The organism is Bacillus sp. jun7 (genome assembly GCF_051034795.1).
GTDB lineage: Bacteria > Bacillota > Bacilli > Bacillales > Bacillaceae > Bacillus > Bacillus velezensis.
In genome coordinates this window covers 2,605,687-2,662,408 of the sequence record NZ_CP093219.1, presented here as the reverse complement: position 1 = coordinate 2,662,408, position 56,722 = coordinate 2,605,687, and the positions used below count along the sequence as shown (strand labels likewise).

At 47.4% G+C, this 56,722-nt stretch carries 59 protein-coding genes and 4 pseudogenes (2 of these 63 running past the window's edge); 31 read left to right on the top strand and 32 right to left on the bottom strand.

The genetic code is table 11. The features are described 5' to 3' along the window. Window positions 1-127, bottom strand: the 5' portion of a protein-coding gene (locus MJQ52_RS12950) for a hypothetical protein (protein ID WP_003150952.1). The gene continues 188 nt to the left of window position 1, outside the view; 127 of the gene's 315 nt are visible here — the first part of the coding sequence; its start codon is at window positions 125-127; its stop codon lies off the left edge, out of view. A gap of 493 nt (window positions 128-620) precedes the next feature. Here MJQ52_RS12950 and MJQ52_RS12945 point away from each other — a divergent pair, with 493 nt between their 5' ends. Further along, complete coding sequence (locus tag MJQ52_RS12945; RefSeq protein WP_434181825.1) at window positions 621-3,032, top strand: S8 family peptidase; 2,412 nt, start codon at window positions 621-623, stop codon at window positions 3,030-3,032. A gap of 41 nt (window positions 3,033-3,073) precedes the next feature. On the opposite strand, the gene MJQ52_RS12940 is transcribed toward MJQ52_RS12945, so the two are convergent. From MJQ52_RS12940 to MJQ52_RS12925, 4 genes are all read right to left on the bottom strand, one after another. Beyond that, entirely contained in the window at window positions 3,074-4,075 is a 1,002-nt protein-coding gene (locus tag MJQ52_RS12940) for an LLM class flavin-dependent oxidoreductase (RefSeq protein WP_017418656.1), read from the bottom strand. Between the two features lie 163 nt (window positions 4,076-4,238). After that, entirely contained in the window at window positions 4,239-4,988 is a 750-nt protein-coding gene (nfsA, locus tag MJQ52_RS12935; protein WP_065180317.1) for an oxygen-insensitive NADPH nitroreductase, read from the bottom strand. Window positions 4,989-5,090: 102 nt separating this feature from the next. Further along, window positions 5,091-6,278: an FtsW/RodA/SpoVE family cell cycle protein gene (locus tag MJQ52_RS12930; RefSeq protein ID WP_014419183.1), complete on the bottom strand. Its 1,188-nt coding sequence runs from the start codon at window positions 6,276-6,278 to the stop codon at window positions 5,091-5,093. 201 nt (window positions 6,279-6,479) lie between these two features. Beyond that, complete coding sequence (locus MJQ52_RS12925) at window positions 6,480-6,941, bottom strand: GNAT family N-acetyltransferase (RefSeq protein ID WP_128974140.1); 462 nt, start codon at window positions 6,939-6,941, stop codon at window positions 6,480-6,482. 291 nt (window positions 6,942-7,232) lie between these two features. Between MJQ52_RS12925 and ywcE the strand changes: the two genes are divergently transcribed. Continuing rightward, window positions 7,233-7,493 (top strand): spore morphogenesis/germination protein YwcE, encoded by a 261-nt coding sequence (gene ywcE, locus MJQ52_RS12920; protein ID WP_007614574.1) that lies wholly within the window; start codon window positions 7,233-7,235, stop codon window positions 7,491-7,493. A 43-nt stretch (window positions 7,494-7,536) separates the two neighbouring features. Here the strand turns inward: ywcE and qoxD are convergent, their stop codons facing one another. Genes qoxD through qoxA form a run of 4 tightly spaced genes read right to left on the bottom strand, consistent with a single transcriptional unit; the run spans window position 7,537 to window position 11,478 of the window. Then, on the bottom strand, window positions 7,537-7,905 hold the full coding sequence (qoxD, locus tag MJQ52_RS12915; RefSeq protein WP_014419185.1) for a cytochrome aa3 quinol oxidase subunit IV: 369 nt from the start codon (window positions 7,903-7,905) through the stop codon (window positions 7,537-7,539). Window position 7,906: 1 nt separating this feature from the next. Continuing rightward, on the bottom strand, window positions 7,907-8,521 hold the full coding sequence (gene qoxC / locus MJQ52_RS12910; protein ID WP_003150930.1) for a cytochrome aa3 quinol oxidase subunit III: 615 nt from the start codon (window positions 8,519-8,521) through the stop codon (window positions 7,907-7,909). Window positions 8,522-8,535: 14 nt separating this feature from the next. Continuing rightward, on the bottom strand, window positions 8,536-10,485 hold the full coding sequence (gene qoxB, locus MJQ52_RS12905; protein WP_007614578.1) for a cytochrome aa3 quinol oxidase subunit I: 1,950 nt from the start codon (window positions 10,483-10,485) through the stop codon (window positions 8,536-8,538). A 27-nt stretch (window positions 10,486-10,512) separates the two neighbouring features. Further along, window positions 10,513-11,478 (bottom strand): cytochrome aa3 quinol oxidase subunit II, encoded by a 966-nt coding sequence (qoxA, locus tag MJQ52_RS12900; protein ID WP_014306059.1) that lies wholly within the window; start codon window positions 11,476-11,478, stop codon window positions 10,513-10,515. Between the two features lie 502 nt (window positions 11,479-11,980). On the opposite strand from qoxA, the gene MJQ52_RS12895 reads away from it, so the two are divergent. Further along, window positions 11,981-12,226 carry a GlsB/YeaQ/YmgE family stress response membrane protein gene (locus tag MJQ52_RS12895; RefSeq protein WP_003150926.1) on the top strand — a complete coding sequence of 82 codons (246 nt, stop codon included), beginning with the start codon at window positions 11,981-11,983 and terminating at the stop codon, window positions 12,224-12,226. Window positions 12,227-12,242: 16 nt separating this feature from the next. On the opposite strand, the gene galT is transcribed toward MJQ52_RS12895, so the two are convergent. From galT to MJQ52_RS12870, 5 genes and pseudogenes are all read right to left on the bottom strand, one after another. Further along, the gene (gene galT, locus MJQ52_RS12890; RefSeq protein ID WP_094247395.1) at window positions 12,243-13,784 is read right to left on the bottom strand and encodes a UDP-glucose--hexose-1-phosphate uridylyltransferase; all 1,542 of its coding nucleotides are present in this window, start codon (window positions 13,782-13,784) and stop codon (window positions 12,243-12,245) included. Beyond that, window positions 13,774-13,875, bottom strand: a pseudogene (locus tag MJQ52_RS12885) (galactokinase family protein); the annotation flags it as partial. The pseudogene MJQ52_RS12885 and the gene galT, both read right to left, overlap by 11 nt. 38 nt (window positions 13,876-13,913) lie before the next feature. After that, window positions 13,914-13,979 (bottom strand): annotated as a pseudogene (locus tag MJQ52_RS12880) (galactokinase family protein); the annotation flags it as partial. Between the two features lie 52 nt (window positions 13,980-14,031). Next, a complete protein-coding gene (locus tag MJQ52_RS12875; RefSeq protein WP_032857211.1) occupies window positions 14,032-14,418 on the bottom strand; it encodes a GtrA family protein in 387 nt (128 codons plus the stop codon). A gap of 79 nt (window positions 14,419-14,497) precedes the next feature. Further along, a complete protein-coding gene (locus MJQ52_RS12870; RefSeq protein WP_003150919.1) occupies window positions 14,498-15,121 on the bottom strand; it encodes a TetR/AcrR family transcriptional regulator in 624 nt (207 codons plus the stop codon). Between the two features lie 335 nt (window positions 15,122-15,456). On the opposite strand from MJQ52_RS12870, the gene MJQ52_RS12865 reads away from it, so the two are divergent. The 3 genes from MJQ52_RS12865 (at window position 15,457) to MJQ52_RS12855 (ending at window position 17,190) form a co-directional block, all read left to right on the top strand. Beyond that, window positions 15,457-15,618: an anti-repressor SinI family protein gene (locus MJQ52_RS12865; RefSeq protein ID WP_029972917.1), complete on the top strand. Its 162-nt coding sequence runs from the start codon at window positions 15,457-15,459 to the stop codon at window positions 15,616-15,618. Between the two features lie 217 nt (window positions 15,619-15,835). Further along, window positions 15,836-16,516 (top strand): class I SAM-dependent methyltransferase, encoded by a 681-nt coding sequence (locus MJQ52_RS12860; protein ID WP_044052801.1) that lies wholly within the window; start codon window positions 15,836-15,838, stop codon window positions 16,514-16,516. After that, window positions 16,516-17,190 carry a glycosyltransferase family protein gene (locus MJQ52_RS12855; RefSeq protein WP_024085947.1) on the top strand — a complete coding sequence of 225 codons (675 nt, stop codon included), beginning with the start codon at window positions 16,516-16,518 and terminating at the stop codon, window positions 17,188-17,190. The genes MJQ52_RS12860 and MJQ52_RS12855 overlap by 1 nt, the downstream gene beginning before the upstream one ends. Before the next feature lie 18 nt (window positions 17,191-17,208). Here the strand turns inward: MJQ52_RS12855 and MJQ52_RS12850 are convergent, their stop codons facing one another. From MJQ52_RS12850 to cidR, 6 genes and pseudogenes are all read right to left on the bottom strand, one after another. Then, a complete protein-coding gene (locus MJQ52_RS12850) occupies window positions 17,209-17,811 on the bottom strand; it encodes a DsbA family oxidoreductase (protein ID WP_094247393.1) in 603 nt (200 codons plus the stop codon). Window positions 17,812-17,896: 85 nt separating this feature from the next. Next, entirely contained in the window at window positions 17,897-19,153 is a 1,257-nt protein-coding gene (efeB, locus tag MJQ52_RS12845; protein ID WP_434181824.1) for an iron uptake transporter deferrochelatase/peroxidase subunit, read from the bottom strand. An 18-nt stretch (window positions 19,154-19,171) separates the two neighbouring features. After that, window positions 19,172-19,481, bottom strand: a pseudogene (locus tag MJQ52_RS12840) (Efem/EfeO family lipoprotein); the annotation flags it as partial. A 72-nt stretch (window positions 19,482-19,553) separates the two neighbouring features. After that, window positions 19,554-20,228, bottom strand: a complete 675-nt coding sequence (gene thiE, locus MJQ52_RS12835; protein ID WP_003150910.1) for a thiamine phosphate synthase — start codon at window positions 20,226-20,228, stop codon at window positions 19,554-19,556. Further along, a complete protein-coding gene (gene thiM / locus MJQ52_RS12830; RefSeq protein WP_077723023.1) occupies window positions 20,225-21,043 on the bottom strand; it encodes a hydroxyethylthiazole kinase in 819 nt (272 codons plus the stop codon). The genes thiE and thiM overlap by 4 nt, the downstream gene beginning before the upstream one ends. 2 nt (window positions 21,044-21,045) lie before the next feature. Next, window positions 21,046-21,954, bottom strand: coding sequence for a cidABC operon transcriptional activator CidR (gene cidR, locus MJQ52_RS12825; RefSeq protein ID WP_003150908.1), 909 nt, complete (start codon window positions 21,952-21,954; stop codon window positions 21,046-21,048). Between the two features lie 106 nt (window positions 21,955-22,060). On the opposite strand from cidR, the gene MJQ52_RS12820 reads away from it, so the two are divergent. The 6 genes from MJQ52_RS12820 (at window position 22,061) to MJQ52_RS12795 (ending at window position 26,530) form a co-directional block, all read left to right on the top strand. Beyond that, window positions 22,061-22,447 (top strand): CidA/LrgA family holin-like protein, encoded by a 387-nt coding sequence (locus tag MJQ52_RS12820; protein WP_094247391.1) that lies wholly within the window; start codon window positions 22,061-22,063, stop codon window positions 22,445-22,447. Beyond that, on the top strand, window positions 22,429-23,109 hold the full coding sequence (locus MJQ52_RS12815) for a CidB/LrgB family autolysis modulator (protein ID WP_012118753.1): 681 nt from the start codon (window positions 22,429-22,431) through the stop codon (window positions 23,107-23,109). Before MJQ52_RS12820 ends, MJQ52_RS12815 begins: the two co-directional genes overlap by 19 nt. A 129-nt stretch (window positions 23,110-23,238) precedes the next feature. Beyond that, entirely contained in the window at window positions 23,239-23,433 is a 195-nt protein-coding gene (locus MJQ52_RS12810) for a YwbE family protein (protein WP_003150901.1), read from the top strand. A 113-nt stretch (window positions 23,434-23,546) separates the two neighbouring features. Further along, a protein-coding gene (locus MJQ52_RS12805; RefSeq protein WP_099721935.1) for an IS3 family transposase occupies window positions 23,547-24,697 on the top strand; the annotation gives its coding sequence in 2 pieces (ribosomal slippage) (window positions 23,547-23,820 and window positions 23,820-24,697; 1,152 coding nt in all). 182 nt (window positions 24,698-24,879) lie between these two features. Beyond that, window positions 24,880-25,641 carry a MerR family transcriptional regulator gene (locus MJQ52_RS12800; RefSeq protein WP_094247917.1) on the top strand — a complete coding sequence of 254 codons (762 nt, stop codon included), beginning with the start codon at window positions 24,880-24,882 and terminating at the stop codon, window positions 25,639-25,641. After that, the gene (locus MJQ52_RS12795; RefSeq protein ID WP_039255011.1) at window positions 25,637-26,530 is read left to right on the top strand and encodes a DUF2268 domain-containing protein; all 894 of its coding nucleotides are present in this window, start codon (window positions 25,637-25,639) and stop codon (window positions 26,528-26,530) included. Before MJQ52_RS12800 ends, MJQ52_RS12795 begins: the two co-directional genes overlap by 5 nt. 88 nt (window positions 26,531-26,618) lie before the next feature. On the opposite strand, the gene MJQ52_RS12790 is transcribed toward MJQ52_RS12795, so the two are convergent. Then, window positions 26,619-27,806, bottom strand: a complete 1,188-nt coding sequence (locus MJQ52_RS12790) for a class I SAM-dependent rRNA methyltransferase (protein WP_070082561.1) — start codon at window positions 27,804-27,806, stop codon at window positions 26,619-26,621. Window positions 27,807-27,900: 94 nt separating this feature from the next. Between MJQ52_RS12790 and MJQ52_RS12785 the strand changes: the two genes are divergently transcribed. Continuing rightward, window positions 27,901-28,284: a VOC family protein gene (locus tag MJQ52_RS12785; RefSeq protein ID WP_003150894.1), complete on the top strand. Its 384-nt coding sequence runs from the start codon at window positions 27,901-27,903 to the stop codon at window positions 28,282-28,284. 26 nt (window positions 28,285-28,310) lie between these two features. On the opposite strand, the gene celB (MJQ52_RS12780) is transcribed toward MJQ52_RS12785, so the two are convergent. Then, window positions 28,311-29,645 carry a PTS cellobiose transporter subunit IIC gene (gene celB / locus MJQ52_RS12780; protein ID WP_094247389.1) on the bottom strand — a complete coding sequence of 445 codons (1,335 nt, stop codon included), beginning with the start codon at window positions 29,643-29,645 and terminating at the stop codon, window positions 28,311-28,313. Between the two features lie 161 nt (window positions 29,646-29,806). On the opposite strand from celB (MJQ52_RS12780), the gene MJQ52_RS12775 reads away from it, so the two are divergent. Then, window positions 29,807-31,552 (top strand): S8 family peptidase, encoded by a 1,746-nt coding sequence (locus MJQ52_RS12775; protein WP_094247916.1) that lies wholly within the window; start codon window positions 29,807-29,809, stop codon window positions 31,550-31,552. A 57-nt stretch (window positions 31,553-31,609) separates the two neighbouring features. On the opposite strand, the gene MJQ52_RS12770 is transcribed toward MJQ52_RS12775, so the two are convergent. The 3 genes from MJQ52_RS12770 to MJQ52_RS12760 form a co-directional block, all read right to left on the bottom strand. Further along, the gene (locus MJQ52_RS12770; RefSeq protein WP_003150888.1) at window positions 31,610-32,470 is read right to left on the bottom strand and encodes a glycosyltransferase family 8 protein; all 861 of its coding nucleotides are present in this window, start codon (window positions 32,468-32,470) and stop codon (window positions 31,610-31,612) included. Window positions 32,471-32,729: 259 nt separating this feature from the next. Then, window positions 32,730-33,362, bottom strand: a complete 633-nt coding sequence (locus MJQ52_RS12765) for a GTP pyrophosphokinase (protein ID WP_007407732.1) — start codon at window positions 33,360-33,362, stop codon at window positions 32,730-32,732. A gap of 130 nt (window positions 33,363-33,492) precedes the next feature. Then, a complete protein-coding gene (locus tag MJQ52_RS12760; RefSeq protein WP_003150884.1) occupies window positions 33,493-34,428 on the bottom strand; it encodes a 1,4-dihydroxy-2-naphthoate polyprenyltransferase in 936 nt (311 codons plus the stop codon). Between the two features lie 443 nt (window positions 34,429-34,871). On the opposite strand from MJQ52_RS12760, the gene MJQ52_RS12755 reads away from it, so the two are divergent. From MJQ52_RS12755 to MJQ52_RS12730, 6 genes are all read left to right on the top strand, one after another. Then, complete coding sequence (locus tag MJQ52_RS12755; protein ID WP_003150882.1) at window positions 34,872-35,021, top strand: teichoic acid D-Ala incorporation-associated protein DltX; 150 nt, start codon at window positions 34,872-34,874, stop codon at window positions 35,019-35,021. A 15-nt stretch (window positions 35,022-35,036) separates the two neighbouring features. Next, window positions 35,037-36,548, top strand: coding sequence for a D-alanine--poly(phosphoribitol) ligase subunit DltA (dltA, locus tag MJQ52_RS12750; protein ID WP_094247388.1), 1,512 nt, complete (start codon window positions 35,037-35,039; stop codon window positions 36,546-36,548). Next, window positions 36,545-37,726 carry a D-alanyl-lipoteichoic acid biosynthesis protein DltB gene (gene dltB, locus MJQ52_RS12745; protein ID WP_094247387.1) on the top strand — a complete coding sequence of 394 codons (1,182 nt, stop codon included), beginning with the start codon at window positions 36,545-36,547 and terminating at the stop codon, window positions 37,724-37,726. Before dltA ends, dltB begins: the two co-directional genes overlap by 4 nt. A gap of 16 nt (window positions 37,727-37,742) precedes the next feature. Further along, window positions 37,743-37,979, top strand: a complete 237-nt coding sequence (gene dltC, locus MJQ52_RS12740) for a D-alanine--poly(phosphoribitol) ligase subunit 2 (protein WP_003150875.1) — start codon at window positions 37,743-37,745, stop codon at window positions 37,977-37,979. Continuing rightward, window positions 37,980-39,158 (top strand): D-alanyl-lipoteichoic acid biosynthesis protein DltD, encoded by a 1,179-nt coding sequence (gene dltD / locus MJQ52_RS12735; protein ID WP_015387523.1) that lies wholly within the window; start codon window positions 37,980-37,982, stop codon window positions 39,156-39,158. It abuts the gene before it with no gap. A 183-nt stretch (window positions 39,159-39,341) separates the two neighbouring features. Continuing rightward, complete coding sequence (locus MJQ52_RS12730) at window positions 39,342-40,433, top strand: branched-chain amino acid aminotransferase (RefSeq protein ID WP_025853645.1); 1,092 nt, start codon at window positions 39,342-39,344, stop codon at window positions 40,431-40,433. Window positions 40,434-40,473: 40 nt separating this feature from the next. Here MJQ52_RS12730 and licH read toward each other — a convergent pair whose 3' ends face one another. From licH to MJQ52_RS12695, 7 genes are all read right to left on the bottom strand, one after another. Next, on the bottom strand, window positions 40,474-41,802 hold the full coding sequence (gene licH, locus MJQ52_RS12725; protein ID WP_003150870.1) for a 6-phospho-beta-glucosidase LicH: 1,329 nt from the start codon (window positions 41,800-41,802) through the stop codon (window positions 40,474-40,476). Next, a complete protein-coding gene (gene licA / locus MJQ52_RS12720) occupies window positions 41,799-42,131 on the bottom strand; it encodes a PTS lichenan transporter subunit IIA (protein ID WP_003150867.1) in 333 nt (110 codons plus the stop codon). Before licA ends, licH begins: the two co-directional genes overlap by 4 nt. Window positions 42,132-42,149: 18 nt before the next feature. Beyond that, the gene (celB, locus tag MJQ52_RS12715) at window positions 42,150-43,508 is read right to left on the bottom strand and encodes a PTS cellobiose transporter subunit IIC (RefSeq protein WP_094247386.1); all 1,359 of its coding nucleotides are present in this window, start codon (window positions 43,506-43,508) and stop codon (window positions 42,150-42,152) included. A 15-nt stretch (window positions 43,509-43,523) separates the two neighbouring features. Beyond that, the gene (gene licB / locus MJQ52_RS12710) at window positions 43,524-43,832 is read right to left on the bottom strand and encodes a PTS lichenan transporter subunit IIB (protein ID WP_003150863.1); all 309 of its coding nucleotides are present in this window, start codon (window positions 43,830-43,832) and stop codon (window positions 43,524-43,526) included. Between the two features lie 98 nt (window positions 43,833-43,930). Beyond that, window positions 43,931-45,871, bottom strand: coding sequence for a transcriptional regulator LicR (licR, locus tag MJQ52_RS12705; protein ID WP_094247385.1), 1,941 nt, complete (start codon window positions 45,869-45,871; stop codon window positions 43,931-43,933). A 146-nt stretch (window positions 45,872-46,017) separates the two neighbouring features. Beyond that, complete coding sequence (locus tag MJQ52_RS12700; RefSeq protein ID WP_369719122.1) at window positions 46,018-46,152, bottom strand: hypothetical protein; 135 nt, start codon at window positions 46,150-46,152, stop codon at window positions 46,018-46,020. A gap of 51 nt (window positions 46,153-46,203) precedes the next feature. After that, window positions 46,204-46,794 carry a DNA-3-methyladenine glycosylase gene (locus MJQ52_RS12695; protein WP_003150858.1) on the bottom strand — a complete coding sequence of 197 codons (591 nt, stop codon included), beginning with the start codon at window positions 46,792-46,794 and terminating at the stop codon, window positions 46,204-46,206. Between the two features lie 241 nt (window positions 46,795-47,035). On the opposite strand from MJQ52_RS12695, the gene MJQ52_RS12690 reads away from it, so the two are divergent. The 11 genes and pseudogenes from MJQ52_RS12690 to manA all read left to right on the top strand — a co-directional run. Next, window positions 47,036-48,034, top strand: a complete 999-nt coding sequence (locus MJQ52_RS12690; RefSeq protein WP_046341504.1) for a FecCD family ABC transporter permease — start codon at window positions 47,036-47,038, stop codon at window positions 48,032-48,034. After that, window positions 48,035-49,048 carry a FecCD family ABC transporter permease gene (locus tag MJQ52_RS12685; protein WP_094247383.1) on the top strand — a complete coding sequence of 338 codons (1,014 nt, stop codon included), beginning with the start codon at window positions 48,035-48,037 and terminating at the stop codon, window positions 49,046-49,048. A gap of 16 nt (window positions 49,049-49,064) precedes the next feature. Next, window positions 49,065-49,962 (top strand): annotated as a pseudogene (locus MJQ52_RS12680) (ABC transporter substrate-binding protein). A 104-nt stretch (window positions 49,963-50,066) separates the two neighbouring features. Continuing rightward, a complete protein-coding gene (locus tag MJQ52_RS12675; RefSeq protein ID WP_014306081.1) occupies window positions 50,067-50,417 on the top strand; it encodes an ArsR/SmtB family transcription factor in 351 nt (116 codons plus the stop codon). Window positions 50,418-50,430: 13 nt separating this feature from the next. Then, on the top strand, window positions 50,431-51,729 hold the full coding sequence (locus MJQ52_RS12670) for an arsenical efflux pump membrane protein ArsB (RefSeq protein ID WP_017418621.1): 1,299 nt from the start codon (window positions 50,431-50,433) through the stop codon (window positions 51,727-51,729). A 153-nt stretch (window positions 51,730-51,882) separates the two neighbouring features. After that, on the top strand, window positions 51,883-52,194 hold the full coding sequence (locus tag MJQ52_RS12665) for a PTS sugar transporter subunit IIB (protein ID WP_015387522.1): 312 nt from the start codon (window positions 51,883-51,885) through the stop codon (window positions 52,192-52,194). Window positions 52,195-52,208: 14 nt separating this feature from the next. Next, window positions 52,209-52,526 carry a PTS lactose/cellobiose transporter subunit IIA gene (locus MJQ52_RS12660; RefSeq protein WP_014306083.1) on the top strand — a complete coding sequence of 106 codons (318 nt, stop codon included), beginning with the start codon at window positions 52,209-52,211 and terminating at the stop codon, window positions 52,524-52,526. Window positions 52,527-52,544: 18 nt separating this feature from the next. Further along, window positions 52,545-53,864: a PTS cellobiose transporter subunit IIC gene (celB, locus tag MJQ52_RS12655; protein ID WP_369614490.1), complete on the top strand. Its 1,320-nt coding sequence runs from the start codon at window positions 52,545-52,547 to the stop codon at window positions 53,862-53,864. A gap of 29 nt (window positions 53,865-53,893) precedes the next feature. Further along, window positions 53,894-55,294, top strand: a complete 1,401-nt coding sequence (locus MJQ52_RS12650) for a glycoside hydrolase family 1 protein (protein WP_017418620.1) — start codon at window positions 53,894-53,896, stop codon at window positions 55,292-55,294. 19 nt (window positions 55,295-55,313) lie between these two features. Next, window positions 55,314-56,195: an ROK family protein gene (locus MJQ52_RS12645; RefSeq protein ID WP_017418619.1), complete on the top strand. Its 882-nt coding sequence runs from the start codon at window positions 55,314-55,316 to the stop codon at window positions 56,193-56,195. Further along, window positions 56,192-56,722: the 5' portion of a mannose-6-phosphate isomerase, class I gene (gene manA, locus MJQ52_RS12640; protein ID WP_017418618.1), read on the top strand. 414 nt of this gene lie beyond the right edge of the window; the window shows 531 of its 945 coding nt (coding positions 1-531); its start codon is at window positions 56,192-56,194; its stop codon lies off the right edge, out of view. Before MJQ52_RS12645 ends, manA begins: the two co-directional genes overlap by 4 nt.

The following is a 56,722-nucleotide window of genomic DNA, read 5'->3' as shown; positions in this document are numbered from 1 at the left end:
TCGCTTTCTTATGATAAGCCGCTTGGTTTCCGTACACGGCGGCTAATGGATATCTTCCGTTACCCGGCGCCATCCAGTTCATCAGAAAGACCATCCACACCCGTAAAGATACTAGCAAACGTTTCATTGCAAATCATCCCTCCGCTTCTTTTTGACAGACAGCTTGTTCGCAGGCCTGTTTTTCTCTCCGCTTTAACGGAAAAGGCGGCCGATCCTTCTCCGCTAAAAACTAGCGGGTCTAGCAACCCTATGACTCTATGATAGACGCGGCCGGGCGAATTGTTTGTCACAATATGAGTGAAAAAACAAACTAGTTTTCAGAAGTTTTGTTGAAAGCTGATGGAAATGACCTGAAAAATGGAAAAGCCGATAAAAAAAGTTATACACACCTTATCCCTTGGTTAAGCACAGCTTAAACACAGTGTATATCCACATATCCACAAACTCGATCTATATTTTGTATAGGAACATTCGTTCCCAACAATATATATACACAAATTTATTCAGTTATACACAGACCAATTTCCATAAATGAGTCATATGTCACAAGGATTATTTTGAATTTTCAAGAAATATATACTAGATTTCTAATTCAGATAAAGAAAAAGGGGGAAACACGATTGAAAAAAGGAATCATCCGTTATCTGCTTCCGGCTTTTGTCTTATCCTTTACCTTATCCACAAGTTCACAGGCTGCGCCGGCTTCAAAACCGCAAACTCCTGATCTTGAGAAGGCTGAGGTGTTCGGTGACATTGATATGACCACCGGCAAACAAACGACAGTCATCGTGGAGCTGAAGGAAAAGTCACTGGCGGAAGCAAAGGAACTCGGCAAAGCACAGACAAAAAGCAAGCTGAAAAGCGAACGCTCAAAAGTGAAAAAGAAAGCGCTCAAAACCATTAAACACGGAAAAATCAACAGGGAATATGAGCAAGTGTTTTCCGGCTTCTCCATGAAACTCCCGGCAAATGAAATCCCCAAACTGCTGAGTGATCAGGATGTCAAAGCGGTTTATCCGAATGTCACCTATCATACCGATCAGCTCAAAGATAAAGACATCACCCTATCTAAGGATGCCGTGTCTCCGCAGATGGATGACAGCGCGCCTTATATAGGGGCAAATGACGCGTGGAAGCTCGGCTATACGGGTAAAGGCGTCAAGGTTGCCATTATTGATACCGGTGTCGAATATAAACACCCTGACTTAAAGAAAAATTTCGGACAATATAAAGGATACGATTTTGTGGATAACGATTACGATCCTGAAGAAACGCCGTCCGGTGATCCGAGAGGCGCGTCGACTGACCACGGAACCCATGTCGCGGGCACGGTAGCGGCAAACGGAACGATTAAAGGCGTCGCGCCGGATGCTACACTCCTTGCCTACCGTGTGCTCGGTCCGGGCGGAAGCGGAACAACAGAGAACGTCATCGCCGGCATCGAACGCGCCGTACAGGACGGAGCGGATGTCATGAACCTTTCTCTCGGCAATTCTGTGAATAACCCAGACTGGGCGACAAGCACGGCGCTTGACTGGGCGATGTCAGAAGGCGTCACGGCCGTTACATCAAACGGAAACAGCGGGCCGAACAATTGGACCGTCGGCTCTCCGGGAACGTCCAGAGAAGCCATCTCCGTCGGAGCGACCCAGCTGCCGCTGAACGAGTACGCCGTCTCCTTCGGTTCCTATTCCTCAGCGAAAGTAATGGGCTACAACAAAGAAGATGACATAAAAGCACTGAATAAAAAAGAAACAGAGCTCATAGAGGCGGGTATCGGCGAGCAAAAGGATTTTGAAGGCAAAGATCTGAAAGGAAAAGTCGCTGTCGTCAAACGGGGCAGCATCGCCTTTGTCGATAAAGCCGACAACGCCAAAAAAGCGGGCGCGATCGGTATGGTTGTGTATAACAATGCCCCGGGAGAAATTGAAGCCAACGTACCGGGCATGTCAGTGCCGACGATTAAGCTTTCATCAGAAGACGGCGAAAAACTCGTCAGCCAATTAAAAGCGGGCGGCACAAAAGCGACATTCCATTTATCCGTGGCTAAATCGCTCACTGAACAAATGGCAGACTTTTCGTCACGCGGTCCGGTTATGGACACGTGGATGATTAAACCTGACGTCTCCGCTCCCGGCGTAAACATCGTCAGCACCATTCCGACCCATGATCCGGCCGACCCGTACGGCTACGGATCGAAGCAGGGAACGAGCATGGCTTCCCCGCATGTAGCCGGCGCAGCTGCCGTTATCAAGCAGGCCAAACCGAAATGGAGCCCGGAACAAATAAAAGCCGCTCTCATGAACACCGCGGAAACCTTAACGGACGCGGACGGTGACGTATACCCGCATAATGCGCAAGGCGCCGGAAGCATCAGAATCATGAAGGCGATCAAAGCAGACTCCCTTGTCGCCCCGGGAAGTTATTCTTACGGAACGTTTATGAAAGACAAAGGCAATGAAACGAAAAAAGAAACCTTTACGATTGAAAACCAATCGTCCATCAGAAAATCATATCAGCTCGAGTACTCTTTCAACGGCACGGGCATTACCGTTTCGGGCACAGACCGGGTCGTGATCCCCGCTCATCAAACCGGAAAGGTCAATGCGAAAGTAAAGGTCAATGCCAAAAAAGTAAAGGCAGGCACCTATGAGGGAACCGTCACAGTGCGTGAAGGCGGAAAAACAGTCGCAAAAGTGCCGACGCTGCTGATTGTAAAAGAGCCGGACTATCCGCGCGTGACGTCAATCGACGTGCACGACGGCACAACGCAGGGAACCTACCAAATTGAAACCTATCTTCCGGCGGGAGCTGAAGAGCTTGCCTTCCTTGTATATGACAGTAATCTTGACTTTGTCGGCCAAGCCGGCATCTACAAAAAGCAGGATAAAGGCTATCAATATTTCGACTGGAACGGCAAAGTCAATGGTGACACCGCACTGCCGGCAGGAGAATATTATATGCTGGCCTATGCCGCGAACAAAGGGAAATCAAGCCAGGTGCTGACTGAAAAACCTTTTATCATTGAATAACCGAACAACCCTGCTGGAGCATCAGCAGGGTTTCTTTCTGATCATTCGGCAAAAGCTTCTCGAAGCAGGCGGTATGACTGAAGTTTATCTTCAAAATGATGAGTAATGGTTACAGCCATCACTTCTTCTGTTCCGTATGCTTTACTGAGAGCCAGAATCTGTTCTTTCACTTGCAGCTTCGTTCCGATGATCATTCGATTCCGATTATCGGCAATTCGTCTTTGTTCATACGGTGTATACGTATTTCCGCGGACGGTTTCGTAAGACGGTACGCCGTGAAGCGGAATCCCCTGTTCACCCGCAAGCAGTGTATAATCCATGACAGCCGCGAGTTCCTCCGCTTTCTCCTCCGTATCCGCGCACAGCACAAACACCGCCACGGCCGTTTTTGGTTCTTTTCCTAATGCAGAAGGTTTAAATCTGCGCTTATATTGTGCCGTCGTGCTTTCTCCGCCTTCTCCATTAATAAAGTGGGCAAACATATAGCCTGCTCCCGTTTCTGCGCTCAGAAGCGCGCTTTCCCCCGATGAACCGAGAAGCCAGACTTCCGGCGCCGTCTTAATAAGGGGTGATGCGGTCAGATTCGGAAAACGGTGATTGTCATCGGCTGCATCATGCAAATACATCGCCAGCTCACGAATCTGCTGCGGATATTGATCAGCATTCCGCTTCCCGCCGTCATTCAGCGCCCATGATGCGATCGGCATTCCGCCCGGCGCCCGTCCCAATCCGAGATCGATTCTGCCCGGCGTCAAACCTTCAAGCACGCGGAAATTCTCCGCCACCTTATATGCGCTGTAATGCGGAAGCATGACACCGCCCGATCCTACACGAATCTCATTCGTTTTCGCCGCAATATGGCTGATCAGCACTTCAGGGCTTGAACCCGCCAACCGCTCTGAAAAATGATGCTCTGACACCCAAAACCTCTTATATCCGAGCTTTTCCGCCTCCTGCGCCAGTCTTACTGTATTCCGCAGCGCGCTTTCCGCGGAACTCCCTTCTGATACAGGAGATTGATCTAATATGCTTAATGAAATCATCACTGTCACCTCCTCAACATCGTACCACTGCTAAGCCGTTTTTTCTTTCTGTATGCTTATAAGCATCCCTGATGATAAACATTTATATACCTTGTTCCATTTTGTCGAAATATGTTACACGTGAAACATAAAAAAACCTCTCCCGGTCAGGAGAGGTTTTTTCTTAATTCTTTTGAAAACCTTTATCTTTTACATATTGATTTAAATAGGTTCTCGGTTTTTGTTTCATGAACTGCAGGATTTGATCAGACCACGTTTCAACCCGCTTGCCGTTTGTCCGTTTATCATAATAATCGGAAATGGTTTCATCATATTCCTTCATATAACTGCGGAAGTTTTCTTCATTCGTATCGTACGTGTTTTCATGATATAAGGCTTGTTTCGGCAGGCGCGGCTTTTGACCGGACGGATGAGCGGGATGACCGACTACCAAGCCGAACAGCGGCAGCACATGGTCAGGCGTTCCAAGCACTTCCGTCACCTGATCAAGTTCATTTCGAATGCCTCCGATATAACAAATGCCAAGTCCCATTGATTCCGCGGCAACACTTACGTTTTGTGCGGCAAGTGCGGCATCAATGACGCTGACCATAAACATTTCCGTATTCTCAAGAAGCTCGGTAATGTTTTCGCCTTTTTCCTCAGCAAGTTTTTTATGGCGGTACAAATCAGCGCAGAACACAAACAAGTGCCCGTTATTTTCGACGTAAGGCTGGTTTCCGGCCAGTGCCGCCAGCTTCCGCTTTTTCTCTTTATCGGTTACACCGATGATGGAGTAAGCCTGCACGTAACTGGACGTTGACGCCGCCTGGGCGCTTTTCACTAATGTATCTATCTCTTCTGCTGTCAGAAGCTCGTCAGTAAATGATCGGATCGACCGATGATTAAGTATAGTTTCGATGGTATTGTTCATATAAAAGCCTCCTTCTTTATATATCATATCCGAAAGGGAATCATGTCAAAAGCGAAATGCTCTAAACAAAAAAAGACAGCCCGAAAAACGAGCCGTCTCACATTAAGAATTGAACAAGTAGCTTTTATATTTCGTCAGCTGCACACTTGCGTTATATACGATCCCGAAGCTGATTAATGTAGAAAGCACCGAGCTCCCCCCATAACTGACAAACAGCAGCGGAATACCGGTAACCGGCATAATGCCGATATTCATCCCGATATTCTGGAAGGTGTGAATCACGATAAGTGCAGTAAATCCTACGCAAAAAAACGCGCCAAATCGGTTAAACGCATGCAAGCGGTCAATCAGCACCACAAGTCTGTAAATTAAAAAGAAAAACATGACAACCGCAATGGCGCAGCCTAAAAATCCAAAACTTTCACCCAAAATCGCAAAGATAAAGTCGGTCTGTCCCTCAGGTACGTACACCTTCAGATTATGAACGCCGTTTCCGGTAATGCCGCCCGATCCGATCGCCATAACGGCCTGATCCACCTGCCAGCTTTTATCGCTCTCTGCCTGAGTCGTTGCCGCACTGGAGTCAGACATCCACGATGTAATCCGGTTAATTTGATAATCCGCAATGCCGATTGAATTCGCCACATGGGGAAATTCAATCACGAGAACTAAGAAAAGGCCAAGCACAAGCGCGGCCGAACCGCCGATGATGGTGATCAGCTTCCAGTTTACACCCGACATAAACACCATCACCATAACGATAAACAGACAGATCGCACCCGTTCCGGCATCCTGCAAAACGATCAGCCCGAGCGGAATGACCGTCCATGCCGCAATTTTCAAGAGCAGATTCACATCTTCCCGAAGTGATCTTTGATCCTTCGGGCCCGCCTTCGATATAATGGACGCGACCATCATCATAATTCCTATTTTCGTAAACTCAGAGGGCTGGAGGGTAAAGTTTCCGATTTGAAACCAGCTCTTCGCTCCGTTTTTAATCGGCGCGATGGATTCCGGCGCCACACGCAAAAGGAGCAGCGACAGCACGCCGGCAATCAATACGTACAGACTCAGTTTTTCAAGCTGCTCTAAATCAAAGTACAGCAATAATCCGATGAATCCCGCACCTATAACATAGAAGACAATCTGTTTCATCCAGGCACTGCCTCCGTACTGCCCGAACTGTCCGGCCGCATAAATCGCCGCAACACTAATTATTAAAAACACACCAAATATAAAAATCAAATCCCCCTGATAATAGGGATTTTGCTGTTTCTTATATCGACTCATTCTATCCCGCCTTACATTTTCATCGGAAGTCACTATTGTTTATTATACATGAACACCGTTCAAGAAAACATGATGAGGTTGCTTCCTTTTTATTTTTTACGGTTTGGGGACTACACGACATATGACGTGTCAGAAAAGGAAATGTTTCGGTCATGATGAAACTTTTCCGATAAAAAACCCCTTCTCGTCAGAAAAGGGGTTTCAGCTTATGTTTAACGTCATAACCAAGCTGTTCGGGTTCTCTTTATAATGTGCAAACGGATCACAATATTGAAACAACCCGGCTTTTTCATACAGGCGTCTGGCGGGGAGAAAAGCCTCCATAGAACCGGTTTCCAAGCTGATCCGCTGATAGCCCCGCCGCCTTGCTTCTTCAAGCATATGGCGGAGGATCCGGTTGGCTGCGCCTTTTCTGACATGATGCGGAGAGGTTTTCATTGATTTGATCTCACCGTGCCGGCTGTTTAGCTTCTTTAAGGCACCGCAGCCGAGCAGAATGCCGTTTTCCCTCGCACTCCAAAACGTAACGTCAGGCTGACGCAGCCGGTCCGCATTGAGCGCATGTATACTTTCCGGAGAAGAATGCATGGTCATGCTCTTCAGATGATCCTGCAAAAGCGCAATGACATCCGGCGCTGTGACATCTTCTTTCCTTACGTCCACTTCAAACCACCCTTGCTGTGCATGTTTCTTTGACCATAGCAAAGGTTCACAGCCTGCGCCATTCCATTGTCCGGAAATGTGACAGGGTATTTGGCCTTTCCGGTTTCTTGTACCTATCCAAAAATGAGGCAATAGTTGCAATACATTTCTCGAAAAAGCGGTATCAAAAATTGGAAAACATGGTATAATAATTGTAACAAAATGTTCAAAAAACGACCACAAAACAGACACATTTTATTCTCTGTATTTCATTTTGGAAACGCTCCCATAAAATGAAAGGAGACACGTAAGATGGACATGTTTTTTGCTTATTTACTGGTCGCAAGCGCAACACCCCTCTTTATCTGGCTGGATAACAAAAAAGTCGCTCTTTCGGCCATACCGCCAATTATTCTCATGTGGGTTTTCTTCTACTTTTACGCAACCAGCAGCCTATCCCCTCTCGGCCATACACTCATGATCATCCTGTTTGCCGCCAACGTCATCGTTGCCCATATCGCCGCCTTTATCATTTACGGCCTTCCGCGCCTGCGCCGGAGAAGAAGCCAATAAAGGCACAAAAAACCCTCTTCGCATAAACGAAGAGGGTTTCTTTTTATTCCTGATGTTCGGAATGTTGCTTCGCACCGCCAGGAGGGTTTCCATCCATATGGTCACCGTGATGGTAGTGCGCCGCAAAGATCCAGATGGAACCAAGGATGATAACAATCGCTCCGAAAAATCCGAAGAGCGTGTTTCCGACTTGAATTCCGCCGTTTTCGCTTTCTGTCATGTGCATGAACATGAGAAGCTGAAGACCGGCTTGGATAAATGCGAATCCGAAAATGATCCAGAGTTTTGCTGATGGGCTTAATTCCGTATATACCGCAACCCAAAGGGCCAGCAGGGTCAGAATAATAGACAACGCAAAACCTACGATATGCTTCCACGGAAAGTGGCTGTGTTCAGCAGATTTGTTTGCCATATTATAGTCCCCCCAATCCGATGAGATAGACGCCTGTAAAGATGAAGATCCAAACAACGTCTAAGAAGTGCCAGTATAAACTTGAGATAAAGATTTTTGAAGACGTCTGCGGCGTTAATCCGCGTTTCTTCAATTGCAGTAAGATGCCGGCAATCCAGAAGATACCGATCGTTACGTGCGTTCCGTGCGTTCCCAGAAGGACGAAGAATCCAGACCAGAAAGCACTTGTACCGAGAGATGCTCCTTCATGTACATAGTGGATGAACTCGTTAAGCTCACATCCGACGAAGCCCGCGCCGAGAAGAAGCGTAATGATCGTCCAAATGACGACGCCTTTTAAACTTCCGCGACGCATTTCATGAACAGCGATCCCGCAGGTGAAACTGCTGATCAGAAGCAGGAATGTCATGATCATGACAAGCTTCACTTCAAATAATTCAGCCGGTAAGACTCCTCCTGCTGTTCTTCTTTGAAGAACGAAGAAGGTTGCAAATAGTGTTGAGAACAACACAATCTCTGCCCCTAAAAAGATCCAAAACCCGAGAATATTGAGTCTGCCGGTTTCAGATTGATATTCCATAGGCGCGTTAGAATTGCCGTGTTCTGCATGTTCCATAAATCACGCCTCCTTTATTCGGAAATCTTTCTTTCCGTCTCTTTTATTTCTTCAACAGGTATATAGTAGCCATTGTCATATTCAAATGAACGAAGCACCATGCAAAGCAGAATGCCGATCAAGCCGACAATGCCCATCCAGAACCATTCAAATACAAGTCCGAAGCCTGCAATACCGAACGCCACTGACATAATAAGCGGTCTTCCGGAGTTGTGCGGCATATGGATTTTCTTGAACTTGCTTTCCGGATGAATATCCGTTTTGTCTTCTTTCAATTGCAATAACGCATCTTGAGATTTCACTTCAGGAAGCACCGCAAAGTTGTAATGCGGCGGAATCGCAGATGAAGTCGCCCACTCAAGCGTACGTCCCACGCCCCATGAATCTCCGCTGATCTCGCGAGTAGAGTAGCGGAAGCTGTAGTAGATGTTGTAGCAAAGGATTAAGAATCCGACACCCATCATGAAGGCTCCGACAGTTGAAATAAAGTTCAATGCAGTCCATCCGTCATTCGGTCCGTAAGTGTAAATACGGCGAGGCATACCTTGCAGCCCCAAGAAGTATTGAGGGAAGAAACATACATTAAATCCGATCATAAAGATCCAGAAGAACCATTTTCCGATTCTTTCGTTCAGCTTGTGGCCGAACATTTTCGGATACCAGAAAATAAATCCTGCGAAACATGCAAATACCGTACCCGCGATCAGCACATAGTGGAAGTGAGATACGAGGAAGTACGTATTATGGTATTGATAATCCGCTGCAGCCATCGCAAGCATAACCCCTGTTACCCCGCCGACAACGAAGTTCGGGATGAACGCAAGCGCCCACAGCATCGGTGTTGTAAAACTGATTCGGCCTTTATACATCGTAAAGAGCCAGTTAAAGATTTTAACCCCGGTCGGAACCGAAATCGCCATCGTTGTAATCGAGAAGAAAGAGTTAACAGACGCACTGTTCCCCATTGTGAAGAAGTGGTGGGTCCATACTAGGAAACTCAGGACGGAAATGGCGATAATTGAGCCGACCATCGCTTTGTAACCGAATAACTGCTTTCTTGCAAACGCTGAAATAATTTCAGAGAAAATACCGAATGCCGGTAAGATAACGATATATACTTCAGGGTGTCCCCAAATCCAGAACAAGTTAGCCCAAAGCATCGGCATACCGCCGGCTTCCAGCGTGAAAAAGTGAGCGCCGAACAAACGGTCAAATGATAACAGCGCCAATGCCACTGTCAAAACAGGGAAGGCGAATACGATAATAACCATTGTAATCAGCGTCGTCCATGTGAACATCGGCATACGCATCAGCGTCATGCCTTTCGTACGCATTTTCAGGATCGTCACCATAAAGTTGATACCCGTCATCAGCGTACCGATACCGGCAATCTGAAGACCGAGCAGGTAGAAGTTCTCACCAGGCCCGGGACTCATGTCGTTGCTTGCCAGCGGCATGTAACTCGTCCAGCCTGCGTTCGGAGAACCTCCGATAACGAAAGAAATATTGAAAAGCATCGCACCTACAAAGAACGTCCAGAAACTCAGGTTGTTCAAGTAAGGGAATGCTACGTCGCGCGCACCTATCTGCAAAGGTACGACAACGTTGATCAGACCGATTAAAAACGGCATCGCCATGAAGATAATCATGATCGTACCGTGAGTCGTAAAGATCTCATTATAGTGGTTTGAGTCTAAAAAACTGTTATTAGGAAGCGCTAACTGGGCGCGCATCATCAAGCCGTCGACCCCGCCGCGGAACAGCATGATAACAGCAGAGATAATGTACATGATTCCAAGTTTCTTATGGTCTACAGACGTCAGCCATTCAGACCAGAGCCATTTCCACTTTTTGAAGTATGTGAGTACAACGATGATAGCGATAGTGGAAAGCGCAATGGAAACTTGTGCGCCCAGAATTAATGGGTCACCTGTTACAAAAAATTCATCCCATCTCAATTTCATTCGGGCTTCCTCCTTTCTTGTTCAATTTCAATCTTGTTTATCGTCGGATACTTTAAATTCGTTTTTCTTTACATCTTCCCACGGGTCTGTTTTAGAGTGCGGTGATACGGCTTTGTAGCCAAGGCGTTTGCGCGCCTCCATCGCATATTCGGCATCTTGGCCGTGGTCAACGTATTTTAAGTGTGTAGAAGAGAACGTTAATTTTCCGACATTCTCCGGAAGCATCAGTTCGTCATACTTCTCTTTCGTCAGCTTTGGAGAATCGCTTTGGGCTTTTTTCACCCAGCTGTTAAAGTCTTTTTGCGTAACAGCTTTTACGTTGAATTTCTGGTCGGCAAAGTGTTCGCCGGTGAAGTTCGCGTTGCGGCCTTCATATGTTCCCACTTTGTCAGCCTGTAAGTATTGATCCATCAGCATTCCCGCCATCGCGTATTTTTGTCCCCCAAGCTGAGGAATCCATAGCGATGCCATTGAATCTGCTGAAGAAATTTTAAATAAAACCGGACGGTCTACAGGAATGTTCAGGTAGTTAACCGTCTCAATATCCTGCTCAGGGTAGCTGAATACCCATTTCCAGTCTACCGAAGTAGCATAAACAACAAGAGGCTCTTTATCCTTTGTCGCTTCAGGCGCTTTTTCTAACGAATATATCGTCTGTACGGTAGGCACAGAAAGTGCAATAACAATTAAAATTGGGATCACTGTCCAGACTACTTCTAAGAACGTGTTGCCGTGCATCTCGGGCTTGTAATTTCCGCTGTCTTTGCCTTTGCGGTCGCGGTATTTCACTAAAATGATTGTAAATAGTACGAATACGACGCCGACAATGAACAGCATAAATCCGATTGACAAGAGAATCAGATCTTTCTGCTGGTCTGCTACAGGTCCTTTCGGATCTAAAACGGAAATGTCGCTGCATCCGCCCAGTACGAAAACAACAGCCAACATCGCTAATAAAAGTAACGGTTTAAATGCTCTGAACAAGAAGATCACCATCCTTCCTATTGATGTAGTGAATCTGAAATGTACTTTCTCAAAATCTTTTCTCTATCTACCTTGTTATGCTATCAAAATCTGCACTTATTAGCTTTATTTTTTTCTAAAGTTCATCTTTTTTTCGACCTAATGTCACAAAATCGTCAAAAAATGCATGAACTTTTTCCACTTGCGTAAATCAAACATAAAAAGTTTTAGATCATTTAGCATATATAGAGAAAAAAGATAGCGAGAACGAATAATACCAAATAAAGGTTTACCATAATAAAAATCGCTGGTCAACAAAAAGTTTCATTTTGTTAAACATTCTACAAAAGAAATATTTTTTCCTTTGCTCACACCTTTTCACACGGTTTCCATTTTAACGCAACGCATTGTGAAAAAAAAGACCGGAACGCGCCTTGATATGTTCATTATAAAAAACGCATTCATATGTTTAATATGGACAAAACGAAGGAAACATATAGGCATAAATAATAAAAAATAGGAAGTGATATTTATGGGTTTTATCGTATCTCTGATTGTCGCTATTATTATCGGCTGGATCGGAAGTTTATTTGTAAAAGGCAGTATGCCCGGGGGAATCATCGGGTCAATGATCGCCGGTCTGATCGGCGCATGGATCGGGCACGGACTGCTCGGCACATGGGGTCCTCACCTTGCCGGCTTTGCCATCATTCCGGCAATCATCGGAGCTGCGATCGTGGTATTCTTATTCAGCCTGATCGCCAGAAGCAGAGGATAAAAAAAAGCCTCGTCCCTTATGGGATGGGGCTTTTTTCCGGTAGAGCGCCCAAATGGCGGATAAACCGCCGGAAAGCCGCTCTGCCTTCTTCTGTCTGTTTAAAGACGCCGGCATGCTCCAGTATCCGCGCAAAGGCATGGCCGATTTCCTCTTTCAGAATCTGTTCCGCGTTTTCTTTCGTTACCTTCCGCTTATGCAGCACACTGAGCGCCCAATCTTTATGCTTTGCCGCAGAAGGGTCTGCCGTTAAGACCGCTTCCGGGTCCGGGGAGCACAGCGCTTCAGCCGTGTATTTCATTTCTTGTTCAAGGCGGCCCGGCAGAATCGCAAGCCCCATTACCTCAATCAGTCCGATATTTTCTTTTTTCAGGTGATGAACTTCCTGATGGGGATGAAAAATTCCCAGCGGATGCTCATCAGAGGTGCGGTTATTTCTGAGGACGAGATCTAATTCGAATAAACCGTTTCTCCGCCGGGCAATCGGCGTAATTGTATTGTGCGGTGTTTCTCCTGAACAGGCGAGGAGATCAGCCGCCTCATCGGAATAACCGCGCCATGCCCGCAGGATGGCATCTGCCGCGCCGGAAAGCTCAGACGCGCTCTCGCTTTGCAGGCGGATGACCGACATCGGCCACTTCACAATTCCCAGCACCGTTTTCGGATAGTCAGGCAGCCTGTACCGGCTTTCTGTCTCCGCCCGCGCCATCGGGAATTCATAATGGCCCCCCTGAAAATGGTCGTGGCTTAAAATACTGCCGCCGACAATCGGCAGATCAGCATTGGAACCGAGAAAATAATGAGGATACTGGCTGACAAACGACAGCAGCCGGTCAAACGTTTTTTTGCTGATCTTCATCGGTTCGTGCCGGTCTTTCAAAACGATGCAATGCTCCCGGTAATACACATACGGAGAAAATTGCAGAAACCACTGCTCATCGCCGAGAATGACCGGAATGACACGAAGGTTTTGACGCGCCGGGTGATCCGATCTCCCCTCGTACCCGACATTTTCTTTACAAAGAACACATCTCGGATAATCGGATTGAGGCTGCTCTTTGGCAGCGGCAATTGCTTTCGGATCTTTTTCCGGTTTTGAAAGATTGATCGTGATGTCCAGCTTTCCGTAAGCCGTCTCAGCCGTCCACCCGACATTCCGCTGTATTCTGTCCGAACGGATATAATACACATCCTCTGAAAATCGGTAAAACGCCTTTGTCGCCTGCTCCGGCCCGTGCACCGCCTTTGTTTCTTCAAAACGACGCACAATCTCGGACGGCTGCGGGGCAAAGCAGCCCATGATCTTCGCGCTCAGCAGGTCGCGATAGGTGTCTGTATCGGCTGCCATCCGGCCCGTTTCTGCCGCCCATTCATAAATCGGGGCCAATATGTCCGGCAATGATGCCGCCGATTCATTTTCTTTCTGTTCTGAAGCCTCCGGATGGGTAATATGCAAAGTTTCATATAAACGGTTTCTTGTATATTCAATATCAAGAAATGAAATCAGCTCTTTTTGCAATCCGTACCGGATTAAACGTTCCACGTGCCGCTCAATTGCCATCGTCATCCCCCTTTAGTTCTCTCGCTCCGGCTCCGATATCCGCCGTGTAAAAGTCAGCTTTTCTCCCTGTCTTCTCCTCATAGCGGGCCCCGTTAGCTCTCCGATGAGATTCACTCTGCCGGGCGCAAAGAAAACGCGCAGGTCCTCCGATTCCCCGAATACATCAGCAAACGCTTTCTTTATTTTGTGCTTCATACGCATCCTCTTCCACCATTACACTTTCCCCCCAGGGCGCAGAAAAAAACCGTTATGACACGCCCTCTTCTTTCGCTTTTCTGAAGACAATCCACTTGCTGGCCGCATAGTTGACGACTACGATAATGACGTTATCGGCGATTTTCGCCAATGTTTCGTTCATATGAAATTGACTGACCAGAAGAATCATCATGGCGAGATCGATGGCGAGAGACAGTACCCGCACGCTGAAAAAGGCCGTTAATTCTTTCATCAGACTCCGCATCCCCGCGGTCTTTTGCTGAAAGACATACCGTTTATTCGTAACATAAGCAAATAGAACGGACAGAATCCAAGCGGCGACAGTCGCCGCCTTGTAATCCATCTCAAATGCCGACGTCAGAATGTAAAAACTGACGATATTCACGATGGTCGTGAATATCCCCATAATGATATACATCATAATTTCTCTGTAGCGCATGGCAGTTCCTCGCTTTCTGAAAGACTTTTCTAAACCTTTTGTCAAATCAAGAAGAACGTTACCCTGATTTTCTGCCGCTGACAAAAACATAGAGCGCGTCAAACATGCTGCGGAAAGTAACCGGCCTTCCCAGCACATTGGATTGCTTAATCATCCCGTCGATGAGCGCGCACATCATATTAGCGGTATGCTCGGTATCTATATGGTCTTCTATTAAATTTCTCGATTTGAGCCAATTTATGTACATGGTGCTTTCTTCTATCCATAACTTATACAGACGGATATAAGCTTCATATTCACTGACGACTTTGTAAGTAGGCATATGAACGGCAAAAGACACAACATTCCAGGCAGGCTTGCTGTTTACAAACCGCATCAACAGGCTGGCCGCGCTGGCCGCGGCTTCACAAAGCGTCAACGGCCGCTCTGTTTGCTTTTCTAGTTCGTCGAGATAGCCAGTGATGATCCTTTTTTTAATCTGACGCCTCTCTAACAAATGCTTCAGAAAATCTTCCTTGCTTTCAAAATGAACGTAAAACGCCCCTTTGCTGAAACCCGCCGCTTTACTGATGTCATCGATTGAGACTGAATCGTAAGCTCTTTCAATCAGGAGATGCAGGCCTGCGTCAATAAAACTTTCAAATGTTTCTTCTCTCTTAATTTGAAATTTGTTTTTTTTCATTTTTTACCCCAGCTGTTTGATCATTCACTTTATCTTACACCGAATCATTCTTTTGCGGTATTTTTTATGCAAAAACAATATGCTATTCGACGTTTTGAGGGTAAATATTAATAGGTCATATGGTTTATTTTTATTTGCATACTATCCAGTCAGTATTTATTTGTTTATTATTATATGTAAGAATTCTTGAAGGATTTTGGTTATTTCAGTCATTTTCTTAGGGAATAGGTAGGTGAATTCATCTTCAATTTGGGATTACCGGCCAACTATGTGTGATATTTGTTATACATTGGCTGCTGTAGCTGGGCAAATCAATTTTTCAATTGGAGGTTCTTATGAAAACTCATGTAATGAAAGATATAGATCAAGATTGGCAATTGTTAATTCAAGAGGCTAGAATCATGGGTTTGAACATTGACGATGTGAGGCGCTTCTTAAATACTGAAAAAGCGGTGAAGAAAAAAACACCAATGAAAAACACCATCCGCCAGCGGTAAGATTACAGGCGGATCCTTTTACTATATGACCTGCCACAGTCCGCCCGCACCCGAGTTTTCAAAGGAACACCCGCAATAAGAGGGGAATCAGAGAACAAACCGTATACCGGACAACCATTCCCGTCCGTATTCCGCAATTGAACAGCCAAACATGGTGATATGAGATCCCCCCGCTGCATATCTTGTGTATTATGCCCATTTATGAGGTGATACACAGATGGATACGAATCCCTATTATGATGAAAAACAACAGAACTACTACGAAGGCCTGAATCCTTATTTATTGAACAAAATAGACGAAAACTGGCGGACAGTGCTTGATGTCGGCTGCGGAACGGGCAATTTAGGAGCGGCGATCGAAGACCGCGGAATAACGGTTTACGGCATTGAAGCATATCCCGAAGCCGCAAAAAAGGCGGAAAGCAAATTGAGCCACGTGCTTTGCGGCGACATTGAATCCGCCATTCTTCCGTACGAATCAGAGCAATTCGACTGCATGCTGTTCGGAGACGTTCTTGAGCATCTTGTCGACCCGTGGACAGTGCTGAAAAAGCTTCGTCCTTATGTAAAAAAAGACGGCACTGTGCTTGCATGCATACCGAATGTCGGCCACATCTCAGTCGTGCTGGAGCTTTTAGCCGGCAAATGGACTTACAGTGACGCCGGATTAATGGATCAGACCCACCTGCGTTTTTTTACCCGGGAAGAGACTCTTTCATTATTTAAAGCCGCCGGCTATGAGGTGAAACGCATTGAGGCGATCCGCGTTGATCACCCTTCTTACCACAAAGCCATCGCATCATTGCACGAAGTATGCGTACAGCTTGGCATAAGGCATGACTTTATGACAGAAGCATCGGCCTATCAATATGTGATTGAGGCCGAGAGGAGCATGTAATGGATTCACATTCATTTCTGTTTGTCGTCTGTGTGAATGATGAGTCGCTGTACTCCCGGTGCAAGAGCCATATCATGCAGCTTACCGTCCCCCCTTCATACTCCGTTGATATCATGCCGATATACGATTCAGCAAGCATGGCCTCGTCCTACAACAAAGCGCTGAAACACCCCTCCAAATATAAAATTTATCTGCATCAGGATACTTTTATCATTCATCAGCATTTCCTTCATGACATGCTTCATATCTTTCAATCTCATCAGGAGCTCGGCCTTCTTGGTGTCGCCGGCTGCAAAACCCTGCCGCCGAACGGCATTTGGTGGGAAAGCGGACAGCGGATGGGAAAAGTGATTGAATACCGGGGGAATGCTTATCACCCGCTGGATTTTGAGCACGGTGATGAAGACGGCCTGTTTACGCCCGCTGACGCCATTGACGGCTTGTTAATGGCGGCTCAATATGACGTGGAGTGGCGGGAGGATTTGTTTCGCGGCTTTCATTTTTACGACACATCACAGTCGCTCGAATTTCAAAAACACGGCTATCAAGTCGGCGTCGCCTGCCAGAAAGACCCTTGGTGCCTTCATTTTTGCGGCGACTCCTTTGACGCCGCGGCATATGAAGCGGACAGACAAACATTTGTCAAACACTATATGGCAAAGCCCTCTCGCTGATGCAAAGAGGGCTTTTTACTAACGTTTATTCAGTTCCCGCTCAATGATTTGTTCAAAGGTTTCCTTTCCCGCCGCGCCAGGGATTCTCTCATCGCCGATGATAAACGTCGGCACTGCCGTAATGCCGGCTTCCTCATAAGCATGGCGGAGCGCTTCCCGCTGTACGTCCTTGTACGCTCTTGTCTCAAGCGCCTCTTTGAAGGCAGCACCGTCAAGTCCGGCTTCTTCCGCAAGCTTTGTCAGCACGCCAACGTCACCGATATTTTGTTCTTCCTGAAAGAACGCCTGAAAAACGCGTGTATGGTATTCGCTTCCTTTCCCATGTTCCTTTGCGAAATGAAAGCCTTCAAATGCCAAATCCGTGTAAGGATGCGGTGACACGCGGGGGAACGTGATTTCAACGCCTAACGACTGCGCCATCGGCTCAATGGAGTTTTTCCACATCTGCCGCTTGGCGGGATCATTCACCGGATCAAGTTTCGGCGAGGGGCTCGGACGCAATTCAAACGGCATCCATTCCACCTGTACGTCCTTGTCTTTGATAGCTTCTTCAAACGCCGTTTTGCCGACATAGCAAAACGGACATACATAATCCGAATATACTTTAATCTGCAGTGTCATTGTAAGTCTCCTTTCCTTATCATTTTAAGTTGTAACTTTTATAGTTACAAGAGTTTTTTAAAAAACACCTTCCATATGGAAGGTGTCACGATTCCAGCAGCCTTTGGGCGATATATTCTCCTTTTTTACAGCCCCCGGGACAGGCGAATAAGGAAGAGCCGATCGTTTGTGTGTATTCATTCAGCGCATCCTTTGCCGCCAAAGCCTTCAGCATCGGGACAAATTGGCGGTCCGGGTCTTTTTGAAAGCAGATAAACAGCAGGCCTGCGTCAACATAGCCCGTCTTCGGATCAATTCCGTCCGTATAGGAAAATGCCCGGCGCAGGATCTGTCTGCCGGCTGATTTTGCCACGCTGACATGCGAGTCGGCGGGAATTTGATTCAGCTTCACGGGATCGGTTTCCTTTTTTTGTCCGAAAGGCGCGCCCGAGCTTTTCACCCGCCCGAACGTGTCCTCTTGTTCCTTCAAGGATGAACGGTCCCATATATCTAAAAACATCTTAATTTTCCTAAACGCCATGTACGTGCCGCCCGTCATCCAGTCCGGCTCTCCTGATTGAACCCAAACGATCGAATTCATCAGGTTTTCATCCTTCGTGCTTTGGTTGCCGGTGCCGTCTTTGAATCCGAAGAGGTTGCGCGGTGTTTCTCCGTTTTTCCCGCCGCTTAAGAAACCTTTATTGAGAAAGCGGACTTCACACACACCCGATGCCTGTTTCATCAGGTTGCGCACCGCGTGAAACGCCGTTTGTTCATTATCCGCGCAGACCTGTATGACGATATCACCGCCGCCTTGTTTCTTATCGAGCTTGTCGTTAGGCATCGGCGGAATATCGGCGAGGTGCTTCGGTTTTTTATCTTTCAGTCCGAAGCGGTCCTTCCCGTCTTTCTCGAAAAACCCGGGGCCGAAGCCGAAGGTAACGGTCAAATTCGCCGGTGCCAGATCCTGCGACTCCCCGGTATCCTGCGGAGGCATATCTTTATTTTTCTGTTCGCCTGACGGGACGGCGCCTGAAGTCAGCAGCTGCGTCAGGCTTGTCCATTGTTTGAAAAGGGAGATGACATCGGCTTTGTCGCTTGACATGACATCAAGCGCCGCAAAATACACATACGTCTGATGCGCCGTTGTGATTCCTGCTTGGTGCTTTCCGTAAAAAGGAACGATTTGATCACGATCATGTTTTTCATCATTCTTCTTTGAAGCGGTGGCCGCCGGTTTGAAGAGCGGCGCGAGTCCCCCGAGGCCGCTCGCTCCGACAGCGACGGCTGCGCCCGCGACGGCGCCCCACTTCAGGACATCCCGTCTGTGGATCTGTTTTTCCTTGTTATGTTCATCGCTCATGCTGTGTCTTAACTCCTTTTAAAGCACATCGGCAATCTTCGACATGGTTTCAGAAAGGGCCGTCAGCTTCGTGCTTATCTCTCTGATTTGATCTGTACTTAATGTATCACAAGACGTATACGATTGATCGCACGTTTTGTATTTCGACATCAAAACTTCAAATTCGCTGAATTCCGCATTAAGTTTTCCGTGACTCTCACTGCGCGCTATTCACTGTTTTATAGAGGGCTTTTGAGCCTTCGGCGCCGACGGTGATTGGTTCAGGCGTCACTTTGAGAGAAGCGATAGAGCCGTCAAACGCTTCGGTCGATATTGCAAGCTGATTGCTCTGTTCTTGACATACGGCTTATATTCTCCAAGTCCGTCACTGCCTTTTTGCACACACAGAAAAAGGGCCGCCCTATCGGGACAGCCCTGCTTTGGAGCGCCGAATTTCCTCTGAAAACTTCCGCGCCGCCGCTTTTGGATCTTCGGCTTGGCTGATGGCGCTGATCATGCTGACGCCGTCTGCACCCGCTTCAATGACGGGCGCCGCGTTGTCAGCCGTAATGCCGCCGATTCCTACAATCGGAATGGTGATGCCCTGACGCCGTACCTCTTCAATCAATGTAACGCCCTGCACGGCTTCAGCATCTTTTTTTGTTTCGGTCGGATAGACCGGGCCCATTCCGACGTAATCGGCTCCGGCTTCTTCCGCCCGCTTCACCTCGGAGACGTTATGTGCTGACACACCGAGAATCATATCGCCGATTGCCGCTCTCGTTTCTTCGGCGTCTGCGTCATCCTGTCCGATATGCACTCCGTCCGCCTCAAGGCGCAAGGCCAATTCGACATCATCATTAATGATGAAAGGAATCCCGGCCTGCCTGCAGACATCCTGCACCCGCTTCGCGAACAGGACACGTTCATCCCCTGTTAAAGAACCGCTCCCCTTTTCCCGAAATTGAAAAAGCGTAGCGCCGCCCTCAATTGCTTTTTTCACCACGGAAACCGGGTCTGCGCTTGTATTGTTTGATCCCATAATAAAATAAACCGATAACATATCCTTCATCATTTCCCGAGAAATACGCGTCATTTTTCTATCACCCTTTCAATTGCGGCAAGCTCGGCCGCTTCTTGTTCTGAGATGCTTGCCAGCTTGTTTAAAAGCTCAATCTGGAAGCTGCCCGGCCCCTTATGGGAGGTGTCCAAAGCGGCAAGCTGAGCGGCGCTTCCGTATACAGAAACGGCTGAAACGGCCGCTTGCAGAACGTCCTGCCCCGCTGCGCAGAAGGCTCCGATTACAGACGTCAGCAGGCATCCCGCCCCCGTCACCTTCGTCAGCAGTTTATCACCGTTATGTACGGCGTATGTATCGGTGCCGTCGGAGATGACGTCGGTTTTTCCGGTAATCGCAATGACCGTCTTCAGCCTGCTTGCAGCCGTCTTAGCGAGCTGAACCACATCTCCTCCGGCTTCCCCCGCATCCACGCCTTTTATCTTCCAATCAGGGGCGCCGGCAATATTGGCGATTTCCGCGGCATTTCCGCGAATGACGGACAAGCGGACCTCCTGTATGATCTTGCGGGCTGATGCCGTCCGAAACGGTGTGGCGCCGGCGCCTACCGGATCAAAAATGACCGGAACAAAGTTTTCATTGGCCGATTTTCCGGCTGCGATCATAGCTTCAACCGACGCCGAGCTGAGGGTGCCTATGTTCAGGACGAGCGCTCCGGCGATTTTCGCCATGTCGGCGGCCTCCTCAATTGCATAAGCCATAACGGGCGATGCGCCGAGCGCGAGCAGTCCGTTAGCGGTGAAGTTCGTGACGACATTATTGGTGATACTGTGAACGAGCGGGTTTTGATCCCGCACTTTACTCAAGTGTTGAGCTGCGGTTTGTGCGTCCATGCTTAATCATCCTTTTTTCTCTTTTTCGGATTCCATAAATACGATTTCGTATGCTCCAGCCAGGCTCTGGCGGCAAAGGACATATAGCGGTCCTTCCGCCAAATGATGGCTAAATGCCACGGAATGACCGGATGAACGAGCGGAATGGTTCTGACTTTGTCAGGATCAAGACCGCGGCAGATTCTTTCCGGCAGCAGGCCGATACCGAGATTGGCGGATACCATTTCGCTGATAAAGTCCCACTGTGACGTTTCATAAATGACGTGCGGCCTGAATCCGGCTTTCACGCATTCCGTCATAATTCGATTATGAAGGACAAAATCCTCCCTGAAAAATATGAACGGCTCCTCTTTCAATTCGTGAAGACTGCATTCTTTCTCGTCAGCGAGCCGATGTGACGGATGGACGACGAGCATAAGGGTTTCCTTGACGATTGTGAATGTATGAAAAATCTCTTCATTCGCGGGAAGCACGACGACCCCGATATCAAGCGAGCCGTCCTCCACCCCTTGCTGCACTTTAATAGAGCCGTCCTCAACAAGCTGAAACGTCACATCGGGGTATGTGACGCGGAAGTCACCGAGCACTCTCGGGAAAAAGCCGGACCCGATCATCGGCGGAAGACCGATGCGGACGTGCCCTTTCTTCACTTCCATAATATCGTTCAGCTCTGACGTCAGATTTTGGAATGACTTTGTGATTTCCTGCGCCTGCACATACATGCTCTGCCCGGCGTCAGTCAGTTCAACTTGCCGGCCATTGCGGTAAAACAACTTAATGCCGAGCTCCGTCTCCAGGTTTTTAATCATTTTTGAAATTGTCGGCTGTGAAACATACAGCGACTGCGAAGCCTTCGTAAAGCTTTTCAAACGGGCCACTTCCAAGAAATACGTTAAGTGCCGGATATCCATTACATTTCATCCTTTCTATAGACAAAAGGAATACATATTATTCTTTATATGTATTTTACCTATAGCAAAACCTTCTGTACAATATAAATATAAGGGAGGCATCATTATGAAAAATTTGCTGCTTACCGTTATTCAAATCGCTCTGCTGTTTATATTTGCGCGTCTGATCAATTGGGTCACGGCGGCTCTTCATATAAATATTCCCGGCAGTATAATCGGGATTGTGATTCTTTTCACATTATTGCACTTCAAGATTATCAAACTTGAATGGATTGAGCTTGGCGCAGCATGGCTCCTCGGTGAGCTGCTGCTGTTTTTCATCCCGTCTGCCGTCGGAGTGATTGAATACGGAGATATTATGTCTAAATTCGGCGTAAGCATTTTACTTGTCGTCGTCATCAGCACATTTGTCGTGATGGTTTCAACAGGTACGCTTACACAGCTGATAGCAAAAAGAAAGGAGAAAAAACAAACGTGTTCATCGGAATCATAAGTTTATTCTTAACTGTCTTAGTGTATTTGGGCGCGAAAAAACTCTACATTCGTTTTCCGCGGGTGTATACGTCGCCGCTTCTGATTACGCCCGCTGTTTTGGTCGTCCTGCTGCTTCTTGTCAATGTCCCGTATCAGACATACAATCTCGGCGGCGGACTGCTGACCGATATGCTTCAGCCGGCAACAGTGGCGTTCGCCATCCCGCTTTATAAATATTTCCCGATTTTAAAGAAATACGCCGTGGAAATTATTTTGAACGTAGCGGTCGGTTCATGTATCGCCATTCTGTCAACAGCCTTTATCGCAAAATGGTTCCATCTCGGCAGCAGCTTAGTCGACAGTCTCGTACCGCGATCCGTGACGACGCCGATTGCCATGAACGTTTCAGAAATGATCGGCGGGATGCCGGCCGTTACAGCGGTTTTCGTCATTTTAACGGCTTTATTGGGAACGATCATCGGGCCGATGGTCATCCGCTATTTCCGCATTGATAACGAAATTGCCCGGGGCGTGCTGCTCGGAACTAGCGCGCACGGAGCGGGAACATCTAAAGCATTTGAGCTCAGCTCCGTATCAGGAACGATCTCAAGCGTGTCGATGATCCTCGCCGCGATTATGACACTGTGCGCGGCCCCGATTTTGCTTTCGTTTATGTCATAAAAGACTGCTCCTTACAGAGCGGTCTTTTTTTAGTTGCCATGAAGAATTGATTTGTCTGTCCTTCATAAAAAGACGAAAACACGATATGATAAGACATGAAGTGAAAAGACTGAAGAACGGATGTGTCATATGAACGGCCAGCAGCGAAGCAGCATCAGAAAAGGACTTGAAGTCGATATCGTCCTGAAAGCCGATCAGCGTTCAGGAAAGCTGACAAGAGGAATCGTGAAGGATATTTTGACGAACTCAAGCTTCCACCCGCGCGGCATTAAGGTCCGCCTTGAAGACGGGCGAATCGGCCGGGTGCAGCACATTATTGAATAGAAAAAAGCCGGAGCTTCAGGGACTGACCCCATAAGATGAGACAAACAAAAAACACCTTCAAGTTTGAAAACGGATGATTGTTAGCCGAAATTAGACTTGGAGGTGTTTTTTCTATGGGGACAAGAGTGAGTTATCCGGTTGAAGTGAAACAGAAGGCTGTAGAAATGAGATTGGCAGGCGTGCCTATGAAAGAGATCATGCAGGAATTGAATATTAAGAATAAGACACAGGTTCAGACATGGGTTAGATGGCATAAGACTGGGGATACACATCGATTCGAACAGCCTGTCGGAAAGCAATACACTTACGGAAAAGGCCCGGAGTATTCTTCCGAATTAGAGAAACTGCAGGCAGAAAATCGTTATCTGAGACAACAGAATGAAGTTTTAAAAAAGTGCAACGAATTGGAAAGGAAGCTGATAGCGAAACGCCAGTCGAGCTTGTAGAAGCATTGCGCGGCACAATGACCATACAGGATATCTGTATTCATTTAGGTATCTCACGAGCATCTTATTATCGTTGGAAGAAGAATCTGATGAAAGATAACCCTAAATACCATTTAGAAAAACAAATCGGCACGTTGTGCCGAGAACACAAGTTTCGATATGGCTATCGGAAAATCACAGCCATATTAAAAAAGGGAATGCGTGTGAATCATAAAACGGTTCAGCGCATTATGCAGAAGAATCAGTGGCAATGCCGGGTTAAGGTGAAAAAGCGCAAGAAAGATGGGCAGCCATATGCCGTGGCCGAGAATATATTGGATCGAAACTTTCAGTCTGAACGCCCTCTGGAAAAGCTAGTAACGGATATCACATATTTGCCTTATGGGCAGAAACAATTGTATCTTTCCAGTATATTGGATTTATACAATGGAGAAGTGATTGCTTTTACAATTGGCGATAGACAGGACACAGACTTTGTCTTACACACACTTGATCAGCTGCCCGCACTGCCAGAGAACTGCGTGTTACATAGTGACCAAGGTTCTGTTTATACATCTTATGAGTATCAGAAAGCTGTTAAAACAAAAGGCATTACCATGAGCATGTCCCGCAAAGGGACGCCCGCTGATAATGCCTCCATCGAATCGTTTCATTCCTCACTAAAGTCTGAAACGTTCTATCTTAACAGCATTGATCGAACTACGACGACCATCGTAGAACGCACTGCCATAGAATACATTCATTATTATAACAATATTCGTATTCAAACGAAACTAAACAGCCAATCGCCGATACAATATCGGCAATTGGCTGTATGAAGGTGTTTTGATCCCTGTCTCAAAAACAGGGGTCAGTCCCTTCACGCCCGGCTTTTTTTTCTTTAATTTCAGCAATGAAATCCTCATATGTTCTCCCTTTATATACAAAAAATCTTTAACCAACTATTGACTCTTACGTTGCGTAATACTTTAGAGTAGCCATTAAGGAGGCGGCAAACGTGATGGGTATGAAAGTAAAAGAAGTAGCTGACCTGATTGGAGTAAGCATACGCACTCTCCATCATTACGATCAAATTGGATTATTGACTCCTCAGGAAACGACCGATTCCGGTTATCGGCTTTATTCTGAGGAGAATCTTGAACAGCTGCAGCAGATACTATTTTTCAAGGAGCTCGATTTCTCCTTAAAAGAGATTAAAGAAATCCTTACTAATCCTTCATTTAACCGAAGGGAAGCATTCATTTTACAAAAGAAAATGTTGATTGAGAAACGGAATAGAGTCGATAAGATGATTGAAACCATCGATAAATCAATCAAACATATGATGGGAGAGATTTGCATGACGAACAAAGAGCGGTTTGAGGGAATTAACTTTAATGATAATCTTTATGAGCAAGAAGCCCGCAAACGGTGGGGTGATCAACCTGTCGATAAGGTAAATATTAGATTGAAAAACATGACTGATGGTGAGCAAAAAGATTTATCTGATAAGTGGACTGCAATGTTCAATAAATTTGCACTCCTTATTAACCAATCTCCCGAGTCCCCAGACGTACAAAAAGCTATCAAAGAGTGGTTTGATTTTCTCAATGAAAATTTTGGTGAATATTCTTTTGATGCCTTTTACGGATTAGGTCAACTCTATATTGAAGATGAACGCTTCACTAAGAACATCGACCGGTATGGTGAAGGGTTGGCGAAGCTCATGAGTGAGGCCATTACAATTTATATAGATCATCAAAAAAAGGGTGGCACCCATTAAAATCATTATCGAGGATACAATTGGGCAATACGAAAAGTTATTTTCAATGATTGAAAATAGAGAAGATTATTATCGGTATTCAATGATGAAACCTTTTGAAGATATGTGGAAAAAGATTAATGTTCCCTTAAAGGCAAAGGAACCTAACGGATATGATGTAATCATGGCTGCAAATATGCTGGGCTATCTGAGCATATTTGATACGGAAACCGGAAGAAAAGCACTAGAGAATCTAAAAGAAATTCAAGCTCCTCAAATTGCATTTGACACTTTAACTCATTGTGTTAAATTTATCAAACAAAACCGCTTAAAAATAAATGCTGATGAAATAAGGTTTGGGATGTATCTGGCCAATCAAAAAAAGCTTGAATTACATAGAGGGTATTGTGGATTCGGAGGAATTCCGGGATTTATTCAAGTTTCAATATTCCCCAATTCATATAACATACCGAGACTGCCTGCTGTAATCGCACATGAATTTCATCATAATATTCGTTTTTCGTATTTCAATTGGGATTATGGGAACGTAACGGTTGGGGATTACTTAATGATAGAGGGGTTGGCAGAATCGTTTGCCAAAGAACTTTACGGAGAAGCTCTGTTAGGTCCCTGGGTTACTTCTTTTGAAAAAGAAGACTTAGAATACTCAAAAGAAATTATCAAAGACTCATTAAATGTGAAAGGATTTGCTGAGGTCAGCAGTTACATGTTTGGTGACACCTTTGCAGCCGAACAAGGTTATCAGCCTGTCGGCTTATCACCGTTTGCAGGTTATGCGGTTGGCTACCAAGCGGTGCAATCCTTCATGAAAGCCAACAATGTGGGGATTAGTGAGGCCACTTTACTTGGCACAGATGAGATACTAAGTAATAGCGGGTTTTTTCTTTAAACAGTAAGATATGAAGATTATTTATCCCGGATTAGAGCGATGGAAGAGGGTTTTCTTTTCCCCTCTTTCCACGCTATAAATGATCATCCTATTTTTTCCGCAAGAAAACAACCTTCAAATAGTTCCCTTCTTTAAACGCGGGAATCGTTTTGAAATCTTCCGGAAGCGTGTATTCTTCCAAAATGTCGTAACGCTCATTTGTTTCTTTAAAGGCGGTCTCTATAAAACCTTTAAATTTCTTCATATTGAAGGCGCTGCTGTTTGTCGAAGCGACGATGATGCCGTTTTTTGCAGTGATGGCGATCGTTTCCTTCAGCAGGTTTTTATAATCTTTCGCCGCGCTGAACGTCCGTTTTTTTGTGCGGGCGAAAGAAGGCGGATCAAGGATGATGAGGTCAAACGCCAGCCCTTTTTTCTCCGCATAGCCGAAGTATTTGAAAACATCCATGACTTTAATGTCATGCGCCTCATAATCAATTCCGTTGGCGCTGAACTGTTCAATCGTTTTTGCGAGACTGCGGTTGGCGACATCGACGCTTGTCGTTTTCTCAGCTCCGCCAAGCGCCGCCGCAACGGAAAATGCCCCCGTATAAGAGAACGTATTCAGCACCCGTCTGCCGTTTGCATACTTGTCCCGAATCGCTTTGCGTACATGACGCTGGTCTAAGAAAATGCCCGTCATCGCCCCATCGTTTAAATCCACCGCGTACCGTATGCCGTTTTCTTGAACAATGACCGGAAAATCCCCTCTTTCGCCTTTGACAAAATCGTCGTCTTCCACGTATTGCCCGGCAGTATCGAATCGTTTCTTTTCATAGATCGCTTTATAAGAAAGCTCCAGTCCGTCAATCGCCTCAATCATGCTGTCCTTATAAGCGTAAATGCCTTTACTGTACCATTGAATCAGCAGATAACCGTCATAAAAGTCAATCGTGACGCCGCCGATGCCGTCGCCCTCACCGTTGAAAAGCCGGAACGCCGTCGTATCGGGCGCCTTAAACAGATGAGCTCTTGCTTCAGCCGCTTTTTTCAGCTTGTCCAGAAAGAAACGTCCGTCGATCCGTTCATCTTTCGCGCGGGACAGCACCCAGCCGACTCCTTTATTCTGCAAACCGTAATAGCCTTTTCCGATAAACTCACCCTTCTCGGATGTCACATCAAAAAGATCGCCCTCTGTTAAATGAGCCGAGCTTCCGGACAGAGCGTCTTTTTCAATCAGGGGGAATCCTTTTTTCAGCTTTCCGGCAAATGTATCTTTCACTGTAAGTAGCTTCATTGTGCATTCCTCTTTCGTTTTGCTTTCTCTTATCGTACCATAAAACATGATCAACACCGCATTGTCCCGAAAAATTCAAAACAGGGGGAAAACCATGACAGCCAAAAGAATCGACCATACAGGCATTATGGTCAAAGATATTGAAACATCCATCGCCTTTTACCAAGACGTTCTCGGTATGCAGTTAAAGGATCGTATCACTCATACGAACGGCATTATTGAACTTGCCTTTCTCGGCTTTCAAGAAGGGCCGGAGACAGAAATTGAGCTGATCCAGGGCTACAGCAGCGAGCTTCCCGCAGAAGGAAAAGTGCACCATGTCGCTTTATTGACTGAAGATATCGCGGCGGAGTTCACGCATGCGAAGCGTCAGGGCGCCGTATTCATTGATGAAGAAATCACGACGCTTCCGAACGGATACCGCTACTTTTACATTGAAGGACCTGACGGAGAATGGATCGAATTTTTCCAGCGTTAAAAAAACGGGCGAAAGCGCCCGTTTTTTTATGTTTCTTCTGTGACGTTTTGTTCCGCCGCCCGTTCCTCTCTCCATTTTTGAAGATCCCAAATTCGGAAAAACGGATAATAAATGATAAATGTAATCAGGAGATTGATCAGCTGCATGACCGAACCGGAGATTTTCCCGCCCGTCGCCAAATAACCGGAAATCAGCGGCGGCATCGTCCACGGCACGGCGATTCCCGCCGGTTTTGCCACCATCCCCGTGCTCATCCCGATGTACGTCGCCGTAATGGTCAAGAGCGGCGCAACAATAAAAGGCACGATTAACAGCGGATTCATGACGAGCGGCATCCCGAAAATAATCGGTTCGTTAATGTTAAAAATCGCGGGCCCGATGCCGAGACGGCCGAGCTGTTTCATCTGTTTGCTTCTGGATCGCACAAGCATGGTCAGCACAAGGGCAAGCGTCGCTCCGCTTCCGCCGACATTAATCCATATTTGAAAGAACTGTGTCGTAAAAATGCTCGGCAGCGCTTCTCCCGCCTGAAAAGCCAAACGGTTGGCGTCCATCGCCCCGTACCAGATCGGCGACATGACGCCGCCGATTATGGACGCGCCGTGTATGCCGCACGACCAAAGCAGCATTTGCACGAATTCGGCGATAAGACTTCCGCCGAGACTCCCGCCCAAAATAGACAGCGGGGTGCCCAGCAGATCGCCTACGACATTGTGGAGGCTTTTAAAAGGAGTCATTTCAATAAACAGACGGGCCAGCCATACAAGCGTAATAATAATGAAACCGGGGATGAGCGCAACGAACGATTTGCTGACCGCAGGCGGCACTCCGTCAGGCATCTTAATGACGATATTTCTTTGTATAATAAACCGGTACACTTCCGTAGACAGCATTGCAATGATCATCGCGACAAACAGACCTTTGCTTCCGAGCAGCGAAATCGGAATGCCGCCTCCCACCATAATCTCTGTTGACGAGCCGTCAGGGATAAACGGAATCTGATACGGCGTCGCCAATAAAAAGGCGGCAAGGGCAATGGCTCCCGACGACAGGGCATCCACCTCATAGCTTTCCGCAAGCCGATAAGCAATCCCAAAGGCGGCGACAAGCGCCATAATGTCAAAGGACGCATTCACGGGATACCCGAGCTTTTCAACCCAATTTTCACCGAAAAGACCAGCCATAAAATCGGCATAACCGGGAATCGGAAGACTCGTCAGAATCAGAAAAACCGATCCGATGATGATAAGCGGCATAGTCAAAATAATGCCGTCCCGCAAAGCTCTTAAGTGCCTTTGGCCGGCGACTTTTCCGGCGACAGGCATGATTTTTTCTTCCATGACCCGATTGAACGTACTCATTTATCAAAAACCCCCTTTTTGAGTTCATTGCGCAGATGTCTTAAAGCATTTTCTCCATCATATTTTGGAAACGCTTACATTTGCATACAGAAATTTTCCTTATCCCTCAGGAAAAAAAGAATTCCGCACTGCCGATATATAAAGAAAAAGGGGGAATCGCAATGTATCACACCCTGAAACCGATAATGGCCGCGGCCTTGTGCGTCGGACTGTTCTCCGCCGCGGCGCCCGCGCACGCCGAGACGCACGACCGGGACGTTATCGTGGTGTACAAAAATCAAAACGGCAAGGAATCCGCCATAGACAGCGGAGCGGATGTGGAACAGACCTATCAGCATCTCCCGGCAGTCGCCGTATCAGCCGATTCACAAACGGTGAAAGACCTGAAGCAGGACCGTGACATCTTATATGTAGAAGACAATGTATCCTTTCAGGCAGCAGGCGGTTCTGATATCCGCCCGTTATCAGCGGCCCAAAGCAGCAGTTATGCGCTGCCGCAATGGGATATAGAACCGACTCAGGTCAAGCAGGCGTGGAAAGAAGGCTTGACGGGGAAAAAGGTGAAAGTGGCTGTCATTGACAGCGGCATTTATCCTCATGATGACCTTTCCATTGCCGGAGGCTATTCCGCAGTCAGTTATACTTCCTCATACAAAGATGACAACGGACACGGGACGCATGTCGCCGGAATCATTGCGGCCAAACATGACGGATACGGCATTGACGGCATCGCGCCGGATGTCCGGTTATACGCGGTTAAAGCATTAGACAGAAAAGGTGCGGGAGATCTTAAAAGCCTTCTTAAAGCGATCGACTGGTCGATCGCCAATAAAATGGACATCATCAATATGAGCCTCGGGACAAACGCAGACAGCAAAAGTCTTCACGACGCCGTTGACAAAGCTTACAAAAAAGGAATCGTGATCGTAGCCGCCGCAGGAAACGACGGCAACAAAAAACCCGTCAATTATCCGGGCGCCTACAGCAGCGTAACGGCAGTCTCAGCGTCAACTGAAAAAAACGGGCTCGCGTCTTTTTCCACGACCGGAAAACAAATTGAATTTGCCGCACCCGGCACAAATATTACGAGCACATATCTGAATCAAATGTACGCCACGGCTGACGGCACATCTCAAGCCGCGCCGCACGTCACCGGCATGTTCGCGCTGCTCAGGCAGAAATATCCGGAGGAAACAAATACACAGCTCCGGCAGCAGATGCAGCAAAACGTCAAAGATCTGGGCGCTCCCGGACGTGACAGCCGATTCGGGTACGGACTGGCGCAATATCACACAAAGCAAAAGAGCTTTGCCGAACGGGCCGTAATAAAAGCGGAAAAAACGAAAAAGCAAGCAGATATCAATGAAGCAAAAACGGCAGTCAGCAAACTGTCCAAGTCAAAAGGAAAAACCGCTCTCGAGGCGCGGATCAATAAAGTTCAGACGGAAAGAAATGTGACGGACGCAAGAGACAAAGTCCGGACTGCCGAAAAACAAAAGAAAAAAACCGCCGTCAACGCCGCACAAAGCGCCATCCGCAAATTACCGGCCGGTTCAGAGAAAAAAGGGCTGCAAAAGCGGCTGAACGCTGTCAACTCAAGCCTTTTGAGAACAGCTGAGGCCAGCGTCAAGCAGGCGGAAAAAAAGACCTCTGAAGCCAACACCGCAAAAGCCCAAAAAGCAGTCAGCGAAATCCAGCCGGGAAAAGAAAAAACCGCTCTGGAAAAACGGCTTGGCCGGATAAAAGATAAACTCAACCGGCAGCAGGCAAGGGACAAAGTAAAAACGGCGGAAAAAACCAAGACGAAAAAAGCAAAATCAGCGGCGCAAACGGCAGTCAGCCGATTGAAGCCGTCTGCCGAAAAGACCAGCCTGCAAAAACGCGTGCGTGCGATTCGGGTGAAATAATAAAAAAAACGCTTGTGAGCCGGTCAACGGCTTCACAAGCGTTTTCATCACACCTGCCTATTGGTTCATGGCCGGGCGGTCAATCGTGTTCCATTTCGTAAAGGACATATATCGGAAATAATGATCACGATACGGGTGCGAAGTGCCTGTATTCCAAGGTTTGTCCCCGCCGCAGAAATGGACGATGGCCGGTTCGGCACGTGTTTCTCTGTAACGTATACGGTCGATCAGTTCAGGAGGCGTTTTCTCATTCATGATAATATGCGTCTGCGCGTTCCAGCGCGGATGCAGTTCATGCCATTGATCATATAAAATCGCGTTAAGCGCGTCCTGATCATGAAACACGAGAAAATCCTCCGAGCTGTTATCATTGATAAAATCAATCACTTTTTTAGAAATATTCTGTTTTCTCCAAGGTTCGAAATCTATAATCATAATACCGGAATTAAAATACTTGGCAGTGTCGCTGATATTCATTTTTTTCAGTCTTTCATGCTGTCCGGCATCTTCTACCGCCGCAACTATTGCCGGGGAAATATCCAAGTCCCATAAAACCGAAATATCTTCCATCACAATTGCATCGCAATCGATATAAATCATCCGCTTTACGGACTCATCCTTAATTAAATCAGGGATAGAAATGCGGTAATAAGCCGCTTTTGTAATGTGGCTGCTTTCGACTGCATGCTTGTATTGATCAGCGTCTACTTCTAAAAATTCAAGCGGCGTCCCGAATGACATCGCGGTCTGTTCAAGCTTGTCCTTGTTTTCGGCAGTAATTCCGCCGTCGATCACATATAATTTGGCATTCCTTGTTTTATCCATATTCATCAATAAAGAAGCGAACATCCCACCCAAATGACGAGCATAATTATCATCGGCACATGATACGATATGCATTGTTTCATTCTTTCCCACTGATATTCATCTCCCTTTTTGTTGTACAAATGTCTTTCCCTTTTTTAAAAAAGTAAACCTCGATCCTACACATTTTTTCTGCGGGAATGTGCTGTTTGCGATTTGATATCTATTGCATTCTCTGTTCAAATTCAATCAGAATTTCAGCCTGAATCGTCGTCAGAATACATCGTGCGGGAAAGCGAAAACGCGTAAACATAAAAACAACCAGCCGGACTGCGTATAATAGCGGTCCGGCTGGTTGTGACGGGTCAATCGTTTAATCGACTTCTTTCTTAATCCCAAGCATCTTTTCGTCTAAATAATGGGCGATGTCCGCCGCTTCCTTCAGCTCGTCGGTCAGATGCTTTGGGACTTCGTTATTTAATTTGTAATAAATTTTATGTTCAAGGCTCGCCCAAAAATCCATGGCGATGGTGCGGATTTGAATTTCCGCCTTCACATATTCCACACGATTCGTCAAATAAACGGGAATTTCAATAATCAAATGCAGACTGCGGTAGCCGTTCGGCTTCGGATGTTTGATATAATCCTTCACCTTTACGATCTTCAGGTCCTTATGCTGCTTCAGAACCTCAGCGACATTATAAATATCGGAAATAAAGGAACAGATAATCCTGACACCCGCGATATCATGAATATGCTCTTTCATTTCCTGCGTCGTCACATCGCAGCCTTTGCGCATCAGTTTATTGACGATGCTTTCAAAACTTTTCACGCGTGATTTTGTATGCTCGATCGGGTTATGCCCGTGAATCAGATTATATTCCTGGCTGATGATAGAAAACTTCGTATCCAGCTCATCTAAAGCGAATTTATAAACTAATAATTCATTTTTCCAATCTTCCATGACCGTTTTTAAATCATCCATATGGGCTGTTGACAAGTCCATTTTTTCATCTCCTTGCTTTGCTGTCCATATATGAGACGGGTCAGTCCGCGGTCAGGTTCTTTACAATATCGTGAAGATTATGTCATAAAAAAAAGCAAATGCCGATTATGGCATTTGCCCTTTCATTTGATCAGCGGAAATAACTGATCAGGAGTCCGATTGAAAGCAGGAATCCGAAGAATGTATTGGTTTGCGCCGTTGATTTCATCGCAATAATCATGTTCATCGGCATTTCGTTTTTCACAAAGCCTTTCACGGCCTGAACGGGTTTCGGCACGCTCAAAAAGACCAGGAACAGCCACGGGCTTGTGTAACCCATAATGACAAGACCGACGATCCAGATGTAAGCGATGGCAAAAGATGCCGCCAGTATCATAACGGCCCCTCTATGCCCCATCAAAATGGCCAGCGTTTTACGTCCGCCTTTTTTATCTTCCTCAATATCACGAATATTGTTGGACAGGTTAATCGCTCCGACCAGGATGGCGATCGGGATGGAAATCAAAATGCTCTGTTCATTAATTCTGCCTGTCTGAATGAAGAAAGAAATAAGGACAAATACAGAGCCCATGCAAATGCCGGAGAACAGTTCCCCGAACGGTGTATACGCAATCGGCAGCGGGCCGCCCGTATACAGATAGCCGATCAGCATGCCGGCAAGGCCGATAGCCGCAAGCCACCAGCTGCTGCTCATGCAGATATAAACACCGAGCACGAGGGCAATCGCATAAGAGCCGAGCGCCAGCTGCAGAATTGTTTTCGGCTTCATGCCGTGGCGGACGATTGCTCCGCCGATACCGACGGAATCCTCCGTATCTAAACCGCGTTTAAAATCGTAATATTCATTGAATAAGTTCGTGGCGATCTGGATCCAAAGACAGGAAAACAGCATGGCCAAAAACAGCAGGAAATCAACCTTTACGTAAAACATCGCCAATACGGTGCCGAGAAGTACGGGCACAAACGATGCCGTCAATGTATGAGGGCGGGTTAGCTGCCACAAAATGCGGCCCATGCTTTCTTTCTCGGGCGTCTTTTGGCTGCCCCCCATATTGTTTTGATTCATTTTCCTCTTCCTTTCTATTAAAAGGCTTTCACAGTCAGCCGATAACAGTAGTGTTGAATTGGGGTTTTCACGTTTTCTGCTACCTTATCTATCATAATAATTTCTTCCTCATTTCACAAGATGCGGCGCTTTATCAGCTATCCTGCCGGAAACGGCTTTTCGCCCTTCTCCATTGGGGTTCGGCACAAGCCTGCTTAAGAAAAAGCCGCCAAAATTTTTTTACCTCGTTTATATTTACGATAAGTTAAAAATCCCGCCTGAACAGCGCTTTTTTAGTATGATCATTTTCCAATTTATACATGCGTGTTTTCCATCCTTTTGTTTCTCATTCATTTTTAAGGAAATTTTAAGCTTAGGATATTAGACATATTTTGAAACTTTTTGTTAATCTAATCGTCATATACTGGTGTAATTATTGAATACGCGGGGAAGGAATTTTGAATATGATGCAAAAATTAAAACGTGCTTATGAAAATACATTGATCAAATGGACGTTTCATACGGGCTTTTATTTTCTGATATTAGTATTGCTCTTTTGGATGTATGGATTTCATACAGCGAATACCGGCACTTATATTTACAACGATTTCTAATCGGGGAGGATAACTATGAAACTACTTGATGCTATAAAAACATACGCAGACGCCAAGCCGCAGGCCATAGCGTTTCGTTCCTTAGATCATTCCCTCACTTACGGGGAATTATGGGATTTGTCGGAGCGGGTTGCGTCCGGCATTCAAAAACATACAGCTGACGGTTCGAAAGCGCCTGTCCTGGTTTACGGACATATGGAGCCGAATATGATCGTTTCTTTCTTGGGAAGCGTCAAAGCGGGCCGCCCTTACATCCCTGTCGATGTTTCCATTCCGCCGGAGCGGATCGTCAAAATCATTGAAAGCTCAGGCGCAGAGCTGCTTATCAGCGTATCGGGCGATGCAGTCGATACGGGAAGCAATCTGATTAAAACCGTTACGCCCGAAGAGCTTGCAGCTGACGGAGATGCAGACCTCAGCCGTGAGAACTGGGTAAAAGAGCTGGATACGTTTTACATTATTTACACGTCCGGCAGCACGGGAAATCCGAAGGGTGTGCAGATATCGGCTGATAACCTGCAAAGCTTCACTGACTGGATCTGCAGGGATTTTCCTGTGGGCGGGGGTAAGACATTCTTAAACCAAGCTCCGTTTTCTTTTGATTTATCTGTCATGGACATTTTCCCGTCGCTTCAAACGGGAGGTACGCTGCACTGCGTAACGAAAGACAAAATCAATAAACCGAAAGTACTATTTGAAGAGCTGGAGAAATCCAAACTGAACGTCTGGACATCGACGCCGTCTTTCGTCCAAATGTGTCTGATGGACCCCGGCTTTACGCAGGAGCTCCTGCCTGAGGCAGAAGTATTTATGTTTTGCGGAGAAGCGCTTCCGGCTGCCGTGGCACAGGAACTGTTAAACCGTTTTCCGAAGGCCCGCGTATTCAATACATACGGCCCGACTGAAACAACGGTTGCCGTCACCTCCGTTGAAATTACGCAGCAGATTATCGATGAAAATGAATCTCTGCCCGTCGGTTTTGCAAAACCCGATATGAATATCTTCATCATGGATGAAAACGGGAATAAGCTTCCGGACGGAGAAAAAGGGGAAATCATCATCGCCGGCCCGAGCGTGAGCAAAGGCTATCTCGGTGAACCGTCTCTGACGGAAAAAGCGTTTTTCTCAATTGACGGCCAGTGGGCATATCACACGGGTGATGCCGGTTATGTTCAGGATGGTCAGATTTTCTGCCAAGGACGCCTTGATTTCCAGATTAAGCTTCACGGCTACCGCATGGAGCTGGAGGAAATCGAAGTACATGTAAGGCAGTCTCAATATGTGCAGACGGCGGTTGTCATCCCGTATCAGCCTAACGGACCAGTCGAATATTTAATTGCCGCCATCGTGCCTGAAAAACATGATTTTGAAAAAGAATTCCAGCTGACAAGCGCCATTAAAAAAGAACTGGCCGCTTCGCTTCCGGCCTACATGATTCCGAGAAAATTCATTTATCAGGATCACATTCAAATGACTGCGAACGGAAAAATCGACCGTAAACGCATTGGCGAAGAGGTTCTTGTATGACGCCTTACAGCTCGTTTTTCTTCTTTATCTTACTTGGAATCCTTCTTTTGCCGACGATTATTTTAGGGCTGAACGGCAAGAGATTCCAAGGATACAACATGTTTATATCCATCATCGTATTGGCTTTGATTTTCGCGCATGATCTGCACGGCGTGATCGCACTATGTATCTTTACGCTGTGGCAGGTGCTTTTAATCAGGGGTTATCTCGCTTACAGACTGAAAGCCAACAGCGGCTTTGTCTTCAGTATGGCCGTGATCGCGTCCATTTTACCCCTGTTTTTATCTAAATTATGGCCGTTTTTCTTCCCGCCGGCGCCTCATCATCCGGTTCATAACCTGATCAGTTTCTTAGGAATTTCTTATTTGACATTTAAAGGCGTCCAGCTGATCATGGAAACGAGAGACGGACTGATTAAAGAAAAAATGCCGCTTCACCGCCTTTTGTACTTTATTATGTTTTTCCCGACCATTTCTTCCGGTCCGATCGACAGATACCGCAGATTTGCCAAGGACGAACAGAAAGTATGGACAAAGGGAGAATACGCTGATTTACTGTATACCGGCATTCATAAAATTTTTATCGGTTTCTTGTACAAATTCATTATCGGATATGCGATTAACACGTATTTCATTATGAATCTGTCTCATATCACCCACAGCAAACTGTGGGGTAATGTGCTGTACATGTACGGATACAGCTTGTACCTGTTTTTTGATTTTGCGGGTTACACGATGTTTGCCGTCGGTGTAAGCTATATCATGGGTATCAAATCTCCGGAAAACTTTAATAAGCCGTTTATCAGCAAAAACATTAAAGACTTCTGGAACCGCTGGCACATGTCCTTATCCTTCTGGTTCAGAGACTACGTATTTATGCGCTTTGTATTCTGGATGACAAAGAAAAAATGGATAAAGAACCGGATGACCGTCTCGAACATCGGGTATTTCCTGCTGTTCATGCTGATGGGCGTCTGGCACGGACTCGCCCTGCAATATATTGTATACGGCCTGTACCACGCCGTATTAATGACCGGGTATAACTTTTTTGAGAAATGGAATAAGAAATACAAGTGGCTGCCTGCCAATCGTTTTACGGCCTTTTTAGCCATCGTCATCACATTCCATTTCGTATGTTTCGGATTTTATATTTTCTCAGGAAAACCATTTCATCACTAAAGGAGATTGAAAACACATGGAATTTAAACAGGAAGTATTAGACGTATTAGCTGAAGTTTGTCAGGAGGACGCTGTGAAAGAAAATCCTGATATTGAAATCTTTGAAGAAGGACTGCTTGATTCTTTCGGAACAGTAGAACTGCTGGTCGCCATCGAAAACCGCTTCGGCATTACAGTGCCGATCACTGAATTTGACCGTGACGAGTGGAATACGCCAAACAACATTGTAAACAAACTGACTGAGTTGAAGTAAATGAAAAAGCGTTTCTTTGGACCAATTATTTTAGCGTTTGTCCTGTTTGTCGGAGCTATCGCAGTTCCGGCTTCATGGCTTACGCGCTTCATTCCTGAAAAACGTGTCGAAGAGTCGGCGGCGGCCTTAAATCCGAATATGTTCCAGGGGCTCTATCTGCAAAACAAAATGTTCGAAGACTCGAAGTATATGCCGATTTTCGGTTCTTCCGAGCTTTCAAGACTGGATGAGTTTCACCCGTCCAACTATTTCCAAGTGAACAACCAAGGCTTTACGCCTTATCTTGTCGGAAAAGGCGGGGACCAATCCTTGATACACGCCGTGAACTTTGCGGCGCATTATCAGCAGCTGAAGGGCAAAAAGCTGGTATTCATTGTTTCTCCGCAATGGTTTATCAAAAAAGGTTCTGATGAACAGCACTTTGCGCCGAATTTTTCATCACTTCAAGCATTGGATTTAGCATTTAATAACCAGATTGATCCCGCGGTCAAAAAGAACATGATGAAGCGCATGCTCCGTTTTAAAGTCGTTCAGCATGATGCCGTCCTTTCTGAATTATACAAGGGAATGGTCAACGGACAATCATGGAAAGTGAAAGCGGTCATGCCGGCTGCCAAAGCTTATTATTCTCTGCTTGAGAAAAAAGATCTTTATTATTCAATGGGAGAAACCAAGGGCCCTGAACGGACGATCTCTGAAAACCTGAAAGGGAAATCGTGGTCAGAGTTAAAAACAGCCGCCGCTCAATTAGGAGAACGGAGCTCCAAGTCCAATCCTTTCTATATCGATGACGCTTCTTATAAAAAGATTAAGAAGAAAGTAAAGAGAGTGAAAGGAATCAACAAAGGAAGAACGTACGCCAAATCAGTCGAATATCACGACTTTGAGGATATGCTGGACATTCTGAAAGATGCCGGCGCTGAACCGATGTTCGTGGTTATTCCGGTCAACGGAAAATGGTATGACTACACCGGCTTCCCGAAAAAAGGCCGGACTGATTACTACAAAAAAGTCACTAAGCAAATTAAAGCGAAGGGCTTTCAGGTTGCCGACTTATCCGGGCACGAATATGATCCCTACTTTATGAAAGACACCATCCATATCGCCTGGAAGGGCTGGGTGTACGTCGATAAAGCAATGGAGCAGTTTTACAAAACCGGCAAGGTGACGGTTCACTGAGCACGGTGATGACAGAATACGTAAAAACGAACACGCAGGGGGCATTCTCTCCCCTGCTTTTTATGTGATTTGATTTTTTCACAAATTTGAGGAAAACTATTGCGAATATTTGTTGAAGGTATACAATAGAATATAAATTATTTTCAAATAAGTTTGACAATAACACCAATAGGGAGACAGAACATTATGAAACAAGACATTCGTGTTGAATTGACTTCAGCCAAAAAACCGAAACCGGACCCCCATAACCTTGCGTTCGGCAGAATTTTCACCGACCATATGTTTGTTATGGATTACGACGCCGGTCAAGGCTGGTATGATCCGAGAATTATCCCTTATCAGTCCATCTCAATGGATCCTGCGGCCATGGTTTATCATTACGGCCAAACCGTTTTTGAAGGGCTTAAAGCGTATGTAACGAAGGATCAGGAAGTGCTTCTGTTCAGACCGGAGAAAAATATGGAGCGCCTGAACCAGTCAAATGACCGCCTTTGCATCCCGCTCATTGATGAAGAGCTTGTTCTTGAAGGCCTGAAACAGCTCGTAGCCATCGACCAAGACTGGATTCCGAAAGCGGAAGGCACTTCCCTTTATATCCGTCCGTTTATTATTGCGACTGAGCCTTTCCTCGGTGTAGCGGCATCCCATACGTACAAGCTGTTTATCATACTTTCCCCGGTCGGCTCTTATTACAAAGAAGGCATTAAACCGGTAAAAATCGCCGTGGAAAACGAATTCGTGCGCGCCGTCAAAGGCGGCACCGGAAATGCGAAAACGGCCGGCAACTACGCTTCAAGCCTGAAGGCGCAGCAGGTTGCGGAAGAAAAGGGATTTTCCCAGGTTCTATGGCTTGACGGCATTGAGAAAAAATACATCGAAGAAGTCGGCAGCATGAACATCTTCTTCAAAATCAGCGGCGAGATCGTGACGCCGGAGCTGAACGGAAGCATTCTTGAAGGAATTACGAGAAATTCCGTCATCACCCTTCTCAAACATTGGGGACTGACTGTGTCTGAGCGGAAGATTTCGATCGATGAAATCATCCAGGCGCATCGTGACGGCCGATTGGAAGAAACATTCGGAACCGGTACGGCGGCGGTCATTTCTCCGGTCGGCGAACTGATCTGGAATGATGAAAGTCTTGTCATCGGCAGCGGTGAAACCGGAGAGATCTCGAAGAAATTGTACGATACCATTACAGGCATTCAAAAAGGCGCGGAAGCCGACGTGTTCGGCTGGACGACGAAAGTCGCCTCACTAAGCGAATCAAAATAAGCAAAAAACCCGGAAGCGAATCCGGGTTTTTTTACTGCTCTTATGCTTCAATCGACTTAAAGAAATGGGGCAGATGTTCTTTGTGGGCCTCAAGCATTTCATCCAGAATGGCCTTTGCCACGGAGTCTGACGGGACAAGAGGGTTGATCGTCATCGCAAGAAGCGCCGTTTGATAATCTCCCGTGACGGCTGCTTCAGCGGCGACGCGCTCAAATGATTTGATTTGCTGGACGAGTCCGCGGACAGACACCGGCAGATCACCGACGGCGATCGGTTTCGGACCGTCTTTCGTCATGACGCAGTTCACTTCGACCGCTGAGTCATTCGGAATGCTGGCGATCGCGCCGTTGTTTATCGTATTGACGGGCTGGATATCATGTTTGTCGTTATAGATGGAGCTGATCAGGTTGCAGGCCGCGTCACTGTAGTACGCTCCGCCCCGTTTTTCCAGCTGCGGCGGTTTGATGGCGAGATTCGGATCTTTGTACAGTTCGAACAGTTCTTTCTCAACCTTCTGCACGACCTCGGCGCGTGTGCCCTCCGTCTGTGACGCTTCTATTTCATGCTCGAGCATTTCTTTCGTTTTGAAATAATAGCGGTGGTAGCCGCAAGGAATCAGATCGAGCGCCTTCAGGAATTCAGGCTCCCATTCCGCTCCGGAAATATTTTTCATCGTCATGGCGTTTTCCGGGTCTCCCATCGCTTCGATGACTTGATCTTTCACACTGACGCCGTCTAAGAAAACATCTAATCCGAATACCATGTGATTCAGTCCGGCAAACTGCACTTCGATCCGGCTGACATCCACATCCAATGCTTTTGCGACGCCCATTTTAATGCCGATCGGCACATTGCAGAGACCGACGACTTTTGTCAGATTCGAGTAGCGGAGCAAGGCCTCGGTAACCATGCCGGCAGGGTTTGTGAAATTCACGAGCCATGCATTCGGACAAAGCTCTTCGATGTCTTTCGCGATTTCCAGAATAACCGGGATGGTGCGCAGCCCTTTGAATAAACCGCCCGGACCGTTTGTTTCCTGGCCGATTACGCCGTATTTTAACGGAATCCGTTCATCTTTGGCGCGGGCCTCAAGAAGGCCGACGCGGAATTGAGTCGTTACGAAATCCGCATCCTTCAAGGCTTCTCTCCGGTCAAGCGTCAGGTGAATCTCTATCGGAACACCCGCTTTTTCGACCATGCGTTTTGCAAGCGTGCCGACGATATTGAGTTTTTTCTCGCCTTCGGGAATGTCGACGAGCCATAATTCTCTGACAGGCAGTTCCTCATAGCGCTTAATGATGCCTTCCACAAGCTCCGGTGTATAGCTTGAACCTCCGCCGATCGTTACAATTTTAATTCCTTTTGTCATATTTTTGCTCCCCCTTGCAGACTCACTTTTTCGTAAATTTCGACTAACTCAGCGGCCAAGTCTTTCACGGTCATGGCATTCATTAAATGATCTTGCGCATGCACCATTAAAAGCGTCATGTCTGTTTTTTCTCCGCCGGCTTCATTTTGGATCAATTCTGTCTGGTAATGATGGGCTTCTGTCAGTTCCCTTGCGGCTTCCTGAAGCTTTTCCTCGGCCATGGCTCTGTCCCCCCGCTTTGCGGCGGCAATGGCTTCCATTGATGCGCTTCTTCCGTTGCCGCCATGCAGGATGATCTGAAAAATGGTCTGTTCCATTTTTTCATTCATGTGTTTCACTCCCTTTCTCTACAGCACGGCTTTTTCGTCTCCCTGTACGGCTGGCGCCTGCGATTGTTCAAGTTCGTTTTCTTCTTTCAGCTTTTGCGAATCCCACATTCTGAAGAACGGATAGTACACGATAAAGGCTGTGATGATATTAATCGCCTGCATGACAGCCCCTGATATTTTTCCGCCCGTGGCAAGATAGCCGGAGAAAATCGGCGGCATCGTCCATGGGACGGCAATGCCGGCAGGTTTGGCGACGAGGCCAGTGCTCATGCCGATATAGGTAAAGACCAGTGTGACAAGCGGTGTGATAATGAACGGAATGAGAAGCATCGGGTTCATGACGATCGGCATTCCGAAAATAATCGGCTCATTAATATTAAAGACAGCCGGCCCGATGGCGAGTTTCCCAAGCTGCTTCATCTGCTTGCTTCGCGAACGGAGAAACATGGTGACCACGAGCGCCAGTGTCGCGCCGCTTCCGCCGATGTTGATCCAGATTTCAAAGAACTGCTGGGTGAAAATATTCGGCAGCGCATCACCAGCCTGAAACGCAACCCGGTTGGCATCCATCGCTCCGAACCAGATCGGTGCCATGACGCCGCCGACAATGTTCGCCCCATGTAATCCGCACGCCCACAAGAGCATTTGAACCGCTTCGGCTACCAGGCTTCCGCCGAGACTTCCCCCGAGAATCGAGAGCGGCGTCCCCAGTACAACGCTTACAATGTTATGAAGGCTTTCAAACGGCGTCGCTTCGACAATTAAACGCGCACCCCAGATCAGAAAGATGACGGCAAAGCCGGGAATTAAAGCGACAAATGATTTGCTGACCGCGGGAGGCACGCCGTCCGGCATTTTGAAGACGAAATTCCGCTGGATGATCAGGCGGTAAATTTCCGTCGACAGCATGGCGATGATCATCGCGACAAACAGCCCTTTGCTTCCCATGAGAGACAGCGGGATGCCGCCGCCCACCATGATTTCCTCTTTGGCGCCGGAAGGCAGAAACGGAATTTTGTACGGCGTTGCCAAGAGAAACGCTGCCAAAGATATCGCACCGGCCGATAATGCGTCCACCCCATATTTTTCGGCCAGGCGGTAGGCGATTCCGAAAGCGGCGACAAGGCCCATGATTTCAAAGGTCGCATCAACCGGATATTGCAGTTTTTGAGACCAGGCGCTTCCGAACGTCTTTGCCATGAAATCCGCATATCCCGGAATCGGCAGGTTGCCGATGATTAGAAAAAATGAACCGATGATGATAAGCGGCATGGTGAGGATGATTCCGTCACGCAGTGCTTGCAGATGCCGCTGGGAGGCAATTTTTCCGGCAATGGGCATGACTTTCTCTTCTAAAAACTGGTTCACCTTATTCACACGGCCCGCCCCTTTCTACGATGCGTTTCCGAGCTGTTCCGCTGATTTCAGAACCTCCGCTCCGTTGCAAGTGCCGTAATGGACGGTATTGATGACTTCAACCGGCACTCCTTTTGATTCACCCAATTTTTTCAGCTGCGGAAGCAAATAACGGACTTGAGGCCCAAGCAGCAATACGTCCGCTTTATCAATATGCTGGTTGACTGAATCGCCTGACACCGCCCAGATTTTATATTCTTTTCCTTGTTCCTGCGCGCTTTTTTCCATCTTGGTGACGAGTAAGCTTGTTGACATCCCTGCTGCACAAACGAGTAATATATTCATGTAAAAGACCTCCTGAAAGTTTGATATTTTGTATGTCTCGATGTTAGTACCATCATATTATGAAATCGCTTTCATAACTACTCAGGCTTTTTCCGCTGCTAACGGAAAAAAGGTGCTGATCGTTTGTCTCTGAATACTCGTAAAACCTCCTGATAGGTTGTGCATTTTAAGAGACGGCTTACCGCGGCCGGATCATCCAACATCCCGCCGAGCCATTTGTACATATGCTGGAGGTCGGCTTTGCTTTCTTTCTCGACGCAGAGCAGGCAGACAAATTGGACACGCTTATCCGCCCAGTCAATCGGCTTCTTCAGCGTGCATACCGCCCAAAACGTCGTGTCTGTCTGCGGAACGAGCGGGTGCGGAATCGCCGTAAGATTGCCGAAACTCGTAGGAGAAATCGCTTCCCTTTCAAAAATAGAATCGGTCAGAGAATCAGAAGCGAGGCCGGCTTCTGCAACCTGCTGTCCGAGAAAACGGATGACATCCTCCTTCGTCTCCAGATCCTGCTGCAAAAATACCAGCTCCGGTTTCAGAAAGTTCAATTGTTCCCGCTTTTCTTCCAGCATGGCGTCGATTTTTGTAAAATCCCCGCCGCCCAGCAGCGTATGAACCTTCAATACGGGAACAGGCAGGTCTTTTTTGATCGGCACGGTGCTGACCACAAAATCAATCGACTCAAAGGAAAGCTGGTCAAGGCTGCAGTAATCAGCCGTTCCGACGATTTCAAGACGTTTTGCGAACCGGGAACGGAGCTTTTCTCTTAAAAGCTGCGCGCTGCCGGCGCCGGACGCACAGACAATCAGACAGCGTTTAGGCGGCCGTTCCGTCTTTCTCCTTTCAATGGCGGCTCCGAAATGAAGCGCCAAATACCCGATCTCATTTTCATGAATATCAATGCCGGTTTGCTCCTTGATCACGATTCCCGCAATCACTCCCGCTTCAAATGCGAGCGGATAATTCTCCTTTATGGCGGAGAGCATCGGGTTTCTCAGGTTCATGCCGTACCGGTTTCGGTTAATCGCCGGCTTGATATGGAGCGCAAGACCCGCTTTCAGCTCATTGTCGTCCGTGATTCCGAGCTTCAGCTCCCGCTCAATGGCTTCAATCATGGCCTCCGTCAAACGGCTGGTTTCCCCGTCTATCAGCCTTGTAAGCTCTTTTCCTTCCATTTGTGACTGGGTCATGCGCTTTGTCCCGAGCAGGTGAATGGCGATATAGGCGGTTTCCTGTTCGGGAAAGGTGACCGAAAGCGCAGATTCAAGCTCTTTTACAATGGCTTCCGCTGACTGATATTCTGTTTCGAGCTTAATATCATGAAGATCTTCCGGAATGAGAGATACATAGTTTTCTGTCCGGATTCGTTTGCAGGCAATGGCGATATGGATGATGAGATTGTTCAGGCCGAAGAAAGAAAGCGGGATCTTATGGTTTCGAACCTGCTTCATAATGGCTGTGCGGATCACATGAATGTCGTCTTTCGGCAGAATACCGGCCTTTTCACTCAGGAGATCAGGCTCGGGCTCGCGGTCGTCCACTAAGTATTCCGCCATACAATAACGGAGGCGGAGCTCTTCGCCGCGCAGCTTAAAGCCGTAGTTCGGCCTTGTTTCCAAAATGATGTCATAGGGGCGGAGCCGTTTTTTGACTTCTTTTAAATCAGATTGAAGTGTGGATTTACTAATGAACAGTTCTTCCGCCAAGTCATCCAGCTTGAGGTAGCCGTCGGCCAGAAGCATTCTTTTCATCAGGTAATCTATCCGTTCATCGGGAAAAATCGGCACGGTGCTGTTCTGCTGGAAATTGTCCTGAAGCCAGTTTTTAAACGGCTGCTCATTCCGGATCAGCAGCTTATAGCCGCTCCCTCTGACAGATTGAATGGATGCGCCGTGTTTTTCTACAATGGTTTGCAGTTCCTTTATGTCATTGCGGACCGTCCGCGTCGTTACCTTTACATTTGCAGCGATGACTGAGCTTGTAACCGGTGTTTCAGCAGCTAAAAGCAAGCGCAGAAGTTCACGAAGCCGCCCATGAAGCATGAGAAAAACCTCCTATCAGATCAGATGCAGACGTGAAAAATGGGCAAAAAGAATGAGGAAGGGGTAAATGTATGTAAATTCTATACTGGGGAGGATTTCAAGTCAATGCGGCAATCCGATGCCAAGACCGTAAAAAAACAGCCGGATCAGCCGGCTGTTCGGGATGCGGACATGCGGTTCCGCTTAGATGCCTTCCGTTCTTTTATGATTTTTCTGATGATCGGATAGATGACGGGCGCCCATTTGATAATCGTTTTGAAAAATTTTTTCAATGTCTGAATCCCCTTTCTTTTACCTTGTCTTTCCCCTGTTATCAGCGTTTATAAACATGGTCAGCGTGAGACATACCGGTTCCCCGTCACCCAATAGCGCCACGGATAATCCCGGGCTTCTCCGCTGTTGTCAATCCCGATTCTCGGGCCTGTTGATATATGTTCAGGCGTAAAGCCCTCCGTAATATACAGCGGCGGTTCCGTGATCATGCCGCCGTAGTCGTTCATTGAAATGCCCATCGCCTTCGTCAGTTTTCCCGGGCCGTTTGTCCACTCTCTCGGGGGTCTGCCCGGTCTCCTGCTCTCCATCAGGAACTGTCCTTCATGAGGCTCCGCCGCCCTGATTAACACGGCCTGCGGAATGCCGATGTCCGCGGCGACGACGTTCATTAATGTATGAGTGTGCATGACGTATGTATAAATGCGGCCCGCCTCATGGAACATAATTTCCGTCCGTTTCGTGCGCCGGTTGCCGAAGCTGTGCGCCGCCCGGTCATCCGCTCCCATATAAGCTTCCGTTTCCACGATAAAACCTGAAGCCGTTCCCTCATCCGTCTCCTTCACCAGGAGACAGCCGAGCAATAAAGGGGCAAGCTCCACTGACGGTCTCTGGTAAAATTCAATCGGCAAAGGCTTTCCTTCTCCCGCCATTTGCCTCCCTCCTTTCTGAATATAGCGATTTCCTCTTTCACGTTTTTCACTTCTTTTTTACAATATAAACATGAAAGAAAAAAGGGCATCATTGTTGAACACTCTATTGCGTTTTGAAAATCGGCCCGGTATAATATGATGGTTCAAATGAAAATGATTCTCATATTCAATAAATACCGGACAATGATCATAAAAGTAGGTGAATTGATTTTTGAGCGATTCTGTCACGTCCGCAAGCCATCTGATCAGCATCTTAAAAAACGGGGTTTTCTTCCTGATCGCGGTGGTCGGGCTGCTTGTTTCTATTTTTTTCGCCGTCTCATTCGGCGCGAAAGACATTACTTTACATACGGTTTGGTCGGCTGTTGCTGATTACAATCCGAACATAACGGGCCAGCAGATCATTCATGAATTGCGTCTTCCGAGAGTGCTCGGCGCGGCCGTTACAGGAGCCGCTTTTGCCGCAGCCGGCGCCCTCATGCAGGGTGTCACGAGAAATCCGCTTGCCGATTCGGGTGTCTTAGGCGTAAACGCGGGCGCCATGTTTGTTGTTGCGCTCAGCTTTGCTTTTTTCCCTCATTTGTCATACGCCCTGCTGATGGTGATGTCATTTTTGGGAGCACTGGCAAGCACCGGCTTGATTTTCTTTATCAGTGCGGCGGGAAAAGGCAGCATGACACCTTTAAAGGTGACGCTTGCCGGGGCGGTCGTGGCCGCGCTTTTACATTCACTCAGTACCGGTGTGGCGATTTATTACGATTTAAGCCAGGATTTGGCCTTCTGGTACGCCGGCGGGGTGTCGGGGATCAAGTGGGCTCATTTACAAGTCCTTGTTCCCGTGATTGCAGTCTTCATCATTCTCGCGACATTCATGGGCCGGTCCGTCACCCTTCTCTCAATGGGAAATGACGTGGCGGCGAATTTAGGGGTGAACACGGCTCTGACGCGTGCCGCGGGATTAATGATCGCCGTCGTTCTTGCCGGTGTGTCTGTTTCCGCTGCCGGCGCGATCGGCTTTGTCGGGCTGGTCATCCCCCATATCGCCCGCAAGATCGTCGGCGTTACGTACAGGCTGATTATTCCGATGTCCGCGTTACTCGGCGCGATTCTTTTGATTTTGGCCGACTTGGCCTCACGCACGGTCAGTCCCCCGAGAGAATTGGCGATAGGCATCATGGTCGCACTTGTCGGTGTCCCTTTCTTTCTTTATATTGCCCGCAAGGAAGGGAGAGACTTATAAATGAAAGTGCAGAAAGAAACAAAAAAAGCGGCGGCGGCAGGTCTCGTTCTGCTGGTCATCGCCGTTTGCATTATTCTGATCGGGCTGCATACGGGCTCATTCCGGCTTTCTCCCCTCACCGTGGGAAAAACGCTGTTCGGTTACGGCACGTTTCAAAGCACAACCGTTTTATTCGATTACCGGCTCCCCCGGATACTGGTGACGATGCTGGCCGGTATCGGCTTAGGCGTGTCGGGCGCTATTTTGCAGGGTGTATCCCGAAATCCGCTTGCCGATCCGGGCATTCTCGGACTGCATGCCGGCGCTTCCTTCGGTTTGATGATGTATATCACATTCTTTCATTCCCTGGAGGCGCAGGCGTCGATGTTCATCCCGCTGTTTACGTTTGCGGGCGGAACACTCGCCGCCCTGCTGATCGTAGTGCTTACGTACGACAGGCTGAACGGTTTTTTAACGATCCGCATGCTGTTGGTCGGGATCGCCGTTTCCGCGGGCTTCAGCGCCGTTACATTGTTTATGTCGCTGCGCCTGAATGAAGAAACTTATACATTCGCTTCCCGCTGGCTGGTGGGAAACGTCTGGGGCAGAGATTGGATTCACGTGTGGTCGCTATTACCCTGGATCGGCATTCTCGCACCGCTTGCATGGCTTAACGCCCGTTCTTTGAATATTTTAATGCTCGGTGACCAGGCAGCCGCGGGGCTCGGCGCACACGTGCAGAGAAAAAGGATCATGCTGATCGCCATAGCGGTCGGCTTGTCCTGCGCGAGCGTCGCGATGTCCGGCGGAATCGGCTTTATCGGCTTTGCCGCCCCTCACTTGGCAAGACGGCTCGTCGGCACCATGCATCAGCATATTATTCCGATTGCGGGATTAATCGGCCTTGTCATTCTTGTCGCGGCAGACACCATCGGCCGGTCTTTGTTTCAGCCGAACGCCATTCCGGCCGGCGTGGTTGCGGCAGCCATCGGCGCGCCGTATTTTCTCTATCTCGTCATGAAAATCAAATCATAAAACAAGGAGTATTCCCATGAAAAAAACAATTGCGCTCATCAGTTTCATGTGTATTTTCTTACTGGCTGCCTGCCAATCCGATTCATCACAGCCGGAGTCAAAAAAGAAATCCGGCGATCATAAAATCGCTTCGATGTCCATTCACCTGACAAATGATCTGCTGGCTCTCGGCGTTACACCTGCCGGTTCCGTCGTGGGCGGAGAATTAAAAGATTTTCTCCCTCATGTGAAAAATCAGCTGAAAGACACGAAAAAACTCGGACCTGCATCAGACCCGGATATGGAAGCTTTACTTGAGCTGAATCCAGACAACATTTATCTTGATAAAGAATTTGCGGGAAAAGATGTGTCAAAATACAAGAAAATCGGAAACACACACGTTTTCGACCTTGATAAAGGCACATGGCGCGATCATTTAAAAGACATCGGAAAAATCGTCAACCGTGAAAAAGAAGCGAAAACATTTATTCAAGATTACGAAGATGAAACAAAACAAGTCAGATCCATGATGAATAAGGAATTAGGGAAAAACGCCAAAGTCATGGCGATCCGCGTGAACGCAAAAGAGCTTCGCGTCTTCAGCACACGCCGCCCGATGGGACCGATTCTGTTTGACGATCTGAAGCTGAAACCGGCTGACGGCATTAAAGAAATGAACACCTCCCGCCCTTATGAAGTCATTTCTCAAGAAGTGGCTGCCTGATTACAACGCAGATGCGATTTTCGTGGTCGTTAACAGAGACGACAAGTCACAGCAAGCTTATAAAGAATTGCAAAAAAGCGCTGTCTGGAAAGGGCTTAAGGCCGTGAAAGCAAACCATGTCTATAAAATTGCCGATCAGCCTTGGCTTGATTATTCGGCACTGGGAAATAAATTAGCAATGGATGAAGCGAAAAAACTGTTCCAAAAATAAACATGAGCCGGTTTTGCGAAAAGTGCAAGACCGGCTTTTTTTTATATTACCGTTTACTTATATAAATATCTGCTTATATAATAGTGTAAAAAAGGAGTGAGCGCATGGAACGGCGGCATAATGCTTTAAGTTCCGAAGGGATCAGCCAGTGCCTCAAACTTCTAAGCGACCCGACGAGGCTTTTGATGCTGAAGCTTCTGGAGGATAAGGAATATTGTGTCTGCGAGCTGACGGCTATTTTTCATATAAGTCAGCCCGGCATCAGCCAGCACTTGCGGAAATTAAAGAACGCCGGCCTTGTGCGGGAAAGACGCGAGGGCCAGTGGCGGTACTATGCCATTCATCCGTCCGGACCGGAATACGCGCTGGTTTGCTCGATTCTGCAGCAGATAGATGAAAAGGACGAAGTTTTACAGACATTGCGGCAAAAAGAAGTCACTGTTACATGCCGGTAAGGGGGATATATTCTTGGGAGTTGCGGTTTTATCAGCGCTGATTTTTGTGCTGACACTTGTGTTTGTCATATGGCAGCCGAAACATATATCAATCGGCTGGTCTGCCTGCGGCGGAGCGGTCCTCGCTTTGATCGCCGGAGCAGTCAGCCTGCACGATATCGCGGAAGTGACGGGGATCGTCTGGAATGCGACACTCGCCTTTATCGCCATTATTATCATTTCATTAATTCTTGACAGTATCGGTTTTTTTGAGTGGGCCGCGCTGCATATGGCCATGGCGGCCAAAGGCAGCGGGCTGCGGATGTTTCTCTATGTGTCGGTCTTAGGGGCTGTGGTCTCCGCCCTGTTTGCCAATGACGGAGCGGCGCTCATTTTGACGCCGATCGTACTGGCGATGGTGCGGGCTTTGAATTTACCTGAAAAGCTGGTTTTTCCGTTTATTATCGCGGGAGGATTCATCGCCGACACCACCTCGCTGCCGCTCGTTGTAAGCAATTTGGTCAATATCGTATCCGCCGATTACTTTCATATCGGATACATTGAATATGCATCACGCATGCTGGTGCCCAACCTCTTTTCTTTGGCGGCAAGCATTTTGGTGCTGTATCTCTATTTCAGAAAAAACATTCCGAAACGGTTTGACACCAGCCTTGTGAAACATCCTGCATCCGCCATTAAGGATGAGCGCCTTTTCCGGTTATCATGGGCTGTGCTGGCCGTTTTATTGATCGGGTATTTCGTCAGCGCGCTGCTGTCGATACCCGTTTCCTTCGTTGCCGGTTCCATCGCGGTCATTTTTCTCATTCTGGCGCAGCGAAGCCCCGCCGTCCCTGCGAAACAAGTCATCAAGGACGCCCCGTGGGCCATCGTGTTTTTTTCTGTCGGCATGTATGTTGTCGTGTACGGCTTGCGGAATGCCGGACTGACGGATCTTCTTTCTCAGCTTATTCAGAAAGCGGCGGATCACGGGTTGTTTGCGGGCACACTCGGAATGGGTTTTATCGCTGCGATCCTCTCCTCCGTTATGAATAACCTGCCGACGGTGATGATTGACGCCATAGCCATCAGCGGAACGGACACTCACGGGCTGATGAGAGAAGCATTGATTTACGCGAATGTTATCGGTTCTGACCTCGGGCCGAAAATCACGCCGATCGGGTCGCTGGCGACATTGTTATGGCTCCACGTGCTGAGCCGGAAAAACGTGAAAATTTCCTGGGGAATGTATTTCAAAACAGGTCTGATATTAACCATTCCGACGTTATTCATCACCCTGATCGGACTTTATTTATGGCTGTTATGGCTCGCTTGAGATGAAAAACCTTTTAAGTTGAATCTTAAAAGGTTTTTTTGTGTCAAAAATCCGAAATGTTAAACTTTTATATTTTAAAAGTATAGACATTTAATTTCAAAAGATTATAATATTCATGAAAACGTTTTAACTTTATGAAAGAAGGGATTCCTCATGAAAAGAATTTTATTAGCCTGCAGCTCAGGCATGTCCACCAGCCTTCTTGTCACGAAAATGCAGAATTACGCCAGCTCCATCGGTGAGGAGGCCGAGATTTGGGCAGTCGGACAGGATAAAGCAAAAGAAGCGATGAAAGACGCAGATGTCGTACTGATCGGCCCGCAGATGAGTTTTTTAAAAGGCGAGCTTCAAAAAGAGGCGGACCCGCTTCACATCACCGTTGATGTGATTGATATGATGGCATACGGCATGGGAGACGGCAAAAAAGCATACGAACAGGCCGTTTCCTTGATAGAGAACAAATAAAGGAGGCGATAAGCATGGAAACGTACACGGATGAACAGATCAGTTTTCAGCTGATTCTTCACAGCGGCAATGCCCGCAGCTGTATTATTCAATCGATACGCGCTTATAAAGACGGCCGGCCAGATGAGTCAGACACCTTTCTGACAAAGGCTGAAGAAGAACTGGGAAAAGCGCACGACATCCATTTTCAGATGATTCAAAAAGAAGCCGGCGGCGCCAAGACGGATGTCTCCCTGCTTTTTATGCATGCTGAAGACCACTTAATGTCAGCGCTCTCAATGAAAGAGATCGTCAAAGAAATGCTCGACTTATTTCAATCAAAGAATTTATAAAAAGCCGGGGGTGAAGACGTGTTTGAGAAAATCAGCCAATTCCTTGTTCCGATCGCGGGCAAATTAAACAATAACCGCTACCTGCAAGTCTTACGGGATGCTTTTATGCTGGCGTTTCCGCTGACCATTTTCGGTTCGGTGTTCGTCGTGCTGACGAACCTGCCGTTTTTAAACAAAATCATGAGCAGCTCCGCCCTGTCTGTCTTTCAATCCGGATTTGGCGGCGCTTCGACGGCGACGATGGGGATTATGTCTATTTTTGTCGTCTTCGGGATCGGCTATTACCTTTCCAAAAGCTACGAAGTGGAGGCCGTATTCGGCGGAGCGATCGCATTGGTTTCTTTTCTGCTGCTCACCCCTTTCGTCTTAGAGCCGGAAACGGGCAAAGCGGTCGCAGGCGTCATTCCGGTTGACCGGCTTGGTGCAAAAGGGATGTTTCTCGGCATGATGACCGCTTTTTTGTCAGGTGAAATCTACAGAAGAATCGTCCAGAGAAACTTAACGATTAAGATGCCTGCCGGTGTTCCTCCGGCTGTTGCTAAATCGTTCGCCGCATTGATACCGGCTTTTATCACGCTTACCGTCTTCCTCTTGATCAATGCGGCTGTCACCCAGATTTTTCACACCAATCTGCATGATGTCATTTATCATACGGTTCAAGCCCCGCTTGTCGGACTTGGAAGCGGCATCATTCCTACATTAATCGCTGTTTTCTTTATTCAGATTTTATGGTTTTTCGGACTTCACGGACAGATCATTATCAATTCCGTGATGGACCCGATCTGGAATACATTACAGGTCGAAAATTTGGCTGCGTATACAGCGGGAAAAGAGATTCCCCATATTATTTCTAAGCCGTTTATGGAGATTTACACCGTCGGAATGGGCGGAACCGGAATGACATTGGCCATAGTGATCACCATCTTGCTTTTTATGAAAAGCAAACAGATGAAACAGATATCCAAACTCGGTCTCGCGCCAGGTATTTTCAACGTCAATGAGCCGGTTATTTTCGGTTTGCCGATCGTGATGAACCCGATCATTATCATTCCGTGGGTGATCGCGCCGATGGTTGTCACGCTCATCACCTATCTGGCCATGTCGGCGGGGATCGTGCCCCCTCCTACCGGCGTGACCGTGCCCTGGACCGTCCCCCTTTTCATTAACGGGATTATGGCGACCAATTCCGTCATGGGCGGCATTATGCAACTGGTCAACCTCTGTATTGTGTTTGTCATCTGGTTCCCGTTTCTTAAAGCGCTGGACAAATTAAATATGGCAAAGGAAAAAGAAGCCGAGACCGAGCAGCATGCCCGGGATGACAGCATGAGTATGTAATCAAAATCGCAGTAAGGGAGAGAAATCAATTGACTGATTCAAATATTCAATATCGTTTTCCGAAAGGATTCTGGTGGGGGTCTTCCGCCTCCGCCACCCAAACAGAAGGCGCCGCCGACAGAGACGGAAAAAGCCAAAACATATGGGATTACTGGTATGAAAAAGAGCCGAGCCGTTTTTTTAACGGCGTCGGCCCCGGCGACACGTCACGTTTTTACGATCAATACAAGGAGGATATCCGGCTGATGAAAGAAATCGGCCACAACTCCTTCCGGCTGTCTATTTCCTGGTCAAGATTGATTCCGGACGGAACTGGCGAGGTCAATCAGAAAGCGGTCGCGTTTTATCAGGACGTCATCGATGAAATGCTTGCCCATCGCATTGAGCCGTTTGTCAATTTGTTTCACTTTGACATGCCGCTCGCCCTTCAGCGTAAGGGGGGCTGGGTCAGCCGGAACACCGTTGACGCGTTTGAACATTACGCCAAAACATGCTTTTCGCTATTCGGTGACAAGGTGAAAAAATGGTTCACTCACAACGAGCCGATTGTGCCGATTGAAGGCGGCTACTTATACGACTTTCACTACCCGAATCACGTTAATTTTCAAGAAGCGGTGCAGGCCGGCTTCCATACCCTGCTGTCGAATGCAAGGGCTGTCAAAGCCTACAGAGAATTGAAACAGGACGGACAAATCGGAATCATTCTGAATCTGACGCCTTCTTATCCGAGAAGCTCACATCCTGAAGATCTGAAAGCGTCCCGGATTGCCGACGCCTTTTTCAACCGCTCATTTTTAGATCCCGCCGTAAGGGGCGAATTTCCTGAGGAGCTTGTCGAGATTCTCAAGGCGGAAGGCTTTCTGCCGCATTATGAGAAAGAAGATCTCCGCCTCATTCAGGAGCATACGGTTGACCTCTTAGGCGTGAACTACTACCAGCCGAGGCGCGTCAAGGCAAAAGAACATGTTCCGAATCCGCATGCCCCTTTCCTGCCCGAGCGTTTCTTCGATCCGTATGTCATGCCCGGCCGGAAAATGAACCCTCACCGCGGGTGGGAAATTTACGAAAAAGGAATCTATGACATTCTCACCAATCTCAGAGAACATTACGGAAATATCGAATGTTTTATTTCCGAGAACGGCATGGGAGTTGAAGGCGAGGAACGCTTCCGCGATGAAAACGGCATCATTCAGGATGATTACAGGATTGAATTTATCCAGGAACATCTCAAATGGGTGCATCGGGCCATCGGAGAAGGTTCAAATGTAAAAGGCTATCATCTTTGGACTTTCATGGACAACTGGTCTTGGACAAATGCTTATAAAAACCGCTATGGCTTTGTATCTGTCAATCTGGAAAACGGGGGCGAACGGACCGTCAAAAAAAGCGGCCGCTGGTTCAAAGCCGTTTCCGATCAAAACGGATTTTAACAGATGAGGAGGTACGGCCATGCTTGGAGGTATTGAAGCCGGCGGCACGAAATTTGTCTGTGCCGCCGGACAAAAAGACGGAACCATTCTGGACAGAGCGGAGTTTCCGACGGGAGAACCGGATGACACACTCAGACAGGTCATCCGTTACTTTAAAGATTTCCCGATAGAAGCCATCGGCATCGGGTCGTTCGGACCGATTGACATCCGCCCCGACAGTCAAACATACGGGTGCATCACCGCGACGCCGAAGACAGCCTGGCGGAACTGCCCTATTCTTCAAACGATCAAAAGCGCTCTGGATATTCCCGCAGGCTTCACCACCGACGTTAATGCGGCGGCGCTCGGAGAAGCTTCTTTCGGCGCGGCCAAAAACGCGGACAGCTGCCTCTATTTGACGGTCGGCACTGGCATCGGAGCGGGCGCCATCATGAACGGCAGATTTGTTCAAGGGCTGTCTCATCCTGAAATGGGCCACATTTATGTCAGAAGACACCCGGACGACGGCTACAAAGGCAATTGTCCTTACCATACAGATTGCCTGGAAGGCCTCGCGGCAGGCCCCGCCATTGAGAAACGCTGGGGGAAAAAAGCATATCTGCTGGCGGATCAGCAGGAAGTGTGGGAGCTTGAGGGCTTTTATATTGCTGAAGCGCTTGTGCAGTATATTCTCATACTTTCGCCGGAAAAGATCATTCTCGGCGGGGGCGTCATGAAGCAGCATCAGCTGTTCTCTTCTATCCGTCAGCACGTGAAAAAGCGGCTGAATCAATATATTGATCTGCCCGACATTGAACACTTCATCGTTCCCCCTCAATTAGGGATTCACTCCGGCGCTGCCGGTTCGCTCGTATTGGCGGAGCGCGCATTAGAGACGGCAAACCGGGAGGCGGGAAAATGACGAAACTCTTATTTTTGGAACCGGTTTTTAAAGAAAGATTATGGGGCGGGACGAAGCTGCGCGATACATTCGGGTATGAGATTCCTTCTGAGCGGACGGGAGAGTGCTGGGCGATTTCAGCTCATCCGCACGGTACATCCATCGTGCGGAACGGGCCTTTTTCCGGAACATCATTACATCGTCTCTGGAATGAACACCCTGACCTGTTCGGACATCCGAAAGGAGACGCCTTTCCCCTGCTCACAAAAATTCTTGACGCAAATATGGACTTATCCGTACAGGTTCATCCGGATGACGCATATGCACATCGGCATGAAAACGGAGAACTCGGAAAAACGGAATGCTGGTACATATTGGACTGCAAAAAAGAGGCGGAGCTCATTTTAGGGCACCGCGCCCAAACGAGAGAAGACTTCGTTCGGCACATTGAACGAAACGAGTGGGATCACCTGCTCCGCCGCATCCCCATTAAGCCCGGCGACTTTTTCTATGTCCCGAGCGGCACACTGCACGCTTTATGTGAAGGT

What these genes read in the sequence shown, in the direction of transcription:
- thiE (WP_003150910.1), bottom strand. Translation starts at nt 20,228, where the DNA reads ATGACGCGTATTTCTCGGGAAATGATGAAGGATATGTTATCGGTTTAT.
- qoxC (WP_003150930.1), bottom strand. Translation starts at nt 8,521, where the DNA reads ATGGAACATGCAGAACACGGCAATTCTAACGCGCCTATGGAATATCAA.
- MJQ52_RS12875 (WP_032857211.1), bottom strand. Translation starts at nt 14,418, where the DNA reads ATGTATATCATTATGGGGATATTCACGACCATCGTGAATATCGTCAGT.
- MJQ52_RS12665 (WP_015387522.1), top strand. Translation starts at nt 51,883, where the DNA reads ATGAAAAGAATTTTATTAGCCTGCAGCTCAGGCATGTCCACCAGCCTT.
- nfsA (WP_065180317.1), bottom strand. Translation starts at nt 4,988, where the DNA reads ATGAACAATACCATCGAAACTATACTTAATCATCGGTCGATCCGATCA.
- licR (WP_094247385.1), bottom strand. Translation starts at nt 45,871, where the DNA reads ATGCTTCATGGGCGGCTTCGTGAACTTCTGCGCTTGCTTTTAGCTGCT.
- MJQ52_RS12685 (WP_094247383.1), top strand. Translation starts at nt 48,035, where the DNA reads ATGAAAGTGCAGAAAGAAACAAAAAAAGCGGCGGCGGCAGGTCTCGTT.
- qoxD (WP_014419185.1), bottom strand. Translation starts at nt 7,905, where the DNA reads ATGGCAAACAAATCTGCTGAACACAGCCACTTTCCGTGGAAGCATATC.
- MJQ52_RS12810 (WP_003150901.1), top strand. Translation starts at nt 23,239, where the DNA reads ATGAACGGCCAGCAGCGAAGCAGCATCAGAAAAGGACTTGAAGTCGAT.
- MJQ52_RS12755 (WP_003150882.1), top strand. Translation starts at nt 34,872, where the DNA reads ATGATGCAAAAATTAAAACGTGCTTATGAAAATACATTGATCAAATGG.
- MJQ52_RS12850 (WP_094247393.1), bottom strand. Translation starts at nt 17,811, where the DNA reads ATGACACTGCAGATTAAAGTATATTCGGATTATGTATGTCCGTTTTGC.
- celB (WP_094247389.1), bottom strand. Translation starts at nt 29,645, where the DNA reads ATGAGTACGTTCAATCGGGTCATGGAAGAAAAAATCATGCCTGTCGCC.
- MJQ52_RS12645 (WP_017418619.1), top strand. Translation starts at nt 55,314, where the DNA reads ATGCTTGGAGGTATTGAAGCCGGCGGCACGAAATTTGTCTGTGCCGCC.
- MJQ52_RS12675 (WP_014306081.1), top strand. Translation starts at nt 50,067, where the DNA reads ATGGAACGGCGGCATAATGCTTTAAGTTCCGAAGGGATCAGCCAGTGC.
- ywcE (WP_007614574.1), top strand. Translation starts at nt 7,233, where the DNA reads ATGGACATGTTTTTTGCTTATTTACTGGTCGCAAGCGCAACACCCCTC.
- MJQ52_RS12870 (WP_003150919.1), bottom strand. Translation starts at nt 15,121, where the DNA reads ATGAAAAAAAACAAATTTCAAATTAAGAGAGAAGAAACATTTGAAAGT.
- dltD (WP_015387523.1), top strand. Translation starts at nt 37,980, where the DNA reads ATGAAAAAGCGTTTCTTTGGACCAATTATTTTAGCGTTTGTCCTGTTT.
- MJQ52_RS12895 (WP_003150926.1), top strand. Translation starts at nt 11,981, where the DNA reads ATGGGTTTTATCGTATCTCTGATTGTCGCTATTATTATCGGCTGGATC.
- licA (WP_003150867.1), bottom strand. Translation starts at nt 42,131, where the DNA reads ATGAATGAAAAAATGGAACAGACCATTTTTCAGATCATCCTGCATGGC.
- dltB (WP_094247387.1), top strand. Translation starts at nt 36,545, where the DNA reads ATGACGCCTTACAGCTCGTTTTTCTTCTTTATCTTACTTGGAATCCTT.
- MJQ52_RS12860 (WP_044052801.1), top strand. Translation starts at nt 15,836, where the DNA reads ATGGATACGAATCCCTATTATGATGAAAAACAACAGAACTACTACGAA.
- licB (WP_003150863.1), bottom strand. Translation starts at nt 43,832, where the DNA reads ATGAATATATTACTCGTTTGTGCAGCAGGGATGTCAACAAGCTTACTC.
- MJQ52_RS12775 (WP_094247916.1), top strand. Translation starts at nt 29,807, where the DNA reads ATGTATCACACCCTGAAACCGATAATGGCCGCGGCCTTGTGCGTCGGA.
- MJQ52_RS12785 (WP_003150894.1), top strand. Translation starts at nt 27,901, where the DNA reads ATGACAGCCAAAAGAATCGACCATACAGGCATTATGGTCAAAGATATT.
- MJQ52_RS12790 (WP_070082561.1), bottom strand. Translation starts at nt 27,806, where the DNA reads ATGAAGCTACTTACAGTGAAAGATACATTTGCCGGAAAGCTGAAAAAA.
- MJQ52_RS12800 (WP_094247917.1), top strand. Translation starts at nt 24,880, where the DNA reads ATGGGTATGAAAGTAAAAGAAGTAGCTGACCTGATTGGAGTAAGCATA.
- dltA (WP_094247388.1), top strand. Translation starts at nt 35,037, where the DNA reads ATGAAACTACTTGATGCTATAAAAACATACGCAGACGCCAAGCCGCAG.
- galT (WP_094247395.1), bottom strand. Translation starts at nt 13,784, where the DNA reads ATGGCAATTGAGCGGCACGTGGAACGTTTAATCCGGTACGGATTGCAA.
- efeB (WP_434181824.1), bottom strand. Translation starts at nt 19,153, where the DNA reads ATGAGCGATGAACATAACAAGGAAAAACAGATCCACAGACGGGATGTC.
- MJQ52_RS12820 (WP_094247391.1), top strand. Translation starts at nt 22,061, where the DNA reads ATGAAAAATTTGCTGCTTACCGTTATTCAAATCGCTCTGCTGTTTATA.
- MJQ52_RS12865 (WP_029972917.1), top strand. Translation starts at nt 15,457, where the DNA reads ATGAAAACTCATGTAATGAAAGATATAGATCAAGATTGGCAATTGTTA.
- dltC (WP_003150875.1), top strand. Translation starts at nt 37,743, where the DNA reads ATGGAATTTAAACAGGAAGTATTAGACGTATTAGCTGAAGTTTGTCAG.
- MJQ52_RS12855 (WP_024085947.1), top strand. Translation starts at nt 16,516, where the DNA reads ATGGATTCACATTCATTTCTGTTTGTCGTCTGTGTGAATGATGAGTCG.
- MJQ52_RS12695 (WP_003150858.1), bottom strand. Translation starts at nt 46,794, where the DNA reads ATGGCGGGAGAAGGAAAGCCTTTGCCGATTGAATTTTACCAGAGACCG.
- MJQ52_RS12930 (WP_014419183.1), bottom strand. Translation starts at nt 6,278, where the DNA reads ATGAGTCGATATAAGAAACAGCAAAATCCCTATTATCAGGGGGATTTG.
- MJQ52_RS12940 (WP_017418656.1), bottom strand. Translation starts at nt 4,075, where the DNA reads ATGATTTCATTAAGCATATTAGATCAATCTCCTGTATCAGAAGGGAGT.
- MJQ52_RS12765 (WP_007407732.1), bottom strand. Translation starts at nt 33,362, where the DNA reads ATGGACTTGTCAACAGCCCATATGGATGATTTAAAAACGGTCATGGAA.
- qoxB (WP_007614578.1), bottom strand. Translation starts at nt 10,485, where the DNA reads ATGAAATTGAGATGGGATGAATTTTTTGTAACAGGTGACCCATTAATT.
- cidR (WP_003150908.1), bottom strand. Translation starts at nt 21,954, where the DNA reads ATGGATATCCGGCACTTAACGTATTTCTTGGAAGTGGCCCGTTTGAAA.
- MJQ52_RS12760 (WP_003150884.1), bottom strand. Translation starts at nt 34,428, where the DNA reads ATGAATCAAAACAATATGGGGGGCAGCCAAAAGACGCCCGAGAAAGAA.
- MJQ52_RS12660 (WP_014306083.1), top strand. Translation starts at nt 52,209, where the DNA reads ATGGAAACGTACACGGATGAACAGATCAGTTTTCAGCTGATTCTTCAC.
- licH (WP_003150870.1), bottom strand. Translation starts at nt 41,802, where the DNA reads ATGACAAAAGGAATTAAAATTGTAACGATCGGCGGAGGTTCAAGCTAT.
- thiM (WP_077723023.1), bottom strand. Translation starts at nt 21,043, where the DNA reads ATGGACGCACAAACCGCAGCTCAACACTTGAGTAAAGTGCGGGATCAA.